This window comes from Rhodanobacter sp. G1, assembly GCF_055397855.1.
The window spans coordinates 907,792-961,656 of record NZ_AP039674.1 but is presented as its reverse complement, the minus strand read 5'-3'; the positions used below and the strand labels follow the sequence as shown (position 1 = coordinate 961,656).

At 68.1% G+C, this 53,865-nt stretch carries 56 protein-coding genes and 5 tRNA genes (1 of these 61 only partly in view); 22 read left to right on the top strand and 39 right to left on the bottom strand.

Features of this window, described 5'->3' with window-relative positions; translation table 11 throughout:
* Positions 1–80 precede the first annotated feature (80 nt).
* The 23 genes from rpoC to ACZ5Z2_RS04125 form a co-directional block, all read right to left on the bottom strand.
* Positions 81–4,295, bottom strand: coding sequence for a DNA-directed RNA polymerase subunit beta' (rpoC, locus tag ACZ5Z2_RS04235; RefSeq protein ID WP_464760733.1), 4,215 nt, complete (start codon positions 4,293–4,295; stop codon positions 81–83).
* Positions 4,296–4,427: 132 nt separating this feature from the next.
* Positions 4,428–8,588: a DNA-directed RNA polymerase subunit beta gene (rpoB, locus tag ACZ5Z2_RS04230; RefSeq protein ID WP_464760732.1), complete on the bottom strand. Its 4,161-nt coding sequence runs from the start codon at positions 8,586–8,588 to the stop codon at positions 4,428–4,430.
* 351 nt (positions 8,589–8,939) lie between these two features.
* The gene (gene rplL / locus ACZ5Z2_RS04225) at positions 8,940–9,308 is read right to left on the bottom strand and encodes a 50S ribosomal protein L7/L12 (protein WP_464760731.1); all 369 of its coding nucleotides are present in this window, start codon (positions 9,306–9,308) and stop codon (positions 8,940–8,942) included.
* Positions 9,309–9,353: 45 nt separating this feature from the next.
* Positions 9,354–9,878 carry a 50S ribosomal protein L10 gene (gene rplJ / locus ACZ5Z2_RS04220; protein WP_464760730.1) on the bottom strand — a complete coding sequence of 175 codons (525 nt, stop codon included), beginning with the start codon at positions 9,876–9,878 and terminating at the stop codon, positions 9,354–9,356.
* Between the two features lie 340 nt (positions 9,879–10,218).
* Complete coding sequence (gene rplA / locus ACZ5Z2_RS04215) at positions 10,219–10,926, bottom strand: 50S ribosomal protein L1 (RefSeq protein WP_464760729.1); 708 nt, start codon at positions 10,924–10,926, stop codon at positions 10,219–10,221.
* Positions 10,927–10,929: 3 nt separating this feature from the next.
* Positions 10,930–11,358, bottom strand: coding sequence for a 50S ribosomal protein L11 (gene rplK / locus ACZ5Z2_RS04210; RefSeq protein WP_192105778.1), 429 nt, complete (start codon positions 11,356–11,358; stop codon positions 10,930–10,932).
* Between the two features lie 369 nt (positions 11,359–11,727).
* A complete protein-coding gene (gene nusG, locus ACZ5Z2_RS04205) occupies positions 11,728–12,288 on the bottom strand; it encodes a transcription termination/antitermination protein NusG (protein ID WP_464760728.1) in 561 nt (186 codons plus the stop codon).
* A 10-nt stretch (positions 12,289–12,298) separates the two neighbouring features.
* The gene (gene secE, locus ACZ5Z2_RS04200; protein ID WP_464761659.1) at positions 12,299–12,688 is read right to left on the bottom strand and encodes a preprotein translocase subunit SecE; all 390 of its coding nucleotides are present in this window, start codon (positions 12,686–12,688) and stop codon (positions 12,299–12,301) included.
* 79 nt (positions 12,689–12,767) lie between these two features.
* A tRNA-Trp gene (locus ACZ5Z2_RS04195) sits at positions 12,768–12,843 on the bottom strand.
* A gap of 99 nt (positions 12,844–12,942) precedes the next feature.
* Positions 12,943–14,133 (bottom strand): elongation factor Tu, encoded by a 1,191-nt coding sequence (tuf, locus tag ACZ5Z2_RS04190; protein WP_464760727.1) that lies wholly within the window; start codon positions 14,131–14,133, stop codon positions 12,943–12,945.
* 61 nt (positions 14,134–14,194) lie between these two features.
* Positions 14,195–14,270 (bottom strand) — tRNA-Thr (locus ACZ5Z2_RS04185).
* A 119-nt stretch (positions 14,271–14,389) separates the two neighbouring features.
* Positions 14,390–14,463, bottom strand: a tRNA-Gly gene (locus ACZ5Z2_RS04180).
* 73 nt (positions 14,464–14,536) lie between these two features.
* Positions 14,537–14,622 (bottom strand) — tRNA-Tyr (locus tag ACZ5Z2_RS04175).
* 71 nt (positions 14,623–14,693) lie between these two features.
* Positions 14,694–15,194: an acyl-CoA thioesterase gene (locus ACZ5Z2_RS04170; protein WP_464760726.1), complete on the bottom strand. Its 501-nt coding sequence runs from the start codon at positions 15,192–15,194 to the stop codon at positions 14,694–14,696.
* Positions 15,195–15,228: 34 nt separating this feature from the next.
* Complete coding sequence (locus tag ACZ5Z2_RS04165; RefSeq protein ID WP_464760725.1) at positions 15,229–15,672, bottom strand: GNAT family N-acetyltransferase; 444 nt, start codon at positions 15,670–15,672, stop codon at positions 15,229–15,231.
* A 145-nt stretch (positions 15,673–15,817) separates the two neighbouring features.
* Complete coding sequence (ychF, locus tag ACZ5Z2_RS04160) at positions 15,818–16,906, bottom strand: redox-regulated ATPase YchF (protein WP_464760724.1); 1,089 nt, start codon at positions 16,904–16,906, stop codon at positions 15,818–15,820.
* A 68-nt stretch (positions 16,907–16,974) separates the two neighbouring features.
* The gene (pth, locus tag ACZ5Z2_RS04155; protein ID WP_464760723.1) at positions 16,975–17,559 is read right to left on the bottom strand and encodes an aminoacyl-tRNA hydrolase; all 585 of its coding nucleotides are present in this window, start codon (positions 17,557–17,559) and stop codon (positions 16,975–16,977) included.
* A 54-nt stretch (positions 17,560–17,613) separates the two neighbouring features.
* Positions 17,614–18,276 (bottom strand): 50S ribosomal protein L25/general stress protein Ctc, encoded by a 663-nt coding sequence (locus ACZ5Z2_RS04150; RefSeq protein WP_464760722.1) that lies wholly within the window; start codon positions 18,274–18,276, stop codon positions 17,614–17,616.
* 144 nt (positions 18,277–18,420) lie between these two features.
* On the bottom strand, positions 18,421–19,359 hold the full coding sequence (locus tag ACZ5Z2_RS04145; protein WP_464761658.1) for a ribose-phosphate diphosphokinase: 939 nt from the start codon (positions 19,357–19,359) through the stop codon (positions 18,421–18,423).
* Positions 19,360–19,415: 56 nt separating this feature from the next.
* Positions 19,416–19,492 (bottom strand) — tRNA-Gln (locus ACZ5Z2_RS04140).
* Between the two features lie 160 nt (positions 19,493–19,652).
* Positions 19,653–21,050 carry a 4-(cytidine 5'-diphospho)-2-C-methyl-D-erythritol kinase gene (gene ispE / locus ACZ5Z2_RS04135; protein ID WP_464760721.1) on the bottom strand — a complete coding sequence of 466 codons (1,398 nt, stop codon included), beginning with the start codon at positions 21,048–21,050 and terminating at the stop codon, positions 19,653–19,655.
* An 86-nt stretch (positions 21,051–21,136) separates the two neighbouring features.
* Positions 21,137–21,745: a lipoprotein insertase outer membrane protein LolB gene (lolB, locus tag ACZ5Z2_RS04130; protein WP_464760720.1), complete on the bottom strand. Its 609-nt coding sequence runs from the start codon at positions 21,743–21,745 to the stop codon at positions 21,137–21,139.
* On the bottom strand, positions 21,742–23,454 hold the full coding sequence (locus ACZ5Z2_RS04125; RefSeq protein WP_464760719.1) for a tetratricopeptide repeat protein: 1,713 nt from the start codon (positions 23,452–23,454) through the stop codon (positions 21,742–21,744). Before ACZ5Z2_RS04125 ends, lolB begins: the two co-directional genes overlap by 4 nt.
* A gap of 148 nt (positions 23,455–23,602) precedes the next feature.
* On the opposite strand from ACZ5Z2_RS04125, the gene hemA reads away from it, so the two are divergent.
* The 3 genes from hemA to ppk2 all read left to right on the top strand — a co-directional run bounded on the left by hemA (position 23,603) and on the right by ppk2 (position 26,855).
* Positions 23,603–24,880, top strand: a complete 1,278-nt coding sequence (hemA, locus tag ACZ5Z2_RS04120) for a glutamyl-tRNA reductase (RefSeq protein ID WP_464760718.1) — start codon at positions 23,603–23,605, stop codon at positions 24,878–24,880.
* 83 nt (positions 24,881–24,963) lie between these two features.
* Positions 24,964–26,043, top strand: a complete 1,080-nt coding sequence (gene prfA, locus ACZ5Z2_RS04115; protein WP_464760717.1) for a peptide chain release factor 1 — start codon at positions 24,964–24,966, stop codon at positions 26,041–26,043.
* A 47-nt stretch (positions 26,044–26,090) separates the two neighbouring features.
* Positions 26,091–26,855, top strand: coding sequence for a polyphosphate kinase 2 (gene ppk2 / locus ACZ5Z2_RS04110; RefSeq protein ID WP_464760716.1), 765 nt, complete (start codon positions 26,091–26,093; stop codon positions 26,853–26,855).
* Between the two features lie 15 nt (positions 26,856–26,870).
* On the opposite strand, the gene ACZ5Z2_RS04105 is transcribed toward ppk2, so the two are convergent.
* Genes ACZ5Z2_RS04105 through ACZ5Z2_RS04095 form a run of 3 tightly spaced genes read right to left on the bottom strand, consistent with a single transcriptional unit; the run spans position 26,871 to position 28,887 of the window.
* The gene (locus tag ACZ5Z2_RS04105; RefSeq protein ID WP_464760715.1) at positions 26,871–27,137 is read right to left on the bottom strand and encodes an acylphosphatase; all 267 of its coding nucleotides are present in this window, start codon (positions 27,135–27,137) and stop codon (positions 26,871–26,873) included.
* A complete protein-coding gene (locus ACZ5Z2_RS04100; protein ID WP_464760714.1) occupies positions 27,137–27,613 on the bottom strand; it encodes a TlpA family protein disulfide reductase in 477 nt (158 codons plus the stop codon). Before ACZ5Z2_RS04100 ends, ACZ5Z2_RS04105 begins: the two co-directional genes overlap by 1 nt.
* Positions 27,610–28,887 (bottom strand): YihY family inner membrane protein, encoded by a 1,278-nt coding sequence (locus ACZ5Z2_RS04095; protein ID WP_464760713.1) that lies wholly within the window; start codon positions 28,885–28,887, stop codon positions 27,610–27,612. Before ACZ5Z2_RS04095 ends, ACZ5Z2_RS04100 begins: the two co-directional genes overlap by 4 nt.
* 181 nt (positions 28,888–29,068) lie before the next feature.
* On the opposite strand from ACZ5Z2_RS04095, the gene wrbA reads away from it, so the two are divergent.
* The 3 genes from wrbA to ACZ5Z2_RS04080 are packed head-to-tail and all read left to right on the top strand — an operon-like array spanning position 29,069 to position 30,499.
* Positions 29,069–29,668, top strand: coding sequence for an NAD(P)H:quinone oxidoreductase (gene wrbA, locus ACZ5Z2_RS04090; protein ID WP_464760712.1), 600 nt, complete (start codon positions 29,069–29,071; stop codon positions 29,666–29,668).
* Positions 29,665–30,012, top strand: coding sequence for a DUF2069 domain-containing protein (locus tag ACZ5Z2_RS04085; RefSeq protein ID WP_464760711.1), 348 nt, complete (start codon positions 29,665–29,667; stop codon positions 30,010–30,012). Before wrbA ends, ACZ5Z2_RS04085 begins: the two co-directional genes overlap by 4 nt.
* 22 nt (positions 30,013–30,034) lie before the next feature.
* Positions 30,035–30,499 carry a cupin domain-containing protein gene (locus ACZ5Z2_RS04080; RefSeq protein ID WP_464760710.1) on the top strand — a complete coding sequence of 155 codons (465 nt, stop codon included), beginning with the start codon at positions 30,035–30,037 and terminating at the stop codon, positions 30,497–30,499.
* A gap of 45 nt (positions 30,500–30,544) precedes the next feature.
* On the opposite strand, the gene ACZ5Z2_RS04075 is transcribed toward ACZ5Z2_RS04080, so the two are convergent.
* Positions 30,545–31,114 (bottom strand): hypothetical protein, encoded by a 570-nt coding sequence (locus ACZ5Z2_RS04075; protein WP_464760709.1) that lies wholly within the window; start codon positions 31,112–31,114, stop codon positions 30,545–30,547.
* Between the two features lie 61 nt (positions 31,115–31,175).
* Positions 31,176–32,021 carry an SPFH domain-containing protein gene (locus tag ACZ5Z2_RS04070; RefSeq protein WP_464760708.1) on the bottom strand — a complete coding sequence of 282 codons (846 nt, stop codon included), beginning with the start codon at positions 32,019–32,021 and terminating at the stop codon, positions 31,176–31,178.
* Positions 32,022–32,262: 241 nt separating this feature from the next.
* On the opposite strand from ACZ5Z2_RS04070, the gene ACZ5Z2_RS04065 reads away from it, so the two are divergent.
* From ACZ5Z2_RS04065 to ACZ5Z2_RS04055, 3 genes are all read left to right on the top strand, one after another.
* Positions 32,263–33,900: an acyl-CoA dehydrogenase family protein gene (locus ACZ5Z2_RS04065; protein ID WP_464760707.1), complete on the top strand. Its 1,638-nt coding sequence runs from the start codon at positions 32,263–32,265 to the stop codon at positions 33,898–33,900.
* Between the two features lie 402 nt (positions 33,901–34,302).
* Entirely contained in the window at positions 34,303–34,446 is a 144-nt protein-coding gene (locus ACZ5Z2_RS04060) for a hypothetical protein (protein WP_464760706.1), read from the top strand.
* A 91-nt stretch (positions 34,447–34,537) separates the two neighbouring features.
* Entirely contained in the window at positions 34,538–35,029 is a 492-nt protein-coding gene (locus ACZ5Z2_RS04055) for an asparaginase domain-containing protein (protein ID WP_464760705.1), read from the top strand.
* A 69-nt stretch (positions 35,030–35,098) separates the two neighbouring features.
* Here ACZ5Z2_RS04055 and ACZ5Z2_RS04050 read toward each other — a convergent pair whose 3' ends face one another.
* Both ACZ5Z2_RS04050 and sufT read right to left on the bottom strand, forming a co-directional pair.
* Positions 35,099–37,276, bottom strand: a complete 2,178-nt coding sequence (locus ACZ5Z2_RS04050) for a M4 family metallopeptidase (protein WP_464760704.1) — start codon at positions 37,274–37,276, stop codon at positions 35,099–35,101.
* Positions 37,277–37,616: 340 nt separating this feature from the next.
* Positions 37,617–38,174, bottom strand: a complete 558-nt coding sequence (gene sufT / locus ACZ5Z2_RS04045) for a putative Fe-S cluster assembly protein SufT (RefSeq protein ID WP_464760703.1) — start codon at positions 38,172–38,174, stop codon at positions 37,617–37,619.
* Between the two features lie 183 nt (positions 38,175–38,357).
* On the opposite strand from sufT, the gene ACZ5Z2_RS04040 reads away from it, so the two are divergent.
* On the top strand, positions 38,358–38,786 hold the full coding sequence (locus tag ACZ5Z2_RS04040) for a hypothetical protein (protein WP_464760702.1): 429 nt from the start codon (positions 38,358–38,360) through the stop codon (positions 38,784–38,786).
* A 75-nt stretch (positions 38,787–38,861) separates the two neighbouring features.
* Here the strand turns inward: ACZ5Z2_RS04040 and ACZ5Z2_RS04035 are convergent, their stop codons facing one another.
* A complete protein-coding gene (locus ACZ5Z2_RS04035; protein ID WP_464760701.1) occupies positions 38,862–40,331 on the bottom strand; it encodes an NAD(P)(+) transhydrogenase (Re/Si-specific) subunit beta in 1,470 nt (489 codons plus the stop codon).
* Positions 40,328–40,630, bottom strand: a complete 303-nt coding sequence (locus ACZ5Z2_RS04030; protein ID WP_464760700.1) for an NAD(P) transhydrogenase subunit alpha part 2 — start codon at positions 40,628–40,630, stop codon at positions 40,328–40,330. Before ACZ5Z2_RS04030 ends, ACZ5Z2_RS04035 begins: the two co-directional genes overlap by 4 nt.
* A 153-nt stretch (positions 40,631–40,783) precedes the next feature.
* Here ACZ5Z2_RS04030 and ACZ5Z2_RS04025 point away from each other — a divergent pair, with 153 nt between their 5' ends.
* The 3 genes from ACZ5Z2_RS04025 to ACZ5Z2_RS04015 are packed head-to-tail and all read left to right on the top strand — an operon-like array spanning position 40,784 to position 42,252.
* The gene (locus tag ACZ5Z2_RS04025; RefSeq protein WP_464760699.1) at positions 40,784–41,371 is read left to right on the top strand and encodes an RNA polymerase sigma factor; all 588 of its coding nucleotides are present in this window, start codon (positions 40,784–40,786) and stop codon (positions 41,369–41,371) included.
* Positions 41,368–41,772 (top strand): DUF3619 family protein, encoded by a 405-nt coding sequence (locus ACZ5Z2_RS04020; protein WP_464760698.1) that lies wholly within the window; start codon positions 41,368–41,370, stop codon positions 41,770–41,772. Before ACZ5Z2_RS04025 ends, ACZ5Z2_RS04020 begins: the two co-directional genes overlap by 4 nt.
* Positions 41,773–41,775: 3 nt before the next feature.
* Entirely contained in the window at positions 41,776–42,252 is a 477-nt protein-coding gene (locus tag ACZ5Z2_RS04015; RefSeq protein WP_464760697.1) for a DUF3106 domain-containing protein, read from the top strand.
* A 7-nt stretch (positions 42,253–42,259) separates the two neighbouring features.
* On the opposite strand, the gene ACZ5Z2_RS04010 is transcribed toward ACZ5Z2_RS04015, so the two are convergent.
* Positions 42,260–43,363: an NAD(P) transhydrogenase subunit alpha gene (locus ACZ5Z2_RS04010; RefSeq protein WP_464760696.1), complete on the bottom strand. Its 1,104-nt coding sequence runs from the start codon at positions 43,361–43,363 to the stop codon at positions 42,260–42,262.
* A gap of 109 nt (positions 43,364–43,472) precedes the next feature.
* On the opposite strand from ACZ5Z2_RS04010, the gene cdd reads away from it, so the two are divergent.
* On the top strand, positions 43,473–43,898 hold the full coding sequence (cdd, locus tag ACZ5Z2_RS04005; protein WP_464760695.1) for a cytidine deaminase: 426 nt from the start codon (positions 43,473–43,475) through the stop codon (positions 43,896–43,898).
* Positions 43,899–43,958: 60 nt separating this feature from the next.
* On the opposite strand, the gene ACZ5Z2_RS04000 is transcribed toward cdd, so the two are convergent.
* The gene (locus ACZ5Z2_RS04000) at positions 43,959–44,450 is read right to left on the bottom strand and encodes a DUF3465 domain-containing protein (protein ID WP_464760694.1); all 492 of its coding nucleotides are present in this window, start codon (positions 44,448–44,450) and stop codon (positions 43,959–43,961) included.
* 224 nt (positions 44,451–44,674) lie between these two features.
* Here ACZ5Z2_RS04000 and ACZ5Z2_RS03995 point away from each other — a divergent pair, with 224 nt between their 5' ends.
* From ACZ5Z2_RS03995 to ACZ5Z2_RS03965, 7 genes are all read left to right on the top strand, one after another.
* Positions 44,675–45,244, top strand: a complete 570-nt coding sequence (locus ACZ5Z2_RS03995; RefSeq protein WP_464760693.1) for a nitroreductase family protein — start codon at positions 44,675–44,677, stop codon at positions 45,242–45,244.
* Positions 45,232–46,140, top strand: coding sequence for a 5'-3' exonuclease (locus ACZ5Z2_RS03990; protein ID WP_464760692.1), 909 nt, complete (start codon positions 45,232–45,234; stop codon positions 46,138–46,140). The genes ACZ5Z2_RS03995 and ACZ5Z2_RS03990 overlap by 13 nt, the downstream gene beginning before the upstream one ends.
* Positions 46,141–46,249: 109 nt before the next feature.
* The gene (locus ACZ5Z2_RS03985) at positions 46,250–47,206 is read left to right on the top strand and encodes an acetyl-CoA carboxylase carboxyltransferase subunit alpha (protein ID WP_464760691.1); all 957 of its coding nucleotides are present in this window, start codon (positions 46,250–46,252) and stop codon (positions 47,204–47,206) included.
* 60 nt (positions 47,207–47,266) lie between these two features.
* On the top strand, positions 47,267–48,001 hold the full coding sequence (locus ACZ5Z2_RS03980) for an NYN domain-containing protein (RefSeq protein WP_464760690.1): 735 nt from the start codon (positions 47,267–47,269) through the stop codon (positions 47,999–48,001).
* Complete coding sequence (gene tilS / locus ACZ5Z2_RS03975; protein WP_464760689.1) at positions 47,998–49,302, top strand: tRNA lysidine(34) synthetase TilS; 1,305 nt, start codon at positions 47,998–48,000, stop codon at positions 49,300–49,302. Before ACZ5Z2_RS03980 ends, tilS begins: the two co-directional genes overlap by 4 nt.
* Positions 49,303–49,375: 73 nt before the next feature.
* Positions 49,376–49,633, top strand: coding sequence for an exodeoxyribonuclease VII small subunit (locus ACZ5Z2_RS03970; protein ID WP_464760688.1), 258 nt, complete (start codon positions 49,376–49,378; stop codon positions 49,631–49,633).
* Entirely contained in the window at positions 49,617–50,513 is an 897-nt protein-coding gene (locus ACZ5Z2_RS03965; protein WP_464760687.1) for a polyprenyl synthetase family protein, read from the top strand. The genes ACZ5Z2_RS03970 and ACZ5Z2_RS03965 overlap by 17 nt, the downstream gene beginning before the upstream one ends.
* A 116-nt stretch (positions 50,514–50,629) precedes the next feature.
* Here ACZ5Z2_RS03965 and ACZ5Z2_RS03960 read toward each other — a convergent pair whose 3' ends face one another.
* The 5 genes from ACZ5Z2_RS03960 to pmbA all read right to left on the bottom strand — a co-directional run bounded on the left by ACZ5Z2_RS03960 (position 50,630) and on the right by pmbA (position 53,635).
* Positions 50,630–50,845, bottom strand: a complete 216-nt coding sequence (locus tag ACZ5Z2_RS03960) for a hypothetical protein (protein WP_464760686.1) — start codon at positions 50,843–50,845, stop codon at positions 50,630–50,632.
* Positions 50,842–51,294: a Tse2 family ADP-ribosyltransferase toxin gene (locus ACZ5Z2_RS03955; RefSeq protein WP_464760685.1), complete on the bottom strand. Its 453-nt coding sequence runs from the start codon at positions 51,292–51,294 to the stop codon at positions 50,842–50,844. Before ACZ5Z2_RS03955 ends, ACZ5Z2_RS03960 begins: the two co-directional genes overlap by 4 nt.
* 39 nt (positions 51,295–51,333) lie before the next feature.
* Positions 51,334–51,705 carry a DUF805 domain-containing protein gene (locus ACZ5Z2_RS03950; RefSeq protein ID WP_464760684.1) on the bottom strand — a complete coding sequence of 124 codons (372 nt, stop codon included), beginning with the start codon at positions 51,703–51,705 and terminating at the stop codon, positions 51,334–51,336.
* Positions 51,706–51,800: 95 nt separating this feature from the next.
* Positions 51,801–52,178: a DUF4870 domain-containing protein gene (locus tag ACZ5Z2_RS03945; RefSeq protein ID WP_464760683.1), complete on the bottom strand. Its 378-nt coding sequence runs from the start codon at positions 52,176–52,178 to the stop codon at positions 51,801–51,803.
* Between the two features lie 89 nt (positions 52,179–52,267).
* Entirely contained in the window at positions 52,268–53,635 is a 1,368-nt protein-coding gene (pmbA, locus tag ACZ5Z2_RS03940) for a metalloprotease PmbA (RefSeq protein WP_464760682.1), read from the bottom strand.
* A gap of 104 nt (positions 53,636–53,739) precedes the next feature.
* Between pmbA and ACZ5Z2_RS03935 the strand changes: the two genes are divergently transcribed.
* Positions 53,740–53,865, top strand: partial view of a DUF1653 domain-containing protein gene (locus tag ACZ5Z2_RS03935; protein WP_464760681.1) — the start only. 129 nt of this gene lie beyond the right edge of the window; 126 of the gene's 255 nt are visible here — the first part of the coding sequence; the start codon lies at positions 53,740–53,742; its stop codon lies off the right edge, out of view.

The window sequence follows — 53,865 nt, the reverse complement described above, 5'->3', positions numbered from 1 at the left end:
TCCCGCCTTCCATGACCCGAACACGAGGTGCGTCCGTGCACCTCATTTCGTATGTCTAGCGAGCAAGACCCGTATCGGGCTTACTCGGCACCACCGTCACCACCGACCGGCGCCTCGGCGAACGAGACGGCGGAAGCGGCACCGGAGAGCGTCTCGAAATCCGAGGCGGACAGGCCGCCCTGGCTGCGGCGCGAGGCGTGGTACGCCAGGCCGGTACCTGCAGGAATCAGACGTCCGACGATAACATTTTCCTTCAGGCCACGCAAGGTATCGCGCGTGCCGCGCACCGCCGCCTCGGTAAGGACGCGGGTGGTTTCCTGGAACGAGGCCGCCGAGATGAAGGACTCGGTAGCCAGCGAAGCCTTGGTGATGCCCAGCAGCACCGACTGGTACTCCGCCGGACGTTCGCCCTTGCTTTCCGCACGGTCGTTCTCGGCATTGATGCGCACGCGCTCGACCTGCTCGCCGCGCAGATAGTGGCTGTCGCCCGGCTCGGTGATCTCGACCTTGCGCAGCATCTGGCGAATGATCGCTTCGATGTGCTTGTCGTTGATCTTCACGCCCTGCAGGCGGTAGACGTCCTGGATTTCCTTGACCAGGTAAGCCGCCAGCGGCTCCACGCCCAGCAGGCGCAGGATGTCGTGCGGGCTGGGCTCGCCGTCCACCACGGTCTCGCCCTTCTCCACGTGCTCGCCTTCGAACACGATGACCTGGCGCCACTTCGGGATCAGCTCTTCGTGCTCGTTGCCGTCCACGTCCTTGATGATCAGGCGCTGCTTGCCCTTGGTGTCCTTGCCGAAGCTGATCACGCCCGAACGCTCGGCCAGGATCGCCGGCTCCTTCGGCTTGCGCGCCTCGAACAGGTCGGCCACGCGCGGCAGACCACCGGTGATGTCGCGGGTCTTGGAGGCGTCCTGCGGGATACGCGCCACCACGTCGCCCACGCCCACCGCCGCACCGTTCTGGATCGACACGATGGCGCCGGCCGGCAGCATGTACTGCGCCGGCACGTCGGTGCCCGGCAGCTTCAGCTCGCGGCCCTTGGCGTCTTCCAGGCGCACGATGGGGCGCAGGTCCTTGGCGGCCGTGCCGCGGCGCTTCGGATCGGTCACCACCGCCGACTCCAGGCCGGTCAGCTCGTCGGTCTGGCTCTGCACGGTGACACCATCGATGAAGTCGATGAAGCGCACGGTACCGGCCACTTCCGACACGATCGGATGGGTATGCGGATCCCAGTTGGCCACGGCCTGGCCGGCCTTGACCGCATCGCCGTCCTTGACCGCGATGGTGGCACCGTAAGGCACCTTGTAGCGCTCGCGCTCGCGGCCGCTGGTATCGAGCACCGACACTTCGCCCGAACGCGACACCGCCACCAGGTGGCCCTGGGCGTGCTGCACGGTCTTGATGTTGTTGAACTTCAGCGTACCGGTGGTCTTCACCGTCACGTTGTCCACGGCAGCCGCACGCGAAGCCGCGCCGCCGATGTGGAAGGTACGCATGGTCAGCTGGGTGCCGGGCTCGCCGATCGACTGCGCGGCGACCACGCCCACGGCCTCGCCCATGTTGACCAGGTGGCCACGGGCCAGGTCGCGGCCGTAGCACAGCTTGCACACGCCGTGGCTGGCAGAGCAGGTGATCGGCGAACGCACCTTGATCGACTGCACGCCGGCCTTGTCCAGCTTCTCGACCAGGGCTTCGTCGAGCAGGGTATCGCGCTCGACGATGGGCTGGTCGTCGTTGCCGGGGGCGTAGACGTCCTCGACCACCACGCGGCCCAGCACGCGCTCGCGCAGCGGCTCGACCACGTCGCCGCCTTCCACGATGGGCTGCATGATCAGGCCGTCTTCGGTGCCGCAGTCGTCCATGGTGATCACCACGTCCTGCGCCACGTCCACCAGGCGGCGGGTGAGGTAACCGGAGTTCGCGGTCTTCAGCGCCGTATCCGCCAGGCCCTTGCGGGCGCCGTGGGTGGAGTTGAAGTACTGCAGCACGTTCAGGCCTTCGCGGAAGTTCGCCTTGATGGGCGTCTCGATGATCGAGCCGTCCGGGCGGGCCATCAGGCCGCGCATGCCGGCCAGCTGGCGGATCTGCGCCACCGAACCGCGCGCGCCGGAGTCGGCCATGATGTACAGCGAGTTCATCGACTTCTGGGCGACCTGCTTGCCCGCGCTGTCGGTCACCGTCTCGGTGCCGATGCCGTCGATCATCGCCTTGGCCACCAGTTCGTTGGTGCGCGACCAGATGTCCACGACCTTGTTGTAGCGCTCGCCGGCGGTGACGAGACCCGACTGGTACTGCTGCTGGATCTCGACGACTTCCTTCTCGGCTTCCTCGAGGATCGCCTTCTTCTCGGCCGGGATCTTCATGTCGTCGATGCCGATGGAGATGCCGGCGCGCGTCGCGAAACGGTAGCCGGTGTACATCAGCTTGTCGGCAAAGATCACCGTTTCCTTCAGGCCCAGGCCGCGGTAGCTGGCGTTGATCAGGCGCGAGATCGCCTTCTTGGTCAGCTCGGTGTTGGCGAGCTGGAACGGCAGGCCTTCCGGCAGGATCTCGGCGAGCAGCGCGCGACCCACGGTAGTCTCGACCAGCTTGGTCTCCTCGCTGCGGCTGCCGTCGGCGGCGATGTGCACCTGCTTCATGCGCACCTTGACCTTGGCGTGCAGTTCGACCGCACGGTTGTCGTAGGCGCGGCGCGCTTCGCTGATGCTGGAGAACGCCATGCCGGTGCCCTTCGCGTTCACCAGCTCGCGGGTCATGTAGTACAGGCCCAGCACCACGTCCTGCGTCGGCACGATGATCGGCTCGCCGTTGGCGGGCGACAGGATGTTGTTGGTGGACATCATCAGGGCGCGCGCTTCCAGCTGCGCTTCGATCGACAGCGGCACGTGCACGGCCATCTGGTCACCGTCGAAGTCCGCGTTGAACGCGGTACAGACCAGCGGATGCAGCTGGATCGCCTTGCCTTCGATCAGGATCGGCTCGAACGCCTGGATGCCCAGGCGGTGCAGCGTCGGCGCACGGTTCAGCAGCACCGGATGCTCGCGGATCACCTCTTCCAGGATGTCCCACACCTGGCCTTCCTCGCGCTCGACGAGCTTCTTGGCGGCCTTGATGGTGGTGGCTTCGCCGCGGGCCTGCAGCTTGGCGAAAATGAAGGGCTTGAACAGCTCCAGCGCCATCTTCTTGGGCAGGCCGCACTGGTGCAGGCGCAGCGTCGGGCCCACGGTGATCACCGAGCGGCCGGAGTAGTCCACGCGCTTGCCGAGCAGGTTCTGGCGGAAGCGGCCCTGCTTGCCCTTGATCATGTCGGCCAGCGACTTCAGCGCGCGCTTGTTGGTGCCGGTGATGGCACGGCCGCGGCGGCCGTTGTCGAGCAGCGCGTCCACCGACTCCTGCAGCATGCGCTTCTCGTTGCGCACGATGATGTCGGGCGCGTTGAGCTCGAGCAGGCGCTTCAGGCGGTTGTTGCGGTTGATGACGCGGCGGTACAGGTCGTTGAGGTCGGACGTGGCGAAACGGCCGCCGTCCAGCGGCACCAGCGGACGCAGATCCGGCGGCAGCACCGGCAGCACGGTCAGCACCATCCACTCCGGCTTGTTGCCGGATTCCAGGAAGGCCTCGATCAGCTTCACGCGCTTGGTGAGGCGCTTCAGCTTGGTCTCGGAATTGGTGGAGGTGATCTCCTCCTTGAGGCGGATCACTTCGCCCGGCAGATCCAGCGACTTCAGCAGCTCGTACACCGCCTCGGCGCCCATGCGGGCATCGAACTCGTCACCGTGCTCTTCCACGGCCTCGAGGTACTGGTCTTCGCTCAGCAGCTGGCCGCGCTCGAGCGCGGTCAGACCCGGATCGATCACCACGAAGGCTTCGAAGTACAGGATGCGCTCGATGTCGCGCAGGGTCATGTCCAGCATCAGGCCGATGCGCGAGGGCAGCGACTTGAGGAACCAGATGTGCGCGGTGGGCGAGGCCAGTTCGATGTGGCCCATGCGCTCGCGGCGCACCTTGGCCAGCGTCACTTCCGTGCCGCACTTCTCGCAGACCACGCCGCGGTGCTTCATGCGCTTGTACTTGCCGCACAGGCACTCGTAGTCCTTCACCGGGCCGAAGATGGCGGCGCAGAACAGGCCGTCGCGCTCGGGCTTGAAGGTGCGATAGTTGATCGTTTCCGGCTTCTTCACCTCGCCGTAGGACCAGGAGCGGATCAGCTCCGGCGAGGCCAGCGCGATCTTGATCGAGTCGAACTCGGGCGTGGCGCGCTGCTGGTTGAACAGGTTGAGCAGGTCTTTCATGGGAGTCTCCGGTCGGAGCGAATTCTTTGGACGGGGCCGGTGGTCAGGTGGGCTGCATCATGGATCCGGCAGCGGGAATCCGGCGGCGACGGTTGTCGCCCGCGCGGAATCCCGGATGCCGGATCACAAGGCTCACTTGACCTCTTCCAGATCGATATCGATGCCGAGCGAGCGGATTTCCTTCACCAATACGTTGAAGGATTCCGGCATGCCTGCCGCCATCTCGTGGTTGCCGTCGACGATGTTCTTGTACATCTGGTTGCGGCCCTGCACGTCGTCGGACTTCACCGTCAGCATTTCCTGCAGGGTGTAGGCCGCGCCGTAGGCTTCCAGCGCCCAGACTTCCATTTCGCCGAAGCGCTGGCCGCCGAACTGCGCCTTGCCGCCCAGCGGCTGCTGGGTGACCAGGGAGTACGGACCGGTGGAGCGCGCGTGCATCTTGTCGTCGACCAGGTGGTTGAGCTTCAGGTAGTGCATGTAGCCCACGGTGACCGGGCGGTCGAACGCCTCGCCGGTGCGGCCGTCGAACAGCGTGGTCTGGCCCGACTCGGGCAGGTCCGCCAGCTTCAGCATCGCCTTGATCTCGGTTTCCTCGGCGCCGTCGAACACCGGCGTCGCCATCGGCACGCCGGCCTGCAGGTTCTTGGCCAGCGCGAGGATCTCGTCGTCGGTGAGCGACTTGAGATCGACGTGCTGCACCGCACCGGCGACGTGGTGGTTGTAGATCTGGTCGAGGAACTCGCGGATCTGCTTGACCTTGGCCTGCGCCTCCAGCATCTGCTGGATCTTCTTGCCCAGGCCCTTGGCCGCCCAGCCCAGGTGCACTTCCAGAATCTGGCCGATGTTCATACGGCTGGGCACGCCCAGCGGGTTCAGGCAGATGTCCACCGACGTGCCGTCGGCCATGTGCGGCATGTCTTCCACCGGCACCACGTTCGACACCACGCCCTTGTTGCCGTGACGGCCAGCCATCTTGTCGCCCGGCTGGATGCGGCGCTTCACGGCCAGGAACACCTTGACCATCTTCAGCACGCCCGGCGCGAGGTCGTCGCCCTGGGTGATCTTGCCCTGCTTCTCCTTGAAGCGCTTGTCGAACTCTTCCTTGTGGCGCTTGACCTGGTCGCTGGCGCGCTCCAAGAACTCGGTGACCGACTCGTCCTTGACGTTGATCTTGAACCAGTCGTCCTTCTTCAGGCCGTCGAGGTAGGCGTCGGTGATCTCGGCGCCGCGCTTCAGGCCGCCCGGGCCGCTCACCGCGGTCTGGCCGACGAGCTGGGCGCGCATGCGGTTGTAGATCGCGCCTTCCAGGATGCGGAACTGGTCGTCGAAGTCCTTGCGGATGCGCTTGACCTCGGTTTCCTCGATCTGGCGCGCGCGCTTGTCCTTCTCGATGCCGTCGCGGGTGAACACCTGCACGTCGATGACGGTGCCGTCCATGCCCGGCGGCACGCGCAGCGAGCTGTCCTTAACGTCGCTCGCCTTCTCGCCGAAGATCGCGCGCAGCAGCTTTTCTTCCGGCGTCAGCTGGCTCTCGCCCTTCGGCGTGACCTTGCCGACCAGGATGTCGCCCGCCTTCACCTCGGCGCCGATGTAGACGATGCCGCTCTCGTCGAGGCGGGCCAGCGCCTGCTCGCCCACGTTCGGGATGTCGGCGGTGATTTCCTCGGCGCCCAGCTTGGTGTCGCGCGCGACGCAGGCCAATTCCTCGATGTGGATCGAGGTGTAGCGGTCTTCCTGCACGACGCGCTCGGAGAGCAGGATCGAGTCTTCGAAGTTGTAGCCGTTCCACGGCATGAAGGCGATCAGCATGTTCTGGCCGAGCGCGAGCTCGCCCAGGTCGGTCGACGAACCGTCGGCCAGCGTGTCGCCCTTCGCCACCACGTCACCCACGTTCACCAGCGGGCGCTGGTTGAGGTTGGTGTTCTGGTTGGAGCGGGTGTACTTGGTCAGCGTGTAGATGTCGACGCCGGCGTCGTGCTCGCCCACCTCGTCCTCGTTCACGCGCACCACGATGCGGCCCGCGTCGACCTGGTCGATCACGCCGCCGCGCTTGGCAGTGGTGATGACGCCGGAGTCGCGCGCCACGGCGCGCTCGATGCCGGTGCCCACCAGCGGGGTCTGCGAACGCAGGGTCGGCACAGCCTGGCGCTGCATGTTCGCGCCCATCAGTGCGCGGTTCGCGTCGTCGTGCTCGAGGAACGGCACCAGCGCGGCAGCGACCGACACGGTCTGCATGGGCGAGACGTCCATGTAGTCGACTTCGGCGGCCGGACGCAGCTCGGACTCGCCGCGGAAGCGGCAGGACACGAACTCTTCGACGAAGGCGCCGTGCTTGTCCAGCGGCGAGTTCGCCTGCGCGATCACGTGGTCGCCTTCCTCGATCGCCGACAGGTAATCCACCTTGTCGGTGACCTTGCCGTTCGCCACCTTGCGGTACGGCGTCTCGAGGAAGCCGTACTGGTTGGTGCGCGCATACACGGCGAGCGAGTTGATCAGGCCGATGTTCGGGCCTTCCGGCGTTTCGATGGTGCAGACGCGGCCGTAATGGGTCGGGTGCACGTCGCGCACCTCGAAGCCCGCGCGCTCGCGGGTCAGGCCGCCTGGGCCCAGCGCGGAGACGCGGCGCTTGTGCGTCACTTCCGACAGCGGGTTGTTCTGATCCATGAACTGGCTGAGCTGCGAGGAGCCGAAGAACTCCTTCACCGCCGCCGCCACCGGCTTGGCGTTGATCAGATCCTGCGGGGTGAGGCCATCGGCCTCGGCCAGCGACAGGCGCTCGCGCACCGCGCGCTCCACGCGCACCAGGCCGATGCGGAAGGTGTTCTCGGTCATCTCGCCGACCGAGCGCACGCGGCGGTTGCCGAGGTGGTCGATGTCGTCCACGGTGCCGTGGCCGTTCTTGATGTCGATCAGCACCTTCAGCACGTCGAGGATGTCGGACGACTCGCCCTGCGCCTTGACCAGGCGCTGGCACTCCTCTTCCTTGCGCTCGCTGAAGTACTTGTGGTCGTACAGCACGCCGGGGCCGAGGATGTCCTTGCGGCCCACGCGGCGGTTGAACTTCATGCGGCCCACGGCCGACAGGTCGTAGCGGTCGAAGGTGAAGAACAGGTTGAAGAACAGGTTCTGCGCGGCGTCCTTGGTCGGCGGCTCGCCCGGACGCATCATGCGGTAGATCTCCACCAGCGCCTCGAGCGGCGTCTTGGTGTTGTCGATACGCAGGGTGTGCGAGATGTACGCGCCGCGATCGAGATCGTTCACGTACAGCGTCGGCACCGTCTCGATGCCGGCCTTGCGGAACTTCTCCAACTGCTCGGCGGTGATCTCGTCGTTGGCCGCGGCCAGCAGCTCGCCGGTCTTGGCGTCGACGATGTCGGTGGCGAGGATGCGGCCCACCGGGTAGTCGTCCGGCACTTCCAGCGCGGTGATGTTCTCGGCCGCCAGCTGGCGCACGTGGCGCGCGGTGATGCGCTTGCCGGCTTCCACCAGCACCTTGCCGCCGATCGCCAGGTCGAACGACAGCGTCTCGCCGCGCAGGCGCTCGGCGACCAGCTCCAGCGTGGTGCCGCCCTTGGCGCCCAGGTGGAACACGTTGTGCTCGAAGAAGATGGCCAGCATCTCTTCATTGGTGTAGCCCAGCGCGCGCAGCAGCACGGTCACCGGCAGCTTGCGGCGACGGTCGATGCGGGTGAACAGCGCGTCCTTCGGGTCGAACTCGAAGTCCAGCCAGGAGCCGCGGTACGGGATCACGCGGGCGGAGAACAGCAGCTTGCCCGAGCTGTGCGTCTTGCCGCGGTCGTGGTCGAAGAACACGCCCGGCGAACGATGCAGCTGCGAGACGATCACGCGCTCGGTGCCGTTGATGATGAAGGTGCCGGTGTCGGTCATGAGCGGGATCTCGCCCATGTAGACCTCCTGCTCCTTGACGTACTTCACGGCCTTCTTCGAGGCCGGGCTGTCCTTGTCGTAGATCACCAGGCGCACGGTGACGCGCAGCGGCGCACCGAAGGTCATGCCGCGGTTGCGGCACTCGCGCTCGTCGAAGCCCGGTTCGCCCAGGCGGTAGTCCACGTATTCCAGTGCGGCGTTGCCCGAGTAGCTCACGATCGGGAACACCGACTTCAAGGCGGCATGCAGACCCTTGTCTTCGCGCTGCTTGGGCGCGACGAATTCCTGAAGGAACTCACGATAGGAGTCGGTCTGGATGGTCAGCAGGTTGGGCACGCCCAGCACGGGGGGCCGCTTGCCGAAATCCTTGCGGATGCGCTTCTTCTCGGTAAACGAGTAGGTCATGGTTGACGCCTCGGTTCGCAGTGACGCCGGTGGTGCACGCACCGGCTGAATGGGGATGCTTGGATCTGGGGGATCGCGGTTGAGGGCTCGATGTGAGTCCGCAGCCGCCATACCCCAAAGCAAGAGCATCCGTGCTCGATGAGCAATAAATGGGCTCCTGCCCATTTATTGCTCGCCCGCCAGAGGCGGGCTCCGCTGGAACAGGCGCCAAGGCGCCTGTTCCACGGCGGGCCATCCTGGCCCGCGGCGGCGCTTCGCGCCGCCTGGCTCCTTAAGCGGCCAAAGCCCGGGAGCTTTCGCCCCCAGGCTTGGCTTGCGCTAGGTCGAACCGACGGCGCGCAAGAGCGCCGATTACTTCAGTTCGACCGTGGCGCCGGCAGCTTCCAGATCCTTCTTGAACTTCGCAGCGTCGTCCTTCGAAGCGGCTTCCTTCACGACGCCGCCGGCCTCGGTCAGATCCTTCGCTTCCTTCAGGCCCAGGCCGGTGATGGCGCGGACGGCCTTGATCACGTCGACCTTCTTGTCGCCGGCGGACTTCAGGATCACGTCGAACTCGGTCTGCTCTTCGGCAGCCGGGGCAGCGGCGCCGGCTACAGCCACGGCGACCGGGGCAGCGGCGGACACGCCAAACTTCTCTTCGATGGCCTTCACCAGCTCCATCACTTCCATCAGCGACTTGGCGGCGACGGCTTCAACGATCTGTTCGTTGGTCAGGGACATGTTGATTTCCTCTGGAAATTGATTCGAATGGGATAAGCGTCGAGCTCAGGCTTCCGCCACGGCTTCCGCGGCGACTTCGCCGCCGCCCTGCTTGTCGGCCACGGCCTTGATGGCGCGGGCGAACATCGCGGCGGGCTCGGCGAGCACGCGGGCCAGCATGGCCAGCGCTTCTTCGCGGGTCGGCAGCGAGGCCAGCACGTCCACGTGCGCGGCCGGCAGCAGCTTGCCTTCCACGGAGACGACCTTGGCCTTGAGCTTGTCGTTGGTCTTCGCGAATTCCTTGATCAGGCGACCGGCAGCGCCGGGCTCCTCGGTCGAGAACGCGTACAGCAGCGGACCGGTCAGGACGTCCTTGACGACGTCGAACTCGGTGCCCGCCACGGCGCGCGATGCCAGGGTGTTCTTGACAACCTTCAAGAACACGCCGGTCTCGCGGGCCTTCTTGCGCATCGCGGTCATCTGTTCGACCGTGGTGCCCGCGTACTCGGCAGCGACCAGGGAGTGGGCCTTCGCGGCGACTTCTGCCAGCTCGGCGACTACTTCTTGCTTCTGGGTCAGATTGAGAGCCATTGCACTCCTCCAAATGAACTCCGCTCACGGCTCCTGCCGCTTGCGGTCCTGGGCGACGCCTTCCGTGACGTCGGAGACGCGGAGCGTCCCGGGTGGTGGCCTTTCCAGAACGACGAATCATTCCAGTGGGGGCGACACCATCTGCGCAGGCCGGATGACTCGCACCCGATTAAGCGACCGGCTTGGCGGCGACGGCGATTCCCTGCCATGAGCGAGCTCCCTGCCCGTCGTCGTCGCGCGCTGATCGCGCCTGCGGTCTTTGACGGCTGCCCGGCCATGCGACCGGGCTGCCCTCAAAAACGGCCCGCGCGGCACACTGCCGCGCGGGAAAAACACGTGCTTACTTGGCCGCGATGCTCAGCGACGAGGTATCGACAGCGACGCCGACGCCCATCGTGGACGACAGCGCAACCTTCTGCAGGTACTGGCCCTTGGCCGTGGCCGGCTTGGCCTTCAGCAGATCGTTGACCAGCGCGTTGAGGTTGTCCGCGAGCTGCGCGGCCTCGAACGTGGCCTTGCCGATGGTGGCGTGGATGATGCCCGCCTTGTCGTTGCGGAACTTCACCTGGCCGGCCTTGGCGTTCTTCACCGCGGTGGCGACGTCGGCGGTGACCGAGCCGTCCTTCGGGTTCGGCATCAGGCCGCGCGGGCCGAGCAGCTGGCCCAGCTTGCCGACCACGCGCATCGCGTCCGGCGTGGCGATCACGCGACCGAAGTCGAGGTCGCCGGCCTGCATGCGCTCGGCCAGGTCGTCCATGCCGACGGCGTCGGCACCGGCGGCCTTGGCGGCCTCGGCCTTCTCACCGGCCGGCACGAACACGGCGACCTTGACGGTCTTGCCGGTGCCGTGCGGCAGCAGCGAGGAGCCGCGCACGCCCTGGTCGGACTTCTTGGCGTCGATGCCGAGGCGCACGGCCACGTCGACGGATTCCGCGAACTTCGCCTTGGCGTTGTCCTTGACGATCTTCAGGGCCTCTTCGAGGCCATAGACCTTGCCCGGCTGCACAGCGGCCTGGGCGGCCTTCATACGCTTGGTGATCTTTGCCATGTCTTAACCCTCCACCACCAGGCCCATGCTGCGCGCGCTACCGGCAATGGTGCGCACCGCGGCGTCCAGATCGGCAGCCGTCAGATCCGGCTCCTTCTGCTTCGCAACGTCTTCCAGCTGCTTGCGGGTGATCTTGCCGACCTTGTCGGTGTTCGGCTTGGAAGAACCCTTGGCGACGCCGGTGACCTTCTTGATCAGCACGGTGGCGGGCGGGGTCTTGGTGATGAAGGTGAAGCTGCGGTCGGAGTACGCGGTGATGATGGTCGGGATCGGCAGACCCGGCTCCATCTTCTGCGTGGCGGCGTTGAACGCCTTGCAGAACTCCATGATGTTCAGGCCGCGCTGGCCCAGCGCCGGACCGACCGGCGGGCTGGGGTTGGCCTGACCGGCCTTGACCTGCAGCTTGATGTAGCCGACTACTTTCTTTGCCATTGGATTTTCCTCGCGAGTTCAGGCGCCTTGCGGCTCCTCGCTGTGCAACATTCCCTGGTTGAGAGGGGAATCCGCATCCCGCGGATTCCTGAAACACGGACACGCCGGGTCGAAAGACCCCGGCGGGAACCGTGCAGTATAAAGATTGACCAGCTCCTAAGCAAGCCCTGTGCCGATTCCTTTCCCCCCCCCGGGGAGAAGGTGGCCCGAAGGGCCGGATGAGGGGTCAAGCCGGCGCTGACGCCAGATCAGGGAGCGCTTTGAATCAAGCTCGGCGCAAGCCCCGCCCCTCACCTCAATCCTCTCCCCGGAGGGGAGAGGAGGCGAACGTGCGGTGCGATGCCGCTTTGCCCGAACGCCTCAGCCAGATCAGGCCTTCTCGACTTGGCCGAACTCCAGTTCCACAGGAGTAGAGCGGCCGAAGATCAGCACCGCCACGCGCAGGCGACTCTTCTCGTAGTTGACTTCCTCGACCACGCCGTTGAAGTCGTTGAACGGGCCTTCGGTGACACGCACCATCTCGCCCGGCTCGAACAGCACCTTGGGCTTGGGCTTTTCCACGCCTTCGCGCACGCGGCTCAGGATGACGTCGGCTTCGCTGTCGCGGATCGGCAGCGGCTTGTCGGCGGTGCCGCCGATGAAGCCCATCACCTTGGGGGTTTCCTTGACCAAGTGCCAGCACTCGTCGTCGATGCGCGGCGCCTTGCCCTCGGTGTTGGTCTCGATCTGCACCAGCACGTAGCCGGGGAAGAACTTGCGATCGCTGCGGCGCTTCTGGCCGCCGCGCATCTCGATCACTTCCTCGGTAGGCACCAGCACCTCGCCGAACTTCTCTTCCATCCCGGCGCGCTGGATGCGCTCGGAAAGCGCACGGCGAACCTGGTTCTCGAAGCCCGAATAGGCGTGCACCACATACCAACGCTTGCTCATGGCTTCGACCTCACAGCTTGAGCAGCCAGTCGAGAATGACCGACTTGAATAACAGATCGATCAGGCCCAGCAGCACCGACAAGGCAATGACCACGAGAATGATGACACCGGTGGTCTTGATCGTCTCGTCACGAGTCGGCCAGACCACCTTGCGCATTTCGAATTGCGATTCGGCCAGGAAGCGCCGCACGCGGCGACCCAGCCCGGTGAACGCGGCGATCGCCAGCGAGATCACCAGTGCGGCCAGCACGCCCAGCAGGCGCACCACCGGCGGCACGCTGGCATCGTTGCCGAACCACGAATACGCCACGATGCCAGCCACCAGGATCACGGCGGCCAGCACCAGCTTGGCGATATCGGCGGCACTCGTGCCCCTGGACTGTTCTGCCTTGGTATTCATGCGCAGCCTGCGGATGTCGTCGGAAACCGGACGCATGGAGCCGCCGATTGCCGCCATCCGTCGTCGATCCTCGGAGAGATGGCACGCCAGGAGGGACTCGAACCCCCAACCTGCGGTTTTGGAGACCGCTGCTCTGCCAATTGAGCTACTGGCGTAGATTTGTGCTCACATCCGTGTTCGCGAAAGCCAAAAGCCGGCCATCCCTGGCCGGACTTTTCACCAAAGGCCGCTGCGTAGCGGCCTTTGGCTTGTTCTTACTTGATGACCTTGGCGACCACGCCGGCGCCGACGGTACGACCGCCTTCGCGGATCGCGAAGCGCAGGCCCTGATCCATCGCGATCGGGTGGATCAGCGTCACCTTCATCTTGATGTTGTCGCCCGGCATCACCATCTCCACGCCTTCCGGCAGCTCGATCGCGCCGGTCACGTCGGTGGTGCGGAAGTAGAACTGCGGACGGTAGCCCTTGAAGAACGGGGTATGACGGCCGCCTTCGTCCTTCGACAGCACGTACACCTCCGCCTCGAACTCCGTGTGCGGGGTGATCGTGCCCGGCTTCGCCAGCACCTGACCGCGCTCCACGTCGTCGCGCTTCAGGCCGCGCAGCAGCAGGCCCGCGTTGTCGCCCGCCTGGCCCTGATCCAGCAGCTTGCGGAACATTTCCACGCCGGTCACGGTGGTCTTCTGCGTCGGGCGGATGCCCACCACTTCGATTTCGTCACCGACCTTGATGATGCCGCGCTCGATACGACCGGTCACCACGGTACCGCGGCCCGAGATCGAGAACACGTCTTCCACCGGCATCAGGAACGGCTGGTCGATCGCGCGCTGCGGCTCCGGAATGTACGTGTCCAGCGCGTCCACCAGCGAGATGATCGCCGGCACGCCGATTTCCGACTGGTCGCCTTCCAGCGCCATCTTCGCCGAACCCTTGATGATCGGAGTGTCGTCGCCCGGGAAGTCGTACTTCGACAGCAGCTCGCGCACTTCCATCTCGACCAGCTCGAGCAGCTCGGCATCGTCCACCATGTCGGCCTTGTTCAGGAACACCACGATGTACGGCACGCCCACCTGGCGCGACAGCAGGATGTGCTCGCGCGTCTGCGGCATCGGGCCGTCCGCGGCCGAGCACACCAGGATCGCGCCGTCCATCTGCGCCGCACCCGTGATCATGTTCTTCACGTAGTCGGCGTGGCCGGGGCAGTCCACGTGCGCATAGTGGCGCGTCGGCGATTCGTATTCCACGTGCGCCGTCGAGATCGTGATGCCGCGCGCCTTCTCTTCCGGCGCCGCGTCGATCGCGTCGTAGGCCTTGAACTCGCCGCCGAAACGCTCCGCGCCGACCTTCGTCAGCGCCGCCGTCAGCGTCGTCTTGCCGTGATCCACGTGACCAATCGTGCCCACGTTCACGTGGGGCTTCGTGCGCTCGAACTTGCCCTTTGCCATGACCAGAATCCCGGTGGAGTCAGTGAGAGAAAAACCGCCCGGAACGGGCGAGCAACAAAGATGGTGCTCATGACTGGAATCGAACCAGCGACCTCTTCCTTACCAAGGAAGTGCTCTACCGACTGAGCTACATGAGCGGAATTTTCAGCCGACATCCATGACGGCAAAGACAAGACCAGCATCCATGCCGGACTCTTCACAAAAGCGCGCCGGGATGTTGCATTCAGCAGCGGAACTTTTGTGCCCAGCAATCCAATGGAGCGGGAGACGGGAATCGAACCCGCACCATCAGCTTGGAAGGCTGAGGTTCTACCATTGAACTACTCCCGCCCTGCGCGGAGCCCGTTGCCGAACCGAAGATCGATCCGGCGAACCAGCCCAATCGCAACCTGCGCGAATCGACTGGTGGAGGGAGGTGGATTCGAACCACCGAAGGCGTAAGCCAGCAGATTTACAGTCTGCCCCCGTTGGCCGCTTGGGTATCCCTCCAACAAAGAACGCGTATTGTGTGGATCGGCCCGCCGACTGTCAACACCTGCGGGCACGATCGCGCACGGATTTCAGCCGGATTCCTGCAGGCTTTCGCCGTCCTGCGCGTCGACCAGGCGCTCCATCTCGCGCGACAGCTCCTGCAGGCGCCGCGCATGCGCCTGCAGGCTGCGCTCGGCAGCGTCGCGCGGTTCCCAGTGCGGCACCGGCGTGGGCTTGCCGTCGGGCGCGTCCAGCGCAACGAACACCATCACGCAACTGGTCGCCAGGCGCTGCTCGTTCTTGCGCAGGTCGCCGGCCAGCACGTCCACCGCCAGGTGCATGCTGGAGGTGCCGGTGTGGATCAGCCGCGCGCGCACCGTGACCAGGTCGCCGATCAGGATAGGCGCCACGAACTGGATGCCGCTGACCGACACCGTGACGCAATACGCCCCGCTCCATGCCACCGCGCAGGCGTAGCCGGCCTGATCGATCCACTTCATTGCCATGCCGCCATGCACCTTGCCGCCGAAGTTGACGTCGGTGGGCTGGGCGAGGAAACGGAAAGTGACTTCGTGCTGCTGGCCTGGCATGCGCGCTCCGATCACCGCGGCGGGAAAGCCCGCATTATGCCCGCTGGCCACGCACCGGCGCGCACTCCAGCTCCATCGGCGTGGTGAGCGCGCCATTCGGCGACGGGCGCTCCGGCCCGGTGGCCACGAACCCGAACCTGCGGTACACCGGCAGCGCGCAGCGCGAGGCGTTGAGCGTGAAACGGCGCGTGCCGGCGCGGCGCACCGCATCGGCCATCGCGCGCAGCCACAGGCGCCGCGCGATACCGCGACCGTGGTAGCGGGTGCCTACGAAGAGCTGGGTGAGATGGCTGTCGTCGCGCATCGTCGCCACGCCCACCAGGGTGTCGCCAAGCCAAGCGAGATGGAAGCGATGACCCTCGGCCATGCGCATGCGCTGGGCCGCAGCGCCTTGCCGCGACAGCAGCGCCAATCCGGCCTCGCGCGACTGGTCGGGCAGTATCCAGCGTCGCGTCAGGCGACGAACCAATGCGCTCACGGCGCGCGCGTCATCGGGACGGCCCAACCGGATCCGCAACACCGCCTTCGCCATGCCCCCCCCCGCAACCTGCCGGACGGCGCGCATCCTTGCACGGAACGAAGGGCGCCGGCGCGTGCCGCCCGCGCGATGCGGGCTTCGCGGCTCAGACGTTGAACAGGAAGTGCAGCACGTCGCCGTCCTTGACGATGTAGTCCTTGCCTTCCTTGCGCAGGCGGCCCGCATCGGCGGCGCCCTTCTCGCCCTTGTACTGGATGAAGTCGTCGTAGCCCACCGTCTCGGCGCGGATGAAGCCGCGCTCGAAGTCGGTGTGGATCACGCCGGCCGCCTGCGGCGCGGTGTAGCCGCGCTTGATCGTCCAGGCGCGCACTTCCTTCACGCCGGCGGTGAAATAGGTCTGCAGGTCGAGCAGCTTGTAGCCGGCGCGGATCACGCGGTTGAGGCCCGGCTCGTCCAGGCCCAGATCCTTGAGGAACTCGTCGCGGTCGGCGTCGTCGAGCTGGGCCAGTTCCTCCTCGATGGCGGCGCACACCGGCACCACCTCGGCGCCTTCCTCGGCGGCGCGGGCGCGCACGGCGTCGAGGTGCGGGTTGTCGGCGAAGCCGTCTTCCAGCACGTTGGCGATGTACATCAGCGGCTTCAGGGTGAGCAGGAACAGGTCGCGCACCAGCGCCTTTTCCTCGTCGTCCAGCTTCACGCTGCGCGCGGACTTGCCTTCGTTGAGCGCGGCGGCGAGCTTCTGCAGCACCGGCTTCTTCGCCAGCGCTTCCTTGTCGTTGGCCTTGGCCGCGCGCTCGGCGCGGTTCAGCGCCTTCTCCACCGAGTCGAGATCCGCCAGCGCCAGCTCGGTGTCGATGGTCTCGATGTCGGCGATGGGATCGACCTTGCCGGCCACGTGGATCACGTCGCCCTCGAAGCAGCGCACCACGTGGGCGATCGCGTCCACCTCGCGGATGTGCGCGAGGAACTTGTTGCCCAGGCCCTCGCCCTTGGAGGCGCCGGCGACCAGGCCGGCGATGTCGACGAACTCCACCGCCGTCGGGATCACCTTCTGCGGGTTGACGATGGCCGACAGCGCGTTGAGCCGCGGGTCGGGCACCGGCACTACGCCCACGTTGGGCTCGATGGTGCAGAACGGGAAGTTCGCCGCGGCGATGCCGGCCTTGGTCAGCGCGTTGAACAGGGTGGACTTGCCGACGTTGGGCAGGCCGACGATGCCGCATTTGATGCCCATGGAAAACTCCGGAAGCGTTTGTACTGTTGCAGGCGCCGTTCCGCGAAAGCGGCAACGGCACCGGGAAATTATTTGCCGTCAGCGGTGTGCAACCGCTGCATGGCCTTGTCGAACTGCCCCTCGACCGCCAGCGGCAGCACGTCCAGCGCGCGCGCGATGCCGCCCGTGATGGCGTCCTCGTCCTGCGCCGAAGGGCGCCCGAGCACCCACGGCGTAACCTTGTCCTTGTGGCCGGGATGGCCGATGCCGATGCGCAGGCGATGGAACTTGCCGTGGCCGAGGTGGGCCACGATGTCGCGCAGCCCGTTCTGGCCGCCGTGGCCGCCGTCGAACTTCATCCGCACGGTGCCGGCATCGAGATCCAGCTCGTCGTGCGCCACCAGGCACTCGTCCGGCTCGATCTTGTAGTAGCGCAGCGCGGAGGCCACCGCGATGCCGCTCTTGTTCATGAAGGTGGCGGGCTTGAGCAGCCACACCGGCTCGCCGCCGAGACGAACCTTGCAGGCCTCGCCGTGCAGCTTGCCGTCGAAGCTCCAGCGCTCGCCCTGCCCCGCCGCGAGGGCGTCCACAAACCAGAACCCGGCGTTGTGCCGGGTTCGGAGGTATTCGGCGCCGGGATTGCCCAGCCCGACGATGAGTCGCAGACCCGCCATGGAGGCAAGCAAGCGCACGCGGCCCGCGCCCGGGCGGGCGCGGGCCGCGGCGGCTTACTTCTTGTCCTTGGCCGGGGCGGCGGGCTTGGCGTCGGCAGCCGGGGCGGCGTCGGCGGCCGGCGTTTCCTCGACCTCTTCCTTCACCGCGTTCGCGGTGACCACCGTGGTGTCGTGGTCGGCGCCGAGGTGCAGCGCCACGATCTCGACGCCCTTCGGCAGCTTCAGCTGCGACAGGTGGATGATGTCGCCGGGCTTGAGGTCGGCCAGGTCGAGCTCGATGAACTCCGGCAGATCCTTCGGCAGGCAGGAGATCTCCACTTCCGTCAGGTTGTGCGAGATCACCACGCCGGAGGTCTTGGCGGCGGCGGACTTCTCCTGGTTCAGGAAGTGCAGCGGCACGTTCACACGCAGCTTGGCGTTCTCGTCGATGCGCAGGAAGTCCATGTGCATCATCTGCTGCTTGAACGGGTGCTTCTGCCAGTCGCGCACCAGCACCTTCTGCACCTTGCCGTCGACGTTCAGGTCGAGCACGGAGGAGAAGAACCACTCGTGCTTGGCGGCGAGCAGGATGGTGTTGTGCTCGATCTGGATGCTCTGCGGGGGCTGGCCCGCACCGTAGACGACGGCCGGCACGTAGCTCGCGCGACGCAGGCGGCGGCTCGCACCTTTCCCCTCGTCCTTGCGGCTCTCGGCCTTGATTTCATGAGTCTGTGCCATTTCGGTACTACCTTGGGTTGATGAACCGCCTCGCGGCGGCCGTTCGACTTTTCCGCGACCAGAAAAGTCCGTTACTTCTATGCGGCGTCCCTGCCGCGAAAAGCGGAACTTCCAAACCGCCCGTCCTGGGCAGACTTTCAAACATCAATCGATGTACAGCGAGCTCACCGACTCGCCGAAGGCGATGCGTCGGATCGTCTCGGCCAGCAGCTCGGCCACCGAGAGCACGCGGATCTTCGCGCAGGCCTGCGCCTCGGCGCTCAGCGGCAGCGTGTTGGTGACCACCAGCTGGTCGAGCTGGGAATTCTCCAGGTTGCTCATCGCCGCGCCGGAAAGCACCGGGTGCACGCAGTAGGCCACCACCTTCTTCGCGCCGCGCTCCTTCAGCGCCGCCGCCGCCGCGCACAGCGTGCCGGCGGTGTCGACGATGTCGTCCACCATCACGCAGGTCTTGCCGGCCACGTCGCCGATGATGTTCATCACCGTGGCCACGTTGGCCTTGGGACGGCGCTTGTCGATGATGGCGAGATCCGCGTCGTCCAGGCGCTTGGCCAGCGCGCGGGCGCGCACCACGCCGCCCACGTCCGGGCTCACCACGATCATGTCGTCCATGCTGTGGTTGCGCCAGATGTCGGCCAGCAGCACCGGCGAGGCGTACACGTTGTCCACCGGGATGTCGAAGAAGCCCTGGATCTGCTCCGCGTGCAGATCCACCGTAAGCACGCGGTCGATGCCGGCGGTGCCGATCATCTTGGCCACCAGTTTCGCGGTGATCGGCACGCGCGCCGAGCGCGGGCGGCGATCCTGCCGGGCGTAGCCGAAGTACGGGATCACCGCGGTGACGCTGGCGGCGGAGGCGCGCTTCAGCGCGTCGGCCAGCGCCAGCAGCTCGACCAGGTTCTTCGCGCTCGGCGCGCCCGTGGGCTGCAGCACGAACACTTCCTGGTTGCGCACGTTCTCCTCGATCTCGATCTGCACCTCGCCGTCGCTGAAGGTGCTGACCAGCACCTTGCCCAGCGGCATGCCCAGACGCGACGCGACGTCCTCGGCGAGCTGAGGGTGCGCCTTGCCGGCAAACAGCATCATCGGGCTGGACCTGTCCACGCTTGCATTCCTCGGAAATGCTGCAAAGTGCTGGGTGGCTGGGGCGGCAGGATTCGAACCTGCGCATGCGGGAATCAAAATCCCGTGCCTTAACCAGCTTGGCGACGCCCCAAAATTTGTTCACTGCGCCACATCCCTGCGACGGAAAGCTCCACCGGTCATCCTGGCCGGATGTTTTGTTCACCACGCCGCATCCATGCGGCGGACAGCTCCACCGGCCATCCGGGCCGGACTCTTCAATGAGCAAACGCCGCTTCGACCACGGCGTCAGGTCAACTTGTTTTCGCTCTGGCCAAACCCGCACGGTGACGGCTCAATGCCGCCAGCAGCGGCGAATGGTTTACGCCTTTCACCACATGGACACCGAACTCGCCGGGACATCGTGCCGCCACGGCCTCGGCCTGCTCACGTGTCACCGTTTCCAGGAACACGCAACCGCCGCTGCCGGAAAGCCTTGCCGCGCCGTGGCGTCCCAGCCAGTCCAGCGCCGACGCCACGCGCGGATGGCGCTCGCGCACTACCGGTGCGAAGGCGTTCTCCGTCGTTTCGCCCGAAACAAAGGACGAAATTGTCGCCCGGAGCGCATTTCGTGTCAATTCAGGCGCTTGAAACAGCGCCGCGGTGGGCACGTGCTCGTGCGGATCGAGCACCACGTAATGCCGGCCCGGCAGCGCCAGCGGCGTCAGCCGCTCGCCCACGCCCTCGGCCCAGGCCGAGCGACCGCGCACGAACACCGCCACGTCGGCGCCCAGCCGGCGCCCCAGCTCGGCCAGCGCGTCCTCGTCCAGCCCGCAGCGCCACAAGTGGTTGAGCGCCACCAGCACGGTGGCCGCGTCCGAGCTGCCGCCACCCAGGCCGCCGCCCATCGGGATGCGCTTTTCCAGCTCGATCTCGACCCCCGCCGTGCCGCCCACGTGCTCGCGCAGCAGCCGCGCGGCGCGCACCACCAGGTCGTCCTGCTCGGGCACGCCGGGCATGTCGCCGAGGCGGCGGATCGCGCCGTCCGCGCGCACGCGCAGGCGCAGTTCGTCGCCCCAGGCTAGCAGGCGGAACACGGTCTGCAGTTCGTGGTAGCCGTCGGGACGGCGGCCGGTGATGCGCAAGAACAGGTTGAGCTTGGCCGGCGCCGGCCAGCGCGTCCAGCCGCCGGGCGAAGCCTGCAGGCGGCGGCGCATGTACACGCGCAGGTGCATGGGAAAGCCACGCTCGCGATCGTGCGCGTGGTGCTCCGCCAACGCCGGCGTGTAGTGCTTCGGATCGATGGCCTCGAAGCCGTGGCGCGCATAGAACGGCGCGTTCCACGGCACGTCCGCGAGCGTGCCCAGCACCATCGACGGATAGCCCGACTCGGCCGCCCATGCGCAGGCGTGTTCCAGCAGCGCCGAGCCGATGCCGCGCCGGCCGTGGCTGGGCAGCACGTCGATCTCGGCGATGGCCGCTTCGCCGTCCTCGACCGCCACGCCCACGAAGCCCACGGCGCGACCGCCCTCGTCCAGCGCCGCCCACACCTGCCCCGCGCCGATCGCCTCGGCCAGGGCCTGTGCGTCCATCGGCGCGTTGGCGTAGGACGGCCACGCGGGATGGCCGCGGAACAGTTCCTGCGCCGCGCGCTCGATGTCGCGGAGATCGTCAACCTGCGCCAGCCGGGCGCGCTCGATGCGGATGGACATGGATCGGCGGGTTCAAGAAAGCCGTCTAGCTTAACTGCCGGACTGGCGCACGGATCACAGGGCCGGCGCGCGGCGCGACGGCCCGCTCAACGCAGGCTCCACGTCTCGATCGACAGCCGCACCTTGTACGGCGGACTCGTGGCGAAGATGGTGGTGGGCAGCGGCGGCTGGCGCGTGGCGTCCCAGGCGCGGTAGTCCACCGACCAGCCGTCCTGGGTGAGCAGCGAGGGCAGCCGGTTGTCGCCGAACGCCAGCTCGGCGGGGCCGCTGTCGGCGCGCAGGCCCAGCACCCAGGCGCGCAGGTCGTGCAACGGCACCTCCCAGCCCAGCGCGCGGCGCATCAGCGATTCGGCATCCGCTCCCTGCAGCGGGCCGCCGTCCAGCCCCTTCAGCACGGCACCGTCGGGGCCGCCGCTCAGCTCGAAGCTGCGGCCGGTGATGGGCGCGCGGAACACGAAGCTGTAGCCGTCGCCGTCCTGCGTCCAGGTGAAGCCGCCGCTGCCGCCGGTATGGCCGTCGGAAACGCCGAGCCGGCCTTCCAGCGTCCAGTGGTCGGCGTGCGCCAGCGCCTGTTCGCGCGCGAGCTGCGCGCCCATCAGGCCGGCGTCGCCCTTGAGGCGTACCGCCTGCTGCGGCACGCAAGCCGCCAGCAGCAGCGGCAGGGCCGCCGCGAAAAGTCGAAAGTGGCGCTTCATGGCTTCAACCGCTTGAGTGTGCTTCGCAGGCTGGCGTTGTGCGGGTCGAGCTTGCGCACGGCCTCGAACACGCGTTGCGCGTCGCCGTGGTCGCCCTGCTTCCACAGCACTTCGCCCAGGTGCACGCCGATGTCGGCGTCCTTGCCGGATCGCCATGCGCTGCGCAGCGATTGCGCCGCCTGGTCGAGATGGCCCAGGCGGTACTGCACCCAGCCCCAGGAGTCGGCGATGGAAGGATCGTCCGGCCGCGCCGCTCGCGCCTTGGCGATCAGCTGCTCTGCCTCGGGCAGGTCGCGGTTCGCGTCGGCCAGCGTGTAGCCCAGCGCATTGCTGGCGTCGATGTCGCCGGGCTTGAGCTTGAGCAGGCTGCGGAAATCCTGCACCGCGGAATCGACCTGCCCTGCGCTCGCATAGGCCAGGCCGCGGCCGTACAGCAGGCCGGGATCGTTCGGCGCCACCTGCAACGCATGGTCGAAGGCGTTGATCGCCTGCGGGTAGTTCCGCTCCCGCATGTAGATCTCGGCGTCGAGCTGCCAGGCCTGGCGCAGTTGGGCCGGCTGGTCGAGGTAGTCCATCTGCATCTGGCTGAGCAACTGGTGCGCGTCGGCGCTCTTGCCTTGCGCCTGCAGCAGCACGGCGCTGTGCAGGTCGGCGTCGAAGGCATGCGGATCGTCGTCGCCGACCTGGTCGTACCAGGCCAGCGCCTCGGCGTCGCGATGCTGCATCTCGGCCAACTGGCCAAGCAGGAAGGCGCTCTTCTGGCGCACGTCGGGCGCGGCCCGCTGCAACTGGCGATACAGCGACGCCAGCGCCTTGTCGTCCTTGGCGTGCGCCGCCAGCGCGACGCGCAACTGCCAGGTGTCGGCGCTCTGCGGGCCATGCTCCAGCAGCTTCGCGGCCGCGGCGTAATCGCCGGCCTCGCTGAGCAGGCTGGCGTAGACCAGGCGCAGATGCACGTCGTCCGGTGCCTTGGCGACGGCTTGCTTCAGCAGGGCGAGCGCGCCCTTGTCGTTGCCGTTGCCTGCCATCAACCGTGCCGCCCAGCCATAGGCCTCGGCATTGCCGGGGAAGCGCGCGATGGCGGCGTCCGCGATGCGCTGCGCATAAGCGTGCCGGCCCAGCTTGTCGCCCAGTTCGCTCATCGCCAGCCAGGCCTGCGGGTCGGCAGGCAGTCGCTGCGGCGTCGCCAGCGCTTCCAGCAATTGTCCCGCCTGCGCCTGGTCGCGCGCGGCCACCAGCACCTGGCCGAAGCTGCGCCACGCGTTCTTGTCGTGGCTGTCGGTGAGTATCCGCAACTGGCGCTGCGCCTCGGCCGTGTCGCCGCGATCCAGCGCCAGTTGCGCGCGGGCCTGCGCCATGGCCTCGGGCTTCCCGCCCAGCGCCTGCCAGCGATCCAGCGCGCGGCCGGCGGCTGCGTCATCGTGCACCGCGATCGCCAGCGCCGCGGCGCGTTCGGCCACGGCGGGGTCGTTGCTGATCGCCATGGCCTTGCCGTAATGCAGCGCGGCGGACTTCAGGTCGGTGCGGCCCAGCGCCATCTCGCCGGCCATGAGCTGGGCGAGCAGGTCGTGATCCGCATCCGGCGTCGCCACCACCATGCGCGCCAGCGGCTGCGGCGCTGCCGCCGGCCTGGCGCCCGGCTTGAGCGGCGCCTGCGCACAGGCGGCCAGGCCGAGCATCAGCACGGCGCCTGCCGTAAAATGCCGCATCTGCTTGAATCCGCAACGCCTGCTTCGCACACTGACCATCGTCTGTCCGTTACGTCTGCACACACGCCACACCGTGTCCGAATCCACGGCGCCTCGACGACAAGCTTAGCCTACGCCGCCTGATACACGCCGGGATCTCCGTCACCTCATGCCTCTGATCGCCCTCGGGCTCAACCACCTCACCGCGCCGGTTTCCCTGCGCGAGCAGGTGGCGTTCGACCCCGAAGCCATTGCCGCGGCCCTGCACGAATTGCAGGGCGAGCCCGGCGTGGAAGAGGCGATGATCCTGTCCACCTGCAACCGCACCGAACTCTACGTGGGTGTGGCCGCCGGCGCCGAACAGCTGCCGCAGGCGTGGCTGAGCCGCCACCACCGTCTGACCCCAGGCAAGCTGGACGAGTTCCTCTACCGCCACGACGAGCAGGCCGCCGCGCGCCACCTGTTCCGCGTCGCCACCGGGCTGGACTCGATGGTGCTGGGCGAGCCGCAGATCCTCGGCCAGGTGAAGGACGCCTACCAGCTCGCGCGCGAGGCGAACGCGCTGAAGGCGCCGCTGGATCGCCTGCTGCAGCACGCCTTCGCCGTGGCCAAGCGCGTGCGCACGGAAACCCGCATCGGCGCGCACACCGTGTCGGTGGCGTTCACCGCGGTGCGCCTCGCCGAGCAGGTGTTCGCCGACCTGCGCGAGGCCTGCGTGCTACTGATCGGCGCGGGCGACACCATCGAGCTGGCCGCACGCCACCTCGCCGACCAGCAGGCGCGCCGGCTGATCGTGGCCAACCGCACGCTGGAGAACGCGCAGGAACTTGCCGGCCGCTACGGCGGCTACGCCATCGCGCTGGCCGACCTGCCGCAGCACCTGGCCGAGGCCGACATCGTGATTTCCTCCACCGCCGCGCGCGCGCCTATCGTCACCCGCGCCATGGTGGAACAGGCGCTGGCCGCGCGCCGGCGCAAGCCGATGTTCATGGTGGACATCGCCGTGCCGCGCGACATCGAGCCGGCCGTGGCCGAGCTGCCGGACGTCTACCTCTACGGCATCGACGACCTGCAGCAGGTGATCGACGACAACCGCCGCTCGCGCGCCGCCGCCGCGCGCGAGGCCGACGCCATCATCGACCTGCAGGTGGATCGCTACATGGCCTGGCGCCGCGCGCTGGGGGTGCACAACCCCGCGCTCGACCTGCGCCAGCACGCGGAGGTCTACCGCGACGAAGTGCTGGAAAAGGCCCGCGCCATGCTCGCGCGCGGCAAGTCGCCCGACGAGGCGCTGGGCTTCCTCGCCCATACGCTCACCAACAAGCTGCTGCATCACCCCAGCGCGCGGCTGCGCGAGGCGGCGCTGTCGGGCGACCTCGACCTGCTGCACGCGGCCGGGCGGCTGTATGGGCTGGACGAGGAAGACCAGGACACGCGGAACGCCTAGCGAGGGCGGCTGGCTGCCGCCTCTTCCGCATTCACGCGGCCAACGTCCCGGCCGCTTCGTTCCCGCCTTCCTGCCTCTTTCCCATGACGCCTTCCATCCGCCGCAAACTCGAAACCCTCGCCGAGCGCCACGAGGAAATCGGCCTGCTGCTGGCCCAGCCCGACGTGCTGGCCGACGGCGCGCGCTTCCGCGAACTGTCGCGCGAGTACGCGCAGCTGGAGCCCGTCGTCGCCGCCTTGTGCGAGCACGAAGCCGTCACGCGCGAACTGGCCGAGGCCCGCGCGATGCTGGACGACCCGGATCTGGGTGAGATGGCGGCCGACGACATCGCGCGGCTGGAACAGCGCCTTGCCGAACTCGACGGCGAGCTGCAGATCCTGCTGCTACCGAAGGATCCGCGCGACGAGGCCAACCTGTACCTGGAAGTGCGCGCCGGCACCGGTGGCGACGAAGCGGCGATCTTCGCCGGCGACCTGTTCCGCATGTACGCGCGCTACGCCGAGCACAAGCGCTGGCAGGTGGAAATCCTCAGCGAGAGCCACGGCGAGCACGGCGGCTACAAGGAAATCGTGGCGCGCGTCGAAGGCAAGGGCGCGTATTCGCGGCTGAAGTTCGAGTCCGGCACCCACCGCGTGCAGCGCGTGCCGGAAACCGAGTCGCAGGGACGCATCCACACCTCGGCGGCCACGGTGGCGATCCTGCCCGAGCTGGACGAGATCGAGGAAATCGCGATCAACCCCGCCGACCTCAAGATCGACACCTTCCGCGCCTCGGGTGCGGGTGGTCAGCACGTCAACAAGACCGACTCGGCCATCCGCATCACGCACTTGCCGACGGGGACGGTGGTGGAATGCCAGGACGAGCGCAGCCAGCACAAGAACCGCGCCCGCGCGATGAGCCTGCTGCAGGCGCGCCTGCTGGACGAGGCGCAGTCCAAGCAGACCGCGGCGCAGGCGCAGGAGCGCCGCCTGCAGGTGGGCTCGGGCGACCGCAGCCAGCGCATCCGCACCTACAACTTCCCGCAGGGCCGCATCACCGACCACCGCGTCAACCTCACCCTGTACCGCCTGCCGGAAATCATGCAGGGCGACCTCGACGAACTGGTCGACACGCTCACCCGCGAGAACCAGGCGGATCAGTTGCAGGCGCTCGGCAGCGCCTGACGCGCGGCGGGTATAGTCTGTCCGACCACGCAACCGGCGGAGCAGACATGGGCAAGCGCTACCGCAAAACCCTGGAAGAACTCCAGGTCGAACTGACCCGCCTGCAGCAGGGCCTGCGCAGCAGCGGCAAACGGCTTCTGGTGATCTTCGAGGGCCGCGACGCCGCCGGCAAGGGCGGCACCATCAAGGCGATCAGCGAAAGGCTGGATACCCGCGGCTGCCGCATCGTGGCGCTGCCCAAACCCAGCGACGCCGAGGCCACACAGTGGTACTTCCAGCGCTACGTCGCCCACCTGCCCAACGCCGGCGAACTCGTGCTGTTCGACCGCAGTTGGTACAACCGCGCCGTGGTCGAGCCGGCGATGGGCTTCTGCAGCAAGGCCCAGTACGAAGCCTTCCTGCAGGCGGTGCCGGCGTTCGAGAAACTGCTGGTCGACGACGGCATCATCCTGCTGAAGTACTGGCTGACGGTGGATCAGTCCGAGCAGGAGCAGCGCTTCGCCGAACGCGCCAGCGACCCGCTGAAACGCTGGAAGCTGTCGCCGGTGGATCTGCAGGCGCGGCGCAAATACGCCGAGATGGGACGGCTGCGCGACACGATGATCGAGCGCACTCACAGCGAGCGAGCGCCGTGGTTCGTGGCCGATTTCAACGACCAGAAACGCGGCCGCATCAACCTGATCCGGCACCTGCTGCAGCAGATGCCCATGCACGACAAGCCCGCCCCGCCGGTGAAGCTGCCGAAGTTGAAGGACAAGCCGTGCAAGGAGCACGTCACCAAACACGCCCACTGGGTGCCGGATACGTACTAGCCAGCAGACCGCCTGCTAGGCGACGCGGAATCCGCCCGCCGCCTGCTCCGGCAGATCCGCCCGCTCGACCGCATCCACCCGCGCCGCGGGCGGCCCCTGCCGCAACCAGCGCTCCAGCGCATCGAGCGCGGCGGCATCGCCCACGGCCAGCACTTCGACACGGCCGTCCGGCAGATTGATCGCATGGCCAGCGATGCCCAGTGCAAAGGCCTGCTCGCGCGTGCTGGCGCGAAAGAACACGCCCTGCACGCGGCCGGCGACGAGGAAGCGCGCAGCAGGCATCACTTCGCCTTGCCGATCGCCGCATCCAGTTTCGCGGCAGTGATCGGGCCGAGGAAGTGCGCCGCCACCGTGCCGTCCGGCGCGATCAGGTACGTGGTGGGCAGGCCCAGTGGCTCGTCGAAATCCTTGACCGGCTTGTCCAGCGTCACCTGCGCGATGGGATACACCACCGGATGCTTGGCGAGGAAGGCCTTGATGTCGCCCGGCTCGCTGTCCTCGTAGGCGAGGCCGATGGCGCGCACGTTCTTGTGCGCGGCCACGTAGCGCGAAAGCTCGGGCATCTCGGCGACGCACGGTATGCACCAGGTGGCCCAGAAGTTCACGATCACCCAGTGCCCGCGCTCGGCGGCCAGGTCGTAGGGTTTGCCGTCCAGCGTGGTGATGTGGATGGCCGGATGCGCGGGCATCGCGGCGCGCGCCGTGCCTGCCAGCGCCAGCGGAAGCAGGAGTGCCGCAAGCCAGACGTGCCGTTTCATGGTGAAGATTCCTCCGGAGCAGCAGGCGCTGCGGGAAACACTTGCAACAGCGGCGTGCCCAAGGTCGAGCGCATCGCGGCCGCCAGTTCGTCGAGCATCGCCAGCAATTCCTGCGGCAACGCCAGGTTCAGCGCCTCCGCCTCCTGCGCCGGCTGCAAAGGCAGGCGATAGCAGGTGCGCCGGTATACGCGCAGCAGGTCGGCACTGTCCAGGCTGCGGCTGAGCAACCAGCCGCCCGCTTCGCTGCGCTGGATCAGGCCGGCACGCGCAAGATCGTCGAAATAGGCCGATGCCAATGCGTTGCGCAGGCGCGGCTCGCTGGCGCAGATCGAGGCGGGATCCACGCTCTCGCCGCGCCGCTGCGCATCCACGAGGTGCCTGAGCACCACCATCAGGCCGAGGAACTCCGCGCCTTCCGGCAGCCTTTCGGCCGGCGGCTCGTACTCGTACGCCGAGATCGAGGCGGCAATCGACGCACCGAGGATCACGATGATCCACGACAGGTAGATCCACACCAGCAAGATCGGGATCGCCGCCAGCGCCTTGCCGTAGATCTGCTGGTAGGTGTGCGCCCCGAGCACGAACAGGCGGAAGCCCCAGCGCGCGAACTCGAACAGGATCGCGGCTATCAGCGCGCCCACGGTGGCGTCGCGCCGCGAGACGCGGCGGTTCGGCACCAGCACGTACATCAGCCACAGGCCCACGAACGTGGCCACGAACGGCACCACGCGCAGCACGTACACGCCCAACCCGGACGACGACGCGACGGCGGACGCGCCCTGCAGCAGCGGCTGCGCGCTCAGGTAGGAACTGGCCGCGATGCCGCCGCCCACCAGCACCGGCCCCAGCGTCAGCGCCGCCCAGTACAGCAGCAGGCGCGCGGGCCAGCTGCGCGGCCGCTGCACGCGCCAGATGCGGTTCAGCCGATCCTCGATGCTCACCATCATCGAAACCGCGCTGAACAGCATCATCAGGATGCTGATGCCGGTGAGCTGGCTGGCGTTGCCGGCGAAGCCCTGCAAGGCGTCCTGGATGTGGTGGCCCGCCGCCGGCACGAAGTTGCGGAACACGAAGTCCAGCAGCAGGTCGCGCGACTGCGCGAACACCGGGAACGCCGCGAACATCGCCAGCGCCGCCACCATCAGCGGCACCAGCGACACCAGCGTGGTGTACGACAGCGCGCCCGCCGTCTCGAAGCACTTGTCGTCGACGAAGCGCTGCCACAGGAAGCGGCTGAAGCTGTGCGTACGGTCGCGGTCGAAACGCAGTTGCATGGGCGGCTCGCAAAATCCGGTACGTTCGTGTCGAGCGTAGCGGAACGAAGTTCCGCGAAGTCGAAACACCAGCCCCGGCATTCCCTGCCCTTCGACTTCGGCCCTGCGGGCCTACGCTCAGGGCGAACGGGGGTTGAGGTAACTTCTACACTAACGCATCGCTCAGACCGCACCCAAACACATGAACGACATCCTCGTCCTCTACTACAGCCGCACCGGCCACACCGCGCAGCTGGCGCGGCTGATCGCCCGCGGCATCGAGGAAGTGCCCGGCATGCGCGCGCGCCTGCGCCAGGTGCCGCCGGTGGCGCCCGTCACCGAAACCGCGCAGCCGCCGGTGCCGGACGAGGGCGCGCCCTACGTCACGAAGCAGGATCTCGCCGACTGCAGCGGCCTCGCGCTGGGCAGCCCCACCCGCTTCGGCAACATGGCCGCGCCGCTCAAACATTTCCTCGACACCACCGGCGCCGAATGGGCCAGCGGCACGCTGGCCGGCAAGCCCGCCGCGCTGTTCACCTCCACCAGCACCATGCACGGCGGGCAGGAATCCACCCTGCTGACGATGGCGCTGCCGCTGCTGCATCACGGCATGCTGCTGGTGGGCATCCCGTTCACCGAGCCCGCGCTCAGCATCACGCAGACCGGCGGCTCGCCCTACGGCGCCAGCCACGTCGCCGGCAGCAAGGGCGAGAACGCGATCAGCGAACACGAGCGCGACCTGGCCCGCGCGCTGGGCCGCCGCCTCGCCGACACCACGCGCAAGCTGGCCGCGAACGCATGAGTACAGCCGCCCTGCCCATCGAACAGAAGCTCGGCCTCGCCGCATGGGCCGCGCTGACCGCGCTGCAGCTGGCCTGGCATGGCTGGCTGCTGCCGCCACAAGACGTGCCGACGATACCGGTGCTGGCGATCACCGTGGTTCCGCTGCTGCTGCCGCTCGCCGCCTTGCGCAAGCCGCATCGCGCCCTGCTCTGGGTCGGCATCCTCGCGCTGTTCTACTTCTGCCACGGCGTGGCCGAAGCATGGAGCTCGCCGGTCGAACGCATGCTTGCCGTCGCCGAAATCGCGCTCACCCTGTTGTTGATCGGCACGCTGGGCGCGGGCGTGCGTCGGCCACGGGACTGACATCAACCACCGGGAGATCCGCATGTCGCATTCCGCCCTGCTGACCGCCGCCGACATCGAAGCCATGGAGGCGGTGGCGCGCCCCCACCCGCTGAACCCGAACGCATTGCGCCTGCGCAAGTCGCTGGGCAACGCCACCGGCCTCACCCGGCTCGGCGTGCACCGCATCGAACTTCCGCCCGGCCGCGACTCCAGCGAATACCATCGCCATTTGTACGAGGAAGAATTCGTCTACGTGCTCGCGGGGCAAGGCCGCGCGCTGATCGACGAGCAGGCCCACGCCATCGGCCCCGGCGATTTCCTCGGTTTCGCGCGCAACGGCCCTGCCCACGTCATCACCAACACCGGCGACGCGCCGCTGGTGCTGCTGGTCGCCGGCCAGCGGCTGGAGCAGGACGTCTGCGACTACCCGCATCGCCGCAAGCGCCTGTACATGCGCGGCGACGAAGGCGACCTGGTGGACTTCGACGCGATCGAACCGGGGTGATGGCCGCAGGCTCCACGCCTGCGGCCATACAACCGCGGCAGCGGGTCACGCCATCGCGATGACCGACAGCACCTCGGCACGCCGCGCCAACAACGCCTCCATGCCTGATTGCGCGAGGATCGCAGACAATCCGCTCGCCGCCGTGACCGGGTCGAGCAGACCAGCCGACGCGTCGAGCGCCGACTTCGCCGCCGCCACCAGCTCGCCGTCCACCACCGCGAGGCGTTCGAGTGCATCGCGCTCGTTGACGTGCCGCTGCGTCACCCGATCCATCTCCGGCACGGGCGCCGTGCGCACTTTCGTTTCCAGCGATTCGACGCTTTGCTGCGCGCGCTGCAGGGCTTGCGCCGTGGCCACAGCCGCAGCGTCGGGGAACGGATGCTCGCGTGTCGGCGCAGGCAGGCGCTCGCGCCGCCAGTCCCGCTCCAGGCCGGCCAGGTGCGTGCGCATAGCGCCCAGCATCTCGCTGACCTTGGCGCGGATCAACAAATCGTCGGCGCGCAGTTGGTTTTCCTTGCGATAGAAGTTGTAGCCCCAGCCGTAGAACAGGTTGGACAACACCTGCTTCATCGCGCCGGCGGATTCGATCGGGTTGTCCGTCGTTTTCAGTTCCATGTCGCGTCTCCAGTCCCGTGGACGAACTGCGCCACGCAGGCGCGGCTCGCATGAACGGCCATCACGCCTTGGACGGCACCACCGGAGCATGGCCATCGGGCACCGCATACGTACCCATCGTGGCGCCACCGATCGAGAACGGCGCGCCTATCGCCATGTTCGGCGCGGACACCAAACCGCGCTCGGCCATTTTCAACGCCGTGTAGTAGCGCACCGCCTCCACCTCGCTCAGGCCGAACGCGCGCAGCGAGATCAGCTCGCGCATGCGGTCGTCCTTGGGCAGGATCAGCACCTTGGCGTCGTTCAGGGTGATGCCGAACACCGCGAGGAACGCGCTCATGTGCTCCTTCAGCAGCTCGACCACCTCGTGGATGTGCTCGTTGATCCGCTCCATCGGCGTGACCTGCACGATCTGGTTGATCGCCTGCTCGACCACCGGCGCCGCATAGCTGGCCACCTCGTCGGCCTTGATGTAGTGCCCGCTGAACGGCATGTGCGTGGTGAGCTTGAGCGCGTCGTCCTTGCTGTCGACGTGGATGTAGTAGTCGACCTGGTACACCATCTCGGCCATCTCCGCCGAGGTAGCCACGCCGCTGGCGCGCACCAGCAGCTTGGCGCGGTTCACGTACAGCACCTCGTACTGCCACGGCGAGTTGCCGCCGAAGAAGCCGCTGACGAAGCCGCCCACCAGCGGCTTGTCCGGCGTCTGGATCGGGTACTGCCCGGTGTCGTAGACGCCGAGCACCGCGCCGCGCGACTTGAGCACGGCGAAATGGTTGGCTTCCACCGTCAACAAGCTGCCCGAGACGATGCTCGCATCCGGGTAGTGGTAGGCCAGCACATCCGGCCCCATGATGTCCGTGCCGTTGTCCTGCAGGGTCGAGATCACTTGCCGCGTCAGTGCCATGGTCATTCCCTCGTGCTGTGGATGGTGTGCGCCTGTCCCTGGCCCGGCCCCGATACGCTGGATCGACCTGGCAATGCCGACAATACGCTGCGCCGATTATGGGTCAGCATGCGGCGCAAGTTCTTGGCAGAGGCATCCGCCCATGAGCACCAAGCCTTGCGCCACGCACCGCGAGAACTTTTCGCGGAAAATCACCGGTGGCCAGCCATGGCCGTACTCCACGAAATGCACGAGGCCCGCCATGTCCTTCCTGCAAGCCGCCCCGCAACTGCCGCATCCCTGGCGCAGCGAGCGCCTGCTGCACGCGCTGCTCGATCGTGCATTGCCCACCGGGCGGCGCGCCGCGCTCGACCACGACCTCGATGCGCTGGGCGACTACGCGTTGATGGCCTGGCAACGCGCCGCCACGACCACGCGGCGCAAGCCGGTGCTGACACAGTGGGACGCGTGGGGGCGGCGGGTGGATCGCATCGAGCTGACCGCGGCGTGGCAGGAAGGCCCGCACGTCGCCACACGCCACGCGGTGCTCGCCGCGGGCCACGAAAACCACGAGCACGCGCGGCTGGAGGAGTTCGCGCGCGTCTACCTCTACCACCTGGCCAGCGAGTTCTACACCTGCCCGCTGGCGATGACCGATGGCGCGGCCACCGCGCTGAAGGCTTCCGGCAACCGCGCGCTGATCGAACGCGCGCTGCCGCATTTCCTCAGCCGCGATGCGGGCACGTTCTGGCTCAGCGGCCAGTGGATGACGGAGACGCACGGCGGCTCGGACGTGGGCCACACCGAGACCGTGGCGCGGCAGGATGCCGACGGCCAGTGGCGGCTTTACGGCCGCAAGTGGTTCAGCTCCGCCGTGGTGGGCGAGGCGGCACTGGCGCTGGCGCGGCCCGAAGGCGCGGGTGCCGGCTCAGGCGCGCTGGCGCTGTTCTACGTGGAGACGATGGACGGCGCACAGCGCAAGCCGCAGCTCGTCATCGACCGCCTCAAGGACAAGCTCGGCACGCAGGAACTGCCCACCGCCGAGATCCACCTCGACGGCCTGCCCGCGTGGCCGCTGGGCGAGCTGGCGAACGGCGTGCGCCAGGTGGCGCCGATGCTCAACGTCACGCGCACCTGGAACGCGGTATGCGCCATCGCCAGCATGGCGCGGGCGATCGCGCTGGCGCGCGACTACGCCACGCGCCGGCAGGCCTTCGGCCGTCCGCTGATCGAGCAGCCGCTGCACGCGCAGACGCTGGCCGACATGCAGGCGGAATTCGAGGGCGCGTTCGCGCTGGCCTTCGAGGTGGCGCAATTGCTGGGCCGCGTGGAACACGGCACGGCCGCGCCGCACGCGGCTGCGCTGCTGCGCCTGCTCACGCCGCTGGCCAAGCTGTGGACGGGCAAGCTCGCCGTGCGCATTTGCTCCGAGGCGCTGGAGTGCTTCGGCGGCGCCGGCTACATCGAGGACACCGGCCTGCCGCAACTGCTGCGCGACGCGCAGGTGTATGCGATCTGGGAGGGCACCACGAACGTACTGGCGCTGGACGCGCTGCGCGCGCTGGCGGGCGACGGGCTCGGTGTGCTGCGCACCGCCATCGCCGCGTGGCAGCAGGGCGGCGACCCGCATGCCGCCTTCGCCATCGATGCCGCGCTGAATGCCGCCGCAACGCATCTCGATGCCGAACCCGCGCAACGCGCCACGCTGGAGGCCGGCGCGCGCGGCATCGCGCTCACGCTGGCGCGCTGCGCGGCGGCGGCCTTGCTGGCACGGCAGGCGGCGTGGTCGCAGGCGCGCGGCGATACGCGCCCTGCGGCGGCCCTGCGCCGCTTCCTCGGCCACGGTCTGCTGCGGCTGGCCGACGTGGACATCGACGACTGCGGCCTGCTGCTCGGTTGAACGCCATGCAACTGGCCGAGCTGGGTAGGCGCATCTGCATCCTCGGGCCATCCAACAGCGGCAAGTCGACCTTGGCGGATGCGATTGCGCGCAGGCGCGGCCTGCAGGCGATCCATCTCGACCAGCTCCATCATCTTCCCGGCACGGACTGGCAGCCGCGCCCTGCGGACGAATTCGCGGCCCTGCACGACGAGGCGATCCTTGGCGATGCCTGGGTGATGGACGGCAACTATTCCCGGTGCATGCCGCAGCGATTCAAGCGGGCGACGGGCCTCATCCTGCTGGACATATCCACGCCGCTCAGCCTGTTCCGCTACACACGGCGGTGCCTGTCCGGCGGGGCCAGGCCGGGCGGACTGGCCGGGCGGACTGGCAGGCGCCCGCGATCACATCAAGTGGGAGATGATCCATCACATCGCCATCGCCACACCGCGGAACCGCAGGCGCTACGCGGAGCTCTATCCGCAGATCCGGTTGCCGAAGATCCGGCTCGCGTCCGCCCATGCCATCGACGCGTGCTACCGGCAGTGGGGCCTCGAACGATGAGCGGCCCGCGGAGCCGCCGCGGGAACCCGCGGTTCCGGTCTCGCGCGGCAGGGCGTTAGACTGGCGCACCCTTTTCGACCCGGCTCCGACCATGCAGCATCTCACCATCGTCACCACCGGCGGCACCATCGACAAGATCTATTTCGACGACAAGTCGGACTACAAGATCGGCGCGCCGCAGATCGGCGAGATCCTCGGCCAGTTGGGCGTGGCGTTCCAGTTCGACGTGATCCCGATCCTGCGCAAGGACAGCCTGCACGTCACCGACGAGGACCGCGCGCTGATCCGCTCCACCATCGAGGCGCAGCCGCACCGCCACGTGCTGGTGACCCACGGCACCGACACCATGGTGGAAACCGCCAAGGTGCTGGCCGCCATCCCCGGCAAGGTGATCGTGCTCACCGGCGCGCTGAACCCGGCGCGCTTCCAGGGTTCCGATGCGGTGTTCAACATCGGCTGCGCGGTGGCCGCGGTGCAGACCCTGCCGGACGGCGTCTACATCGCGATGAACGGGCGCGTGTGGGATCCGGCCAAGGTGCGCAAGAACCGGGCGGAGAACCGCTTCGAGGAAGCGATGGGCTGAAAAAAGGCCCGGCCGCCTGGCCGGGCCCATGCGGAAAAACGGCGGATCGTCCCTGATCCGCCGGAGGGGTTACCAACTGGCCTTCAACGACACGCCGGAGAACGCCGCGTAGCCGCGCAGCACGATGTAGTAGGTGCCGGAGGCGCCGCTGAACGAGCAGCTTTCGTTGTTGCCGGTCTTGTACGGGCGGCAGTCGTAGCTGGAGGTGGTCGGCGCCGAGCCCTTCTTCACGTACAGGTCGACGTCGCCGCTGCCGCCCGAGGAGGCGATGGTGAGGCTGCTGCCCGAGGGCACGGTCACCGTGTAGCTCAGCGTCTTGCCCTTGGCGGCCGCGAGACCGGTCACCGGCACGCCGTTCTGCAGCCCGCCGCTACCGCCGCCGCTGCCGCCGCCCGTGCTCCACGACGCCTTCACCGTGACGCCCGAGTACGACGAGTAGCCGTGCACCTTGATGTAGTACTTGCCCGCGCTGGGCGAGGCCACGGTGCAGCTCTCGCTGTTGCCGCTCTTGTACGGGCGGCAGTCGTAGCTGGAGGTGGTCGGCGCGCTGCCGAACTTGGTGTAGAGGTCGGCATCACCGCTGCCGCCGGAAATCGACATCACCAGGTTGCTGGCGCCGGCCGGCACGGTGACGAAGAAATCCGTGTCGGCGCCCGACGCGCCCGACACGCCGCCCACGCCGACGTTGTTCTGCAGCTCGGTGGCGCTGCCGCCCGTGCCGCCGCCAGTGCCGCCACCGCCGGTGCCCGGACAGGTCACGCCCACGGCAGTGAACGCCGCGATCACGTCGTTGGCGTTGTAGCCGAGGTCGGTGGCCGCCGACTCCACGCCGCAGGCGCCGGAGTTGAACGTGGAGGTAGCCGTCCAGTAGCTCTTGTTGGCGAGCGCGAAGGACTGGAAGGCCTTCTTCACGTCCCAGCCGGAGGTCTTGGCCAGCACGCAGAACGCCTTGTTGTACACGCCGCTGGAGTAGTGCACGTCGAGGCTGGAGGTGTAGTTCGCCGCGTTGTCGATGGAGCCGCCATCCTGCGTCGGGTTGCACATGTAGCGCAGCGCGTCGCCCAGGCCGGCGCTGGCCTTGACGATGTCGGCGCCCACCAGGAAGTCGGCGTGGCCGCGGTCGTAGAACTCGGCCGCTTCGCCGGCGATGTCCGAGTACGCCTCGTTCATGCCGCCGGACTGGCCGTCGTATTCGAGGTTGGAGTTCTGCTCGGTGTAGCCGTGGCTGATCTCGTGGCTGGTCACGTCCAGCGACACCAGCGGGTAGAAGTCGCTGGCGCCGTCGCCGAAGTTCATCGCGGTGCCGTCCCAGAACGCGTTCTCGTAGTTCGACTTGTAGTGCACGTTCATGCGCAGCTGCATGTTGAGCGGCGCGGCGCCCATGTAGGCCGTGTACATGTCGTGCACTACGCCGCCGAAGTGGTGGGCGTCGTTGACCGGCGAGTAGGCACCGTTGATGGCGTCGGTGTCGCTGTTGGGGCAGGCGAAGCTGACGATGCTGCCGCCGCTGGTGGCGTGGTTCAGGTTGTAGGTGACGACGTTGGTGTTCTGCAGCTTGCAGGTGCTGCCGGACTGGGTGACGTCCAGCGCGGGGTAATCGGTGCCGTAGACGTACTTGCCGGTCTTCTGGTTGCCGCCGGGACCGGTGGCCGAAGCGTCGGTGAGGCCTTCCCAGCTCTTGATGACTTCGCCGGTGTTGGCGTCGACGATGGCGGTGGGGCGGGTCGGCGTGCTGCTGTTGACGAAATAGGACACGCGGTAGACCAGCCGCGCCGTGCCGTCGTCCATCGGGTACACGAACAGCTCGGCCTTCTGGTTGTTCATCGTGGCGCCGCCCACCAGCATGGTGTGCGCATGCGCCTTGAGCGCGGCGATGGCGCGGTCGGTGCCCAGCTTCGGCGCCACCGAGGCCAGCCCGACCGGCGTGCCCTGCATCAGCTCGCCGGTGGCGCGCAGCGCGTTGCCCTGCGCATCCTGCACCACGGCGATGCTGCGGCCGTAGATCGGCACGCCGCGGTACATCTGCTGCTGGCGAATCACCTTGTGGCCGTTGGCGACGGCGGCGGCCGTACCGTGCGGCGCGAGCGTCATCTGCGCGGCGAGGCCGAGGTGGCTGGCCAGGGCATTGGCCGGCACCGCGCCGAGGCTTTGCGCGCGCAACACCTGCGTGGTGGCCGCCGTGGCCATCGAGGCCGTGGCCATGCCGATGGCGGCAACCAGCAGTTTCAAGCGGTAATCGTTGAGCATCCTAGACTCCTAGACATTTTTTGGGGGCAAGCCGACCCGATGCGGCCGGTCAGGCCCCACGCAAGAATTTCCGTGCAAGGCACGGTCCCCATTCGATTGCTGTCTAGCGACCCCGAAGCCGCGTCGGCTTGCTGCTCCCCCATGGCATCCCTGGCCATACAGCGTGCGGACGTACTACGGCATGGCGGCAATGGCGCCGCATCGGAATCATTCGCCGCCCCCATGTCCCACGGCGAATCCATGGAAACTATTTCTTGCGGGAGAATTTCGCAACATATTTCGATGCTGCTGCGCACGAAGCTTGACGCGGGTCACGCCGCGCAAGCCGTGCAAACGCGGATCAGAGCATCCCGGTTTCCAGCTTCGCCAGCTCGGACATCATCGAGTGGTTCCACGGCGGGTCGAACACCAGGTCGATGTCGGCCTCGGCCACGGTGGGGATCATCTCCAGCTTGGTGCGGGCGTCGTCCACCAGGATGTCGCCCATGCCGCAGCCGGGCGCGGTGAGCGTGAGCTTGACGTAGACCTTGCGCTGGCCGTCCTCGCGCTGCTCCAGGCTGAGGTCGTAGACCAGGCCCAGCTCGACCACGTTCACCGGGATCTCCGGGTCGAACACGGTGCGCAGCTGATCCCAGCAGAGCTTCTCCACGTCGGCGTCGGTGGCGTCGGCCGGCACCTCGATCGGCGGCGGCGGCTCCTTGCCCAGCGCGTCGGCGTCCTTGCCCGCGATGCGGAACAGGTTGCCTTCCACGTACACGGTGAAGCTGCCGCCCAGCGCCTGGGTGATGTAGCCGATCTGGCCGGCGGGCAAGCTCACCGCTTCGCCCTGCGGCACCATCACCGCCTCGCAGTCGCGCATCAGGGTGAAGGGTTCGCTGCTCAGACTGAAACCGCTCATGCCACTCGCCAATCCGTCGTCAATGATGGGCGCCGTGCAGCGCGCCAGACTGCCTATTATGCCGGCAGGCGCCGCGGCCCGCCTGTCCTGGATCAGGGACGCGGCCGGCGACCAGCTATCATCGGCGCTCTGTTGCCTGCCGGATCGCCGCATGCCCTGTCTTTCCCTTTTCCGCCTCGCGCCATGAAATCGCGCGTTCCGCTGTTCGTGTTCGGGTTGTTCTGCGCCGCGATGATGGGCCTGGCCGTGGGCGCGGCGTGGATGGTGGCGGCGATGTACGTGCAACGGCCCGCGCCGTGGCTGGCACTGCCGGCGGGCGTGCTGCTGGCGTGGGCGATCCGCCACTGGATCCGCCGTCCGGGCACGGGCGCGGCGGCGATGGCGGCCTTTGCCACCGCGCTGGCGGCGCTCTACTTCAACGTGCTGATGGCTGCGCTCCTGCTCGCCGGCAACTTCGACATGGGGCTGCCCGAGGCGCTGCGCACGGCCGGCGCCGGCATGCTGCTGGCGCTGGCGCGACTGGGGGCGAGCCCGGTCGATCTCGTCTGGTACGTGCTGGGCACGCTGTTGGCGGCGTGGCTGGCGGGGCGCAGAACCACGCCGCGACACTGAATCTTGCTGGTTGCGATTGGGCGGCCCGTGGCCGCGTGATCCCTGTACTTTTGCGATCATCCCTGATCACGGGAATCAGGTATCCAGCGCCTTCAGCTCGCTGACCAGCTGGCCGGCGGCGGCCTGGCCGTCGCCGTACAGCATGCGGGTGTTGTCGGCGTAGAACAGCGCGTTCTCGATGCCGGCGAAACCGGTGCCCTTGCCACGCTTGATGACGATGACGTGCTTCGCCGCCGCCACGTCGAGGATAGGCATGCCGTAGATCGGCGAAGACGGGTCGGTCTTCGCCATCGGGTTCACCACGTCGTTCGCGCCGATCACCAGCACCACGTCGGTGTTCGGGAACTCGGGGTTGATGTCGTCCATGTCCTCGATCAGGTCGTAGGGAACGCCCGCCTCGGCCAGCAGCACGTTCATGTGGCCGGGCATGCGGCCCGCCACCGGGTGGATCGCGAACTTCACCTTCACGCCGCGCTCGATCAGCAGCTTGGCGAACTCCCACACCTTGTGCTGCGCCTGCGCCACCGCCATGCCGTAGCCGGGCACGATCGCCACGCGCTCGGCGTAGGCCATCATCACCGCCGCGTCGGCGGCCTCGATCGGCTTCTGCGCGCCGGCGATTTCCTGCGCTGCGCCGCCCGCCGCCGCGCCGAAGCTGCCGAACAGCACGTTGCCCAGCGAGCGGTTCATCGCCTTGGCCATCAGTTGCGTGAGCAGGGTGCCGGCCGCGCCCACCACCATGCCGGCGATGATCATCGCCTCGTTGCCCAGCACGTAGCCCTCGAACGCCACCGCCAGGCCGGTGAACGCGTTGTACAGCGAGATCACCACCGGCATGTCGGCGCCGCCGATCGGCAGGGTCATCAATAGGCCGAACAGCAGCGAAAGCACGAAGAACGCCGCGATCACCGGCAGTTCGAGGTGCCCCGTCGCCAGCATCGCGCCGTGCAGCAGCGCCAGCAGCAGCACCAGCAGGTTCACCGCGCGCTGGCCGGGGAACACGAAGCGCCGATCCATCCAGCCCTGCAGCTTGGCGAAGGCGACCAGCGAGCCGGAGAAGCTCACCGCGCCGATCAGCGCGCCCAGCACGCCCAGCACCAGCGCCACCGGCGAAAGGGGGGCCACCGCAGGAAGCTGGTGCAGCGCGTCGAGCGCCCAGCTCTCCGGGCGCAGCGGCGAGGTATCCGGTACCGCCACCGCGGCACGCTGCACGTGCGCCACCAGCTCCACCGCGCCGATGCCGGCCGCCGCGCCGCCGCCCATGCCGTTGTACAGCGCCACCATCTGCGGCATCGCGGTCATCGCCACCCGGCGGCCGCTCCACCATGCCGCCGCCACGCCGATCAGCACCGCGGCAAGGATCAGCCCCCGGTGGTGCATGTCCGGCAACGCGAAGGTGGCCAGCACCGCCAGCAGCATGCCCACGCCCGCCCACACGATGCCGCCGCGCGCGGTGCGCGGCGAACTCATGCGCTTCAGGCCCAGGATGAACAGCAGCGCGGCGAGGAAATAGCAGGCCTTGACCAAGGTGGGCAGCCAGCTCATGCCTTGTCCCCCGGCTGCTTGCCGCTGGGCTTGAACATCTCCAGCATGCGTTCGGTGACCACGTAGCCACCGGCGGCGTTGCCGGCCCCCAGCAGCACCGCCACGAAGCCCAGGCCCGTCTCGAACGGCGTGCTGGCGTGTCCCAGCGCTATCATGGCGCCCACCAGCACGATGCCGTGGACGAAATTGGAGCCCGACATCAGCGGCGTGTGCAGGATCACCGGCACCCGCGCAATGATCTCGTGGCCGGTGAACGCAGCCAGCATGAAGATATACAGCGCCAGGAACCCGTCGATCATGACCCCGCTCCCATTGAGTGCCGCCCGCCCGGACACCGTCGTCCCCGCATCATACGGGCGCCGGTCAACCCGTGCGAGCCTGCTGCGTTGAGCACGGGTGTCGAACCGATGGAGCGCAAGCATGCATCTGCCGACGATGCGGACGAGGCTGCCATGAACAGCCTCGCCGGCACGCTCGACGCCGAACTGCTGACCGAAACCGCTCAGGAGACCCCGGCCACCCTCGACGCCTTCCTGGCGCAGGTGGAGCGGCGCGCCTTCCGTGTGGCGGAGCTGAACCTGCGCAATCGCGAAGACGCGCTGGATGCGGTGCAGGACGCCATGCTGCGGCTGGTCAAGCACTACCGCGACAAGCCGGCCGCCGAATGGGCGCCGCTGTTCTGGGGCATCCTGCGCCGGCGCATCGTCGATCTGCAGCGCCGCCGCAAGGTGCGCTCGATCGTGGTGGGCTGGCTGGGCGGCGGGCGCGACGACGAGGGCGACGAACTGCCCAGCTGGGATCCGGCCGACCGCGGCCCGGGCCCGCTGGATCGCCTGCAGGACGCGCAGTCGTGGAGCGATCTCGGCGCCGCGCTGCGCAAGCTGCCGCAGCGCCAGCGCGAGGCCTTCACCCTGCGCATGCTGGAAGAACTGGACGTGGCGGAAACCGCACGTGCCATGGGCTGCTCGGAGGGCAGCGTGAAAACGCATCTGTCGCGCGCCATGCAACGGTTGCGCGAACAACTGGAGGACTGGCGATGAACACGCCTGGCAACGACTTGTCGAACACCCCGCTGGAACAGCGCGCCCGTGCGCTTTACCACGAAGCCGCGCGCAATCTCGATCCGGCCGTCGCCGGCCGCCTGCGCGCCGCGCGTCGCGACGCGCTGGCCGGCACGCGGCAGGCGCAGCACCACGTCGCGCGCTGGCTGGTGCCGTCCGGCGCGTGCGCGGCGATCGCGCTGGCAGCGTTGCTGGCATGGCCGTCCGCGCCGCACCCCGACGGCGGAATGCCGGCCGCTACCGCGATCACCGCCACGGCCGGCGGCGAAGCCGACGGCACGCTGCCGCCCGACCCCGAGCAGGCCGATCCCAACCTGTACCAGAATCTCGACTTCTACGGTTGGCTGGCCGCCAACGACAACCCGCCCCCTGCCCACTGATCCATGGCCTTGTTCGCACGCCCGCTGCAGTCGCTTGCCCTCGCCGTCCTGCTCGGCAGTTTCGTCGCGCCCGTCTTGCATGCGCAGGCCGCACCCGCGCCAATCTCGTGGAGCAGCCTCACGCCGGCCCAGCGCGACGTGCTGTCGCCGCTGCGGCAGGACTGGAACGGCCTGCCGCCGCAGCGGCAACAGCACCTGCTGGAAAAGAGCAGGAAGTGGGTGACCCTTCCGCCCGAACAGCGCTCGAAGATCAGCGAGCGCATCGCGCGCTGGCAGCAGATGACGCCGGCGGAACGCCAGCAGGCGCGCGAGAACCAGCGCCTGTTCCGCCAATTGCCGCCCGCGCAGCGCGAACAGCTGCATGCCGCCTACCAGCACTTCCAGAAGTTGCCGCCGGAGCAGCGCGCCAGGCTGATGCAGCAGTGGCACGCCATGCCGCCTGCGCAGCGGTTGCGGTGGTTGCACACACCGAGGCACTGAATGCGCGTCACCCCTCCTTGAACGCTGCCTCGCCGGCGCGCACCACGCAACTCTTCGCCACCAGCTCGTCGTCGAAGTCCGGCGCGAGCGCGCCGTCCTTCAGTAGCAGCTCGGCGAAGTTCACCACGTTGCGCGCATACATCTCCGAAGCGTGCAGCGGCGCGCCGGCCGGCAGGTTGAGCGGGCCCAGGATGGCGACGCCGCCCTGCTCCACGCGCTCGCCGGGCCGGGTCAATTCGCAGTTGCCGCCGCTTTCGGCGGCGAGATCCACGATCAGCGCGCCCGGTTTCATGCCCGCGACCATCGCGGCCGTGAGGATCTTCGGCGCCGCGCGGCCCGGTACGGCGGCGGTGCTCACCACCACGTCGAACGCCTTGAGGTGTTCGGCCAGCGCCTGCTGCTGCGCCGCGCGCTCCTCCGCCGACAGTTCGCGCGCATAGCCGCCGCTGCCGGCGGCGCTGACGCCGAGGTCGAGGAACTTCGCGCCCAGCGATTCCACTTGCTCGCGCGTCTCCGGACGCACGTCGTAGCCCTCGGTCTGCGCGCCGAGCCGGCGCGCGGTGGCGATGGCCTGCAGGCCGGCCACGCCGGCGCCGATCACCAGCACTTTCGAGGGGCGGATCGTGCCCGCCGCAGTGGTGAGCATGGGGAAGAACTTGGGCGCCGCCTCGGCGGCGATCAGCATCGCGCGGTAGCCCGCCACCGCCGCCTGCGAGCTCAGCACGTCCATCGCCTGCGCGCGTGTGGTGCGCGGCAGCAGCTCCAGCGCGAACGCGGTGAGCCTGCGCGCGGCCAGCGCCGCGATGCGCGAGGCCGCGCCGTAGGGCCGCAACTGCCCCACCACCACGGCGCCTTCGCGCAACTGCGCGTACACCGCGTCCTCCGGCGGCAGCACGCAGGCCAGCAGGTCGGCCTGCGCCAGCACGCCTGCGGCATCGGCGAAGTCCGCGTCCGCATAGCTGTCGTCGGGGAAACCCGCCGCCGCGCCCGCGCCGCGCTCCAGCAACACGCGCAGGCCCTTGCCATGGAGCTTCTTCGCCATCTCGGGCGTGATCGCCACGCGGCGTTCACCGGGGGCGGTTTCGCGCAGGGCGGCTACGGTGGTCGGCATCGTGCATCCCTCGTGGAAGGTCGCCGCATCTTGCCACGACTGCGCAGGCTTGGATGCCCCGCCGCGGCGCGCTAATCTGATCCACCGCTTGGGGGACTCGGAGAGCACGATGCCCGTTTCCATCCCGCACGACGAGCTTCTGGCGCTGGCGCGCCATGCGCGCGAACAGGCCCACGCACCGTATTCCCATTTCGCCGTGGGCGCCGCCCTGCTGGCCCGCGACGGCCGCCGCTTCGCCGGCTGCAACGTGGAGAACACCTCCTATGGCCTGTGCAACTGCGCCGAACGCACCGCGCTGTTCGCCGCCGTTGCCGCAGGCTGCAAGCCAGGCGATTTCGCCGCCATCGCGGTGATCGCCGACTGCGATGGGCCGGTCAGCCCCTGCGGCGCCTGCCGCCAGGTGATGATCGAGTTGTGCGACGCCGACATGCCGGTGCTGCTCGCCAACCTGCGCGGCGACACCGCCCAGACCAGCGTGGCGGCCCTGCTGCCCGGTGCCTTCCGGCTGCGCGCCGGATCGCCGGCGGCGCCCTGACCGCGCGGGACACGAAAAGGGCGGCGCCAGCGGCGCCACCCTTCCCGCAAGCGCACTTGCTTACTGGTACTTCTTGCCGTTCACCACCACGTAGCCGGCATATGGCCAGGATTTGCTGGTGCCGTGGTGCGTCCAGTCGATGCCCTGGCTGTCCATGTTGTCGTAGTAGTAGCGGCCCTTCACGTAGGTGGTGTCGCCCACCGCCACCCACGGCCACTTCGGCGCGCTCATCTGGTCGAGATCCGACACGATCTCGATCACCACGCCCGACGCCACCTGCACGTAGAAGTAGCCGTGGTGGCCGCTGCGGGTCTTCTTTTCCGGCAGCACCGCGGTGACGATGCCGCAGACGTCCTCGGGCTGGTCGGCCTCGATCACGCCGTCCTCGAACGCCTGCTGGTCCTGCAGGAACTGCGCGTCGTCGCACGGATACGTGGTCGTTTTCTTCGCCGGCGCGAAAATGCCGCTGACGTAGTTGTCCTGCGCGTGCGCAACCGAGCCCAGCATCACCGACACGCCCAGCAACGCGACCGACATGTAACGTGACTTCATGATTCCCCTCCATTGTTGAAAAGCCCCCCTGCACCGCCCATCTTGAGGCATGGACATGATGTTTTTTTGAATGGCAGATGCCGTCGCCGCGACGCGTGCCTTTTGTGCGAACCGGTCGACATTGCCGGCCGGGCGCGCAGGCCTGCCCCGTGCCGGGCCGCCCCGGATTCGCGCGGAGCCGGCCGGGTCGCTAGCATGCAAGCCTTTGCACCGCGGCCCGCGCCATGTCCGAAGCCCTGTCCCTGCTCCAGCACCGCCATTCCGTGCCCTCGCGCCAGCTCGGCGCGCCCGCGCCCGACGAGACCACGCTGCGCGAGCTGCTGGCCACCGCGATCCGCGTGCCCGACCACGGCAAGCTGGCGCCGTTCCGGCTGATCCGCCTCGAAGGAGACGCCAAGCTGCGCTTCGGCGAACGGCTGGCGGAACTCGCCATCCGCAAACAGCCCGAGCTATCCGACGCCAAGCGCGAAAAGGAACAGCTGCGCTACACCTTCGCACCGCTGGTGATCGCCGTGGTCGCGCACGTCGATACCGGCAGCAGCGTTCCGGAGATCGAGCAGCGCCTGAGCGCCGGCTGCGTGGCCTACAACATCCTGCTCGGCGCGCACGCGCTGGGCTACGGCGCGCAATGGCTCACCGGCTGGGCCGCCTACGACCCCGACGTGGCGGCGCTGCTGGGCCTGGCCGCCAACGAGCACGTGGTCGCCTTCGTGCACCTCGGCACGCCGCAGCTCGGCGTGCCCGACCGCGAGCGTCCCGCGCTGGACGGCCTGCTGACCACGTGGTCGCCGTGAACGCCAACCGCCGCGACGCCGCCCATCTGGTGGACGGCAGCCTCTACGTGTTCCGCGCCTGGCACTCGATGCCGGACGAATTCCACGATGCCGACGGCCACCCGGCCAACGCCGTGCACGGCTATACCCGCTTCCTGTGCGAGCTGCTGGAACGGGCGCGGCCGGAGCGCCTCGCGGTGGCCTTCGACGCCTCGCTCACCAGCTCGTTCCGCAACGCGATCTACCCGCCCTACAAGGCCAACCGCGAACTGCCGCCGCCCGACCTGGAACGCCAGTTCGTGCTGTGCCGCGAAGTCACCGCGGCGCTGGGCATCCCGGTGATGATCGACCACAGCTACGAGGCCGACGACCTGATCGGCAGCGCGCTGTGGAGCCTGCGCGCGCACGGCGTACCCGGCGTGATCGTCTCCGCCGACAAGGACTTCGGCCAGTTGCTGGGCGAGCGCGACGAGCAGTGGGACTACGCGAAGAACCTGCGCTGGGGCCCCGCCGGCGTGCACGAGAAGCTCGGCGTGCATCCGCACCAGGTGGCCGACTACCTCGCGCTGTGCGGCGACGCGGTGGACAACATACCCGGCGTGCCCGGCATCGGCGCCAAGACCGCTGCCGCCCTGCTCGGCCACTTCGGCAACCTCGAAGCCCTGCTCGAACGCGTGGACGAAATCCCCTTCCTGCGCATCCGCGGCGCCGCCAGCTGCGCCGCGAAACTGCGCGAGCACGGCGAGCAGGCCTTGCTCTACCGCCGCCTCACCCGCATCGCGCTCGACGCTCCCGTGCCCGAAGGCGCCGATGCCCTGCACCGCGCGGGCGGGGATGCGGCCGCGCTCGATGCGTTGTGCGAGCGCCTGCGCTTCGGGCCATTGACGCGCACGCGGCTGAAGGCGCTGCTGGAGTGAACCGGCTGCCTGCGCGGCCGTGAACCGCCCCGCCGGCCATACGCCGCCGTTCTCCGGTTTTCCGCGCGCCAGCTATACTGCCGCGCTTCCGTGCCATGAACCTCGGCGAATGAATCCCAACTTCCTCGAATTCGAACAACCCATCGCCGAGCTCGAAGCGAAGATCGAGGAGCTGCGCCACACCAGCCACGGCCAGGCGCTGGATATCGACGAGGAAGTCGGCAAGCTGCGCGAAAAGCTCAAGCTCAAGACCAACGACATCTTCAAGAACCTCAGCCCGTGGCAGGTCGCGCAGATGTCGCGCCACCCGGCGCGGCCGTACACGCTCGACTACATCGGCGTGATGTGCGAGGAATTCCACGAGTTGGCCGGCGACCGCATGTACGCCGACGACGGCGCCATCGTGGGCGGCCTGGGCCGCATCAACGGTCGTGCCGTGATGATCGTGGGCCACCAGAAGGCGCGCGACACCAAGGGCAAGCTCAGGCGCAACTTCGGCATGCCGCGCCCCGAGGGCTACCGCAAGGCGCTGCGCCTGATGAAGATGGCCGAGCGCTTCGGCCTGCCCGTGCTCACCCTGATCGACACCATGGGCGCCTACCCCGGCATCGGCGCCGAGGAGCGCGGCCAGAGCGAGGCCATCGCGCGCAACCTGCTGGAAATGGCCGACCTCAAGACGCCGATCATCTGCACCGTGATCGGCGAAGGCGGCTCCGGCGGCGCGCTGGCGATCGGCGTGGGCGACCGCATCAACATGCTGCAGTACTCCACCTATTCCGTGATCACCCCGGAAGGCTGCGCCACCATCCTCTGGCGCAGCGCCGAGCGCGCCAAGGACGCCGCCGAGGCGCTGGGCCTCACCGCGCCGCGCCTGCTTGAGCTGGGCCTGATCGACAAGCTGATCCGCGAACCGCTGGGCGGCGCCCACCGCAACCCGCGTTCCATGGCGATCCGCCTCAAGGCCGTGCTGATGAACCAGCTCGACGAGCTGCAGGCGCTGCCGACGGCTGATCTGCTGGAACAGCGCTACCGGCGCCTGCGCGGCCACGGCGCGTTCCAGGAATAACGTCGCAGCAGCGCGCCCGGCGCTACCATCGGCGGCATCCCCAGGCTGCCGGAAAACGCCATGGCCCACGACAAGCTCGCCGTACTGATCGACGCCGACAACGCCCGTCCCGCCATCGTCGAGGGCCTGCTCGCCGAGGTCGCCAAATACGGCACCGCACACGTCAAGCGCATCTACGGCGACTGGACCAAGCCCGACCTCAACGGCTGGAAGGAAGCGCTGCTGCGCCACTCGATCCAGCCTATCCAGCAGTTCCGCTACACCGTGGGCAAGAACGCCACCGACTCGGCGATGATCATCGACGCGATGGATCTGCTCTACGGCGGGCGCTTCGACGGCTTCTGCATCGTCTCCAGCGACAGCGACTTCACCCGGCTCGCCTCGCGCATCCGCGAGTCCGGCCTCACCGTGTACGGCTTCGGCGAGAAGAAGACGCCCGAGCCGTTCCGCACCGCCTGCGACAAGTTCATCTACACCGAGGTGCTTGTGCGCGCCGACGAAAGCGAGGCGGAGGCGGCGCCCAAGCCCCGCTCGGCCAAGGAGCTACGCGGCGACACGCGACTGATGAACCTGCTGCGCGGCGCCATCGAGGCGGCCTCCGACGATTCCGGCTGGGCCGGGCTCGGCCCCATCGGCAGCATCCTCAACAAACAGTCGCCCGACTTCGACTCGCGCAACTACGGCTACGCCAAGCTGAGCGGCCTCATCAAGGGCGTCGGCCTGTTCGAGACCGAGGAACGGCACATCGGCAACGGCAAGCACATCTACGTGCGCCCCCAAAGCGGCAAGAAGTGAAGCTTTCGCTGTCCCGCCACCTCGACGCCGCGCTGGCGGACTGGCCCGGAACCGCGCTCTGCGTGGCCTTCAGCGGCGGCCCCGACTCCACCGCCCTGCTGCACGCGCTGGCGCAGCTGCCCGCGGCGCGTGCGCGCGGCCTGCGCGCGCTGCACGTCGACCACGGCCTGCACGCGGACAGCGCGGCGTGGGCCGCGCACTGCCGGCACTTCTGCGCCGATCTCGGGCTGGACTGCGAGGTGGCGCGCGTGCAGGTTCAAACGCACCGCGGCGAAGGCGTGGAAGCCGCCGCGCGCCATGCGCGCTACGCCGCCTTCGCCGCGCACCTCCGCGCCGGCGAAACCCTGCTGCTGGCCCACCACCGCGACGACCAGGCCGAGACAGTGCTGCTGAAGTTGCTGCGCGGCGCCGGGCCAGAAGGGCTGGGCGGCATGCGCGAGCGCCGCCCGCTGAGACAAGGCGAACTGTGGCGGCCTTTGTTGCGCGACGTCACGCGGGCACAACTGCGCGACTACGTCGCCCTGCACGGCCTGCCCTGCATCGACGATCCGTCGAACGCCGACACCCGGCTCGCGCGCAACCACCTGCGCCACGAAATCCTGCCACGCATCGCCGCGCACTGGCCGCAGGCGACGGATTCGATCCTGCACAGCGCCGCGCTCAGCCGCGCCGCCGCCGATGCCTTGCGCACGCAATGGCTGGCCGCCTTCGCCACGCTGCACGACACCGCCACCGGCAGCCTCGACGCTACCGGCTGGCTCGCGCTCGCGCCCGCCTTGCGCGAACCGCTGCTGGATCACTGGCTGCACGCACGCGGCCTGCCTGCGCCCACCACCGCGCAACGCATGCAGATCGAGCGCCAGTGCCGCGCGCGCGCCGGCCAGTCGCCGTGCATCCGCTGGCGCGGCGCGGAGCTGCACGTATGGAAAGGGCGACTGTGGGCGCGCGCTCCTGTCCCCGCCATCGACCCCGGCTGGCAGGCAGCGTGGCAAGGCGAACCGCTCGCGCTGCCCGATGGCGGCAAGCTCGCACTGCACGACGCGCACGCGCGCCTGCCCGCGCCGCTGGCCGTGCGCCTGCGCCAGGGCGGCGAGCGCATCAAGCCTGCTGGCGACGCGCACACCCGCGAACTGCGCGACCTGTTCCAGCAAGCCATGTTGCCGCCATGGCAGCGCCCTGCCTGCCCGCTGCTGTACGAAGGCGAGGAGCTGGTGGCCGTGGCCGACCGCTGGATCAGCTCGCGCGGCCGCGCATTGTTCGATGCCGCCGGTAGCCTGCCGCACTGGCAACCTGCCGCGTGATCCGCCAAGTCTTCGCCGTCGGCACGTTGCATCGCATTGATTCCAGAGGCCCGCTGCGTTAGCTTTGCGGCCCATGGCCAAGACCGCTTCCACCGCCGCCAAGACGCCGCCAGCCGCCGATTTCGAGCACTCGCTGGACGAACTCGAGCAACTGGTGGCGAAGATGGAAGGCGGCCAGCAGAGCCTGGACGAATCGCTGGCCTCCTTCGAGCGCGGCATCGGCCTGTACCGCCACTGCCAGCAGGCGCTGGAGCAGGCCGAACTGCGCGTGCGCCTGCTGCTCGATCCCGAAGCCCCCGACAGCGCCGAACCGTTTGAACCCGAACACTGAGCTTGGCCCTGCCCTGCAACCGTTAATCGCCCGCGCCGAACAGGCGCTGGAGCGCAGCCTGCCGCCGGCCGCACAATCCCCAGTCGAACTGCACCGCGCGATGCGCTACGCCGTGCTCGGCGGCGGCAAGCGCCTGCGCCCACTGCTGGTCTACGCCACCGCCCACGCGCTGGGCCACGACGGCCCCGCGATGGACGCCTCCGCCTGCGCGGTGGAGCTGATCCACGCCTATTCGCTGGTGCACGACGACCTGCCCGCGATGGACGACGACGACATGCGCCGCGGCCGCCCCACCTGCCACGTCGCGTTCGGCGAGGCGATGGCGATACTCGCCGGCGACGCGCTGCAAGCACTGGCCTTCGAGCTGCTGGCCGCCCCCGGCGCGGCGCCCGACGACGCCACCGGCATGCGCATGCTGCGCGCGCTGGGCCGCGCCTGCGGCGCCGAAGGCATGGCCGGCGGCCAGGCGCTGGATCTCGCCGCGGTGGGCCGCAAGCTCACGCTGGCCGAACTCGAACACATGCACGCCTGCAAGACCGGCGCGCTGATCCGCGCCTCGGTGCAACTGGGCGCGCTCGCCGCCGGCGCGGACGAAACCGCGCTTGCCGCGCTGGATCGCTACGCCACCGCGGTGGGACTGGCCTTCCAGGTGCGCGACGACATCCTCGACGTGGAAGGCGAATCCGCGGTGATCGGCAAGACCGCCGGCAAGGACGCCGCCGCCGACAAACCCACCTTCCCCTCGATCATCGGCCTCGACGCCTCGCGCGCGCGGCTGGCCGCGCTCACCGCGACTGCGCTCGACGCCATCGCGCCGTTGGGTGCGCGTGGCGAATGGCTGGCCGAACTGGCGCTCTACGCCGCCCATCGCATCCACTGAAACGAAAAGAGCGGCCTGCGCCGCTCTTTCATTCAACGCCGGAAACCAGCGCAGCCGGATGGCAGTTGGTCACAGCGAATTGCCTGGCTCTCCCGATAATCCTGGCTTCAATGAGATCAAAGAAGATCTTCCAGAGAAATTCCCGCCTGTGCTTCCTTGCGTTTGTACTCCGCCTTGATCTCGGAAAACAACTGAGTCAGATCCATAAAGTATTGCTCATAATCGGCGCGATCACGCAATGTCTGGCTTTTGAGAAGCTGCTCGTTGTATCTGACCGCATCCCTCAACGCCTGGATAAGAAGCGGTGCGGCCGCACTGGATATCTCGATCATGCTGACTCCCTCAAGGCGCTCATGGCCAACTGGTTCAGCAGCCTCTTAAATACCGCAAGCGGCATGTCATAAGCAGGCGCAATCGTATAGTGCGTCGCCTGCATCTGTTCATTGTATGAATCTTTCACGATGGCAAGGCCAGGCGGCAGTATCGTGCCTTTCGGAATCCTGTAGTAGGCCCAGTCTTTGCCACCCGGCACTCCGGCTCGATCAAATGTGCTGGCACCGCGTGGCACGGAGCGCACCCGCACCCAATCCCTCTCTATTGTTATATCAGGCCTCCGGACACGACCGTTGGACATCTTGAAGGGCGATTCAACGAGGTCAAAGAGGCGCTCGCTTCTGCGAACGTTCAGCGCTCGCCAGAGATTCAATGGCACCTCACCATCGTAGTAGCGCTCCAGCTCTCCCCGAGCCAGAAGAATGTCTTTCAGTGTTTCATTATCCATCCGCGTCCTCCCTTTCTCCCATCCAGAGCCTATCCCGGATCATGCCGACCGGATCGCCGCAGCCTCCGGATCCGAACCGTACCGGTTGCCGCCGGAATTGCCGGCCGTCGCGAGCAGCACAATGAGCCAGATCGCGCCGATCAGCGGGATCAACTGGATCAGCATCCACCAGCCGCTACGCCCCGTGTCGTGCAGGCGGCGCACGCCGACCGCAACATACGGCAGCAGGGTGGCCAAACCATAGAGGCTGCTCAACGCGGGCAGGTGAATGGCCTGGCCGATCGCCTCCGCCACCGCGGCAGCGAGCAGGTCGACCAGGAAAAACATCCAGAACTCCTTGCGCCGCGCACGCCCCTCGAAATCCGCGTAATGCCCCTTGATGCAGCCCAGATACCAATCGAAAAAACCCATGACTCAACCTTCCCTTGATGAATTCATGTGAAGCACGCGGACGGAACGTTTCCCCGTGCGCAGAACACGCCGCGCACGGGGAAATCCAGGCGTTGTCAGTTCACCAGCCGCAGCGCGAACGGATAACGATAGCTGCCGTCCGAGCTGACCTTGACCGCGGCGACGATGCAGAGAACCAGGTTCGCCAGCCACAGCAGCCAGCCCAGCAACGCGCCGATCAGGATGACGGCGAGCACGCCGCAGATCACGTAGCCGATCAGCACGGTGATCTGGAAATTCAAGGCTTCCTTGGCCTCCCCCACGAGGTAGGCCTTGTCGGCGCGATCCTTGTGCGCCAGCCACACGATCAGCGGCACGATCACGCTGAGGATGAAACCCGACAGGTGGGTGAGCATGGCCAGGTTGCGATCATCGCTGCTGGCTTCGGTGGCGGCGGGCGGCGACGGCGGTATCTGATCCGACGGTGTGCTCATGAACGATCCTCCACGGTGGGTGAGCCGCGCACCGCAGACAGCCGGCCTTGCGCGGACTGGTCAAACGCCTGCGCAGCATGCCGCAGGAATCACTCACCCGCCACTGTCATCCTGTCCACGAGGATGGAACCGCACAGGATGTGCGAACGCGGGTCGACGTCCGTACCGACCGCGCGGATGCCGGCGTACATGTCGCGCAGGTTGGCGGCGATGGTGATTTCCTCCACCGGGTAGGCGATCGCGCCGTTCTCCACCCAGAAACCGGCCGCGCCGCGTGAGTAATCGCCGGTGATGGTGTTCACGCCCTGCCCCATCACCTCGGTGACCAGCAAGCCCGTGCCCAGCCGGCGCAGCATGCCGGCGAAGTCGCTGGCCTCGCCGTCGTCCGCACCCGGCGCCACCGCCAGGTTGTGGATGCCGCCGGCGTTGCCGGTGGATGCCAGCCCGAGCTTGCGCGCCGAGTAGCTGCCCAGCACGTAGCGCGCCAGCACGCCGCCCTGCACCAGCGCGCTGTCGCGCGTGGCCACGCCTTCGCCGTCGAAACTGCCCGAGCCGTGACCGCGCCGGAGGAGCGGTTGCTCGTCGATCTGCAACCACGCCGGCATGATCGCCTTGCCGGCGTGGTCGAGCAGGAAACTGGCGCGGCGGTACAGCGCGCCGCCGCTCACCGCGCCGACGAGATGGCCGACCAACCCGCGCGCGATCTCCGGCGCGAACAGCACCGGACATTCGCGCGTGGCGAGGCTGCGCCCGTCCAGCCGCGCCAGCGTGCGTTCCGCGGCCTTGTCGCCCAGCGCCTTGGCGCCCATGAAATCGCCGGCGCTGCGCACGCTGTCGTACCAGTAGTCGCGCTGCATGCGCTCGCCCTCGCCCGCGATCAGCGACAGCGACAGCGAATGCCGCGTGCCGCGCTCGCGGCCGACGAAGCCGTGCGAGTTCGCGTACACCGACAGGCTCTCGCCCATCTGCACGCCGGCGCCGTCGGAGTTGGCGATGCCCGCGTGCGCGCGGCCGGCATCCTCGATGCGCCGGCCCAGCTCGATGGCGCACGCGGTGTCGATAGCCCACGGATGCCACAGGTCGAGATCGGGGAAATCCTTCGCCATGCGCGCGGCGTCGGCCAGGCCCGCGGCCGGATCCTCCTCGGTAAACTTGGCGATGGCGCAGGCCTGATCCAATGTGGCCTGGATCGAATCGGGGTTGAGGTCGGCGGTGCTGGCCGAGCCCTTGCGCTGGCCGAAGTACACGGTGAGCCCGAAGCCGCGGTCGCGGGTGTGCTCTACCGTCTCCACTTCGCCCAGGCGCACGTTCACGTTGAGGCCGGTGTCGATGCTGGCGGCCACCTCGGCGGCGCTGGCGCCGGCCGCGCGGGCGCGGCGGATCACGTCCCCGGCCAGGTCGGCGAGGCGATCCAGCTCATCGAGGCTGCGGTCGGTGCGGGGGGCGATCTCGCTCACGGGAAGCTCTCAGGCAAATCAAACGGGTAGAATGCACGATCCGCGCCGTGCCGTCTCCACATGGGGGCGCCGCGGCCCACCCGCAACGCATCGCGAAGCCGAACATGTCGGTCGTCCCCGGCCTCTACCGCCACTACAAAGGCCAGCGCTACCGCGTGCTGGGCACCGCCCGCCACAGCGAGACGGAAGAACAGCTGGTGGTGTACCAGGCGCTGTACGGCGAACGCGGC

Excerpts from the sequence above, each read along its gene's own strand:
- rplJ (WP_464760730.1), bottom strand. The coding sequence starts at position 9,878 with ATGGCTCTCAATCTGACCCAGAAGCAAGAAGTAGTCGCCGAGCTGGCA.
- ACZ5Z2_RS04125 (WP_464760719.1), bottom strand. The coding sequence starts at position 23,454 with ATGCGGCATTTTACGGCAGGCGCCGTGCTGATGCTCGGCCTGGCCGCC.
- ACZ5Z2_RS04105 (WP_464760715.1), bottom strand. The coding sequence starts at position 27,137 with ATGCCTGCTGCGCGCTTCCTCGTCGCCGGCCGCGTGCAGGGCGTGTTC.
- ACZ5Z2_RS04095 (WP_464760713.1), bottom strand. The coding sequence starts at position 28,887 with ATGCAACTGCGTTTCGACCGCGACCGTACGCACAGCTTCAGCCGCTTC.
- ACZ5Z2_RS03985 (WP_464760691.1), top strand. The coding sequence starts at position 46,250 with ATGAATCCCAACTTCCTCGAATTCGAACAACCCATCGCCGAGCTCGAA.
- ACZ5Z2_RS04015 (WP_464760697.1), top strand. The coding sequence starts at position 41,776 with ATGGCCTTGTTCGCACGCCCGCTGCAGTCGCTTGCCCTCGCCGTCCTG.
- ACZ5Z2_RS04010 (WP_464760696.1), bottom strand. The coding sequence starts at position 43,363 with ATGCCGACCACCGTAGCCGCCCTGCGCGAAACCGCCCCCGGTGAACGC.
- ACZ5Z2_RS04035 (WP_464760701.1), bottom strand. The coding sequence starts at position 40,331 with ATGAGCTGGCTGCCCACCTTGGTCAAGGCCTGCTATTTCCTCGCCGCG.
- rplA (WP_464760729.1), bottom strand. The coding sequence starts at position 10,926 with ATGGCAAAGATCACCAAGCGTATGAAGGCCGCCCAGGCCGCTGTGCAG.
- sufT (WP_464760703.1), bottom strand. The coding sequence starts at position 38,174 with ATGAGCGGTTTCAGTCTGAGCAGCGAACCCTTCACCCTGATGCGCGAC.
- ACZ5Z2_RS04050 (WP_464760704.1), bottom strand. The coding sequence starts at position 37,276 with ATGCTCAACGATTACCGCTTGAAACTGCTGGTTGCCGCCATCGGCATG.
- ACZ5Z2_RS04025 (WP_464760699.1), top strand. The coding sequence starts at position 40,784 with ATGAACAGCCTCGCCGGCACGCTCGACGCCGAACTGCTGACCGAAACC.
- rpoB (WP_464760732.1), bottom strand. The coding sequence starts at position 8,588 with ATGACCTACTCGTTTACCGAGAAGAAGCGCATCCGCAAGGATTTCGGC.
- ACZ5Z2_RS04055 (WP_464760705.1), top strand. The coding sequence starts at position 34,538 with ATGCAGCATCTCACCATCGTCACCACCGGCGGCACCATCGACAAGATC.
- secE (WP_464761659.1), bottom strand. The coding sequence starts at position 12,688 with ATGAATACCAAGGCAGAACAGTCCAGGGGCACGAGTGCCGCCGATATC.
- hemA (WP_464760718.1), top strand. The coding sequence starts at position 23,603 with ATGCCTCTGATCGCCCTCGGGCTCAACCACCTCACCGCGCCGGTTTCC.
- ACZ5Z2_RS04150 (WP_464760722.1), bottom strand. The coding sequence starts at position 18,276 with ATGGCACAGACTCATGAAATCAAGGCCGAGAGCCGCAAGGACGAGGGG.
- ACZ5Z2_RS03970 (WP_464760688.1), top strand. The coding sequence starts at position 49,376 with ATGGCCAAGACCGCTTCCACCGCCGCCAAGACGCCGCCAGCCGCCGAT.
- ACZ5Z2_RS04000 (WP_464760694.1), bottom strand. The coding sequence starts at position 44,450 with ATGAAGTCACGTTACATGTCGGTCGCGTTGCTGGGCGTGTCGGTGATG.
- ACZ5Z2_RS03980 (WP_464760690.1), top strand. The coding sequence starts at position 47,267 with ATGGCCCACGACAAGCTCGCCGTACTGATCGACGCCGACAACGCCCGT.
- ACZ5Z2_RS04060 (WP_464760706.1), top strand. The coding sequence starts at position 34,303 with ATGATCCATCACATCGCCATCGCCACACCGCGGAACCGCAGGCGCTAC.
- ispE (WP_464760721.1), bottom strand. The coding sequence starts at position 21,050 with ATGTCCATCCGCATCGAGCGCGCCCGGCTGGCGCAGGTTGACGATCTC.
- ACZ5Z2_RS04100 (WP_464760714.1), bottom strand. The coding sequence starts at position 27,613 with ATGAAACGGCACGTCTGGCTTGCGGCACTCCTGCTTCCGCTGGCGCTG.
- ACZ5Z2_RS04170 (WP_464760726.1), bottom strand. The coding sequence starts at position 15,194 with ATGCCAGGCCAGCAGCACGAAGTCACTTTCCGTTTCCTCGCCCAGCCC.
- ACZ5Z2_RS03955 (WP_464760685.1), bottom strand. The coding sequence starts at position 51,294 with ATGGATAATGAAACACTGAAAGACATTCTTCTGGCTCGGGGAGAGCTG.
- ychF (WP_464760724.1), bottom strand. The coding sequence starts at position 16,906 with ATGGGCATCAAATGCGGCATCGTCGGCCTGCCCAACGTCGGCAAGTCC.
- cdd (WP_464760695.1), top strand. The coding sequence starts at position 43,473 with ATGCCCGTTTCCATCCCGCACGACGAGCTTCTGGCGCTGGCGCGCCAT.
- ACZ5Z2_RS03995 (WP_464760693.1), top strand. The coding sequence starts at position 44,675 with ATGTCCGAAGCCCTGTCCCTGCTCCAGCACCGCCATTCCGTGCCCTCG.
- ACZ5Z2_RS04085 (WP_464760711.1), top strand. The coding sequence starts at position 29,665 with ATGAGTACAGCCGCCCTGCCCATCGAACAGAAGCTCGGCCTCGCCGCA.
- ACZ5Z2_RS04145 (WP_464761658.1), bottom strand. The coding sequence starts at position 19,359 with ATGCTGTTTGCCGGCAAGGCGCACCCTCAGCTCGCCGAGGACGTCGCG.
- rpoC (WP_464760733.1), bottom strand. The coding sequence starts at position 4,295 with ATGAAAGACCTGCTCAACCTGTTCAACCAGCAGCGCGCCACGCCCGAG.
- rplK (WP_192105778.1), bottom strand. The coding sequence starts at position 11,358 with ATGGCAAAGAAAGTAGTCGGCTACATCAAGCTGCAGGTCAAGGCCGGT.
- ACZ5Z2_RS04075 (WP_464760709.1), bottom strand. The coding sequence starts at position 31,114 with ATGGAACTGAAAACGACGGACAACCCGATCGAATCCGCCGGCGCGATG.
- ACZ5Z2_RS04040 (WP_464760702.1), top strand. The coding sequence starts at position 38,358 with ATGAAATCGCGCGTTCCGCTGTTCGTGTTCGGGTTGTTCTGCGCCGCG.
- ACZ5Z2_RS04080 (WP_464760710.1), top strand. The coding sequence starts at position 30,035 with ATGTCGCATTCCGCCCTGCTGACCGCCGCCGACATCGAAGCCATGGAG.
- lolB (WP_464760720.1), bottom strand. The coding sequence starts at position 21,745 with ATGAAGCGCCACTTTCGACTTTTCGCGGCGGCCCTGCCGCTGCTGCTG.
- ACZ5Z2_RS03960 (WP_464760686.1), bottom strand. The coding sequence starts at position 50,845 with ATGATCGAGATATCCAGTGCGGCCGCACCGCTTCTTATCCAGGCGTTG.
- ACZ5Z2_RS04020 (WP_464760698.1), top strand. The coding sequence starts at position 41,368 with ATGAACACGCCTGGCAACGACTTGTCGAACACCCCGCTGGAACAGCGC.
- ACZ5Z2_RS04030 (WP_464760700.1), bottom strand. The coding sequence starts at position 40,630 with ATGATCGACGGGTTCCTGGCGCTGTATATCTTCATGCTGGCTGCGTTC.
- ACZ5Z2_RS03950 (WP_464760684.1), bottom strand. The coding sequence starts at position 51,705 with ATGGGTTTTTTCGATTGGTATCTGGGCTGCATCAAGGGGCATTACGCG.
- ACZ5Z2_RS04065 (WP_464760707.1), top strand. The coding sequence starts at position 32,263 with ATGTCCTTCCTGCAAGCCGCCCCGCAACTGCCGCATCCCTGGCGCAGC.
- wrbA (WP_464760712.1), top strand. The coding sequence starts at position 29,069 with ATGAACGACATCCTCGTCCTCTACTACAGCCGCACCGGCCACACCGCG.
- nusG (WP_464760728.1), bottom strand. The coding sequence starts at position 12,288 with ATGAGCAAGCGTTGGTATGTGGTGCACGCCTATTCGGGCTTCGAGAAC.
- ppk2 (WP_464760716.1), top strand. The coding sequence starts at position 26,091 with ATGGGCAAGCGCTACCGCAAAACCCTGGAAGAACTCCAGGTCGAACTG.
- prfA (WP_464760717.1), top strand. The coding sequence starts at position 24,964 with ATGACGCCTTCCATCCGCCGCAAACTCGAAACCCTCGCCGAGCGCCAC.
- ACZ5Z2_RS03945 (WP_464760683.1), bottom strand. The coding sequence starts at position 52,178 with ATGAGCACACCGTCGGATCAGATACCGCCGTCGCCGCCCGCCGCCACC.
- rplL (WP_464760731.1), bottom strand. The coding sequence starts at position 9,308 with ATGTCCCTGACCAACGAACAGATCGTTGAAGCCGTCGCCGCCAAGTCG.
- ACZ5Z2_RS04070 (WP_464760708.1), bottom strand. The coding sequence starts at position 32,021 with ATGGCACTGACGCGGCAAGTGATCTCGACCCTGCAGGACAACGGCACG.
- pth (WP_464760723.1), bottom strand. The coding sequence starts at position 17,559 with ATGGCGGGTCTGCGACTCATCGTCGGGCTGGGCAATCCCGGCGCCGAA.
- tuf (WP_464760727.1), bottom strand. The coding sequence starts at position 14,133 with ATGGCAAAGGGCAAGTTCGAGCGCACGAAGCCCCACGTGAACGTGGGC.